Here is a 54,241-nt window from a genome sequence, read left to right as displayed (position 1 = left end):
TTTTCGTTTTTCCATCGTACAAAATTATAGTTTTTGATTTATAATTGTGTCCGATTATTTAAGGGGTCAATACAGCATGCAAATAGGTTGACCGATGAGAATACAAAACTCCTTTTGGCAAGCCTGTTGTTCCACTAGTATAACACAAACCGCAGGCATCATTTTCATTTATTGTGGGCCACTCAAAATCTTCTGATTGATCCTTTAGTAAATCTTCATAATGCAATGCGTTTGGCAAAGTAGTTGTAAAATCTGAAGCTGCATTTATCAAAACGTAATGTTCTACAGTTTCGAGTAGCGGGGCAATTTTTTCTAAAAGAGGGACTAGTGTCGCATCAACAAAAATCACTTTATCTTCAGAATTATTGATGATATACTCTATTTGATTGCTAGACAATCTAATATTTATGGTGTGACAAATTGCACCAATACCTGATATGCCGTAGTATAACTCTATGTGCGGACCATGATTCCAAGCAAAAGTGCCCACCATATCGCCAGTAGTGATTCCTAATTTCTGTGTTAAGGCATTGGCCAACTTTTTACAGCGTTTATACATGTCTCCGAAACTATACTCATGTCTATTTCCATCGGGTAAATGGCTTATTATTTCTTTTTGATTATACACACCGTTTCCGTACTCAAGGATAGTATTTGTTGTTAGCGGATAATCCATCATTAATCCTTTCATATTAGAATGTTTTAATTAATTTGTTTGTTATCTATTTTAATGCGGGCTTATTTTTAATGTATGTTAAGATCGCCCGATACTTTCTCGATTAAGGTCGCTGCAATTTTCGATTGAGTACCGACGTCTAATATACAAAAACATACCTCAAATTACACACCATTGGCAAAGCTATGATATCGCAAGTTTTTCTTCTTTTTTATGGCTAAATTTCTAATGAGTTGCGATGCGAATGCGCCTATTATAGTTTGACCTGCTAGGAAGTCCTAGATTATGAATTTAATCGGGAATAGATGATACGTGAAGAAGAATCAGCAATCATCTTGCATAGAGTTGCCAAAAGAAACAAGGCCATACTCTTTCGTCCAATTTCTTCAAATGATATATCACTAAAGAACTTAACTGTAAAATCGGAAAAAAGAAGGAAGAGGATACTATTTATAGAAAGCTCCTCAATTCCAGTTCGAAATTGAGGGAATAATGTGTTTATATAACCAAAACCACGCAAAAATAATTGATTACAAGAGTGTGGCTTGAAAAATAAATTGATTTTAACAATCAGATATGTTTACGGCTACTGCAAGGCCACCTTCTGAGGTTTCTTTGTATTTGTTGTTCATGTCTTTCGCGGTTTCCCACATGGTGTTAACTACTTTGTCCAGAGGGACTTTGGCATTTTTCGGATCGGTTTCTAAGGCTAATTCGGCCGCATTAATCGCTTTGATCGCGCCCATAGTGTTTCTTTCAATACAAGGGATTTGTACCAATCCACCAATAGGATCACAGGTCAATCCAAGATGGTGTTCCATGGCGATTTCGGCAGCCATTAGCACCTGTTCTGGAGTTCCGCCCATCAATTCACAAAGCGCTGCTGCTGCCATTGAAGAGGAAACGCCTATCTCGGCCTGACAACCACCCATTGCCGCTGAGATAGTAGAGCCTTTCTTGAAGATACTTCCTATTTCGCCGGCAACGAGCAGGAATTGTTTGATTTCTTTTTCGCCTGCCTCGTGGTTTTCAATCACTAAATAATACATTAAAACGGACGGAATTACTCCGGCGCTTCCATTGGTTGGAGCCGTAACGATGCGACCTAAAGCGGCATTAACCTCGTTGACTGCTAGGGCAAAACAACTGACCCATTTCAGGATTTGGCGAAACTTTACTTCCGTCAATCTGATTTCTTCTAGCCAAGTCTGTGGGTTACTATAATTAGATAATCCTATCAAATTTTGATGCATGTCAAAAGCCCTGCGTCGCACCTTTAAACCGCCGGGAAGTATGCCCTCAGTATGGCAACCTATATACATACATTCTAGCATGGTGTTCCAAATGCGCATTAACTCCTGGTCAATGACTTCTGGGGTACGCATGGATTTCTCGTTTTCGTATACAATTTCAGAGATCTTCTTGTTTTCAGCGGTACAATATTTTAAAAGATCGACTGCTTTATCTGTTGGGAACGGAAATGTTCGTTTTATTTCTATTTTCTTTTTGGCATTCAGCCGTTCTTCTTTGACCACAAATCCACCGCCAATGGAGTAGTAAGTAGCAGAAAAAATTTCTTCCTGGTCTGAAAAGGCTGTAAAAGCCATTCCATTAGAATGAAAGGGAAGAAATTCTTTATTGAAAACGATATCTTTTGCAATGTCAAATGATATTGCAAATTCATTCCCTAAATGGAGTTCGCTTTTTTCTCGGATGGTTTTTATAATTCCATCTATATTTTCTACGGGAATATACTCAGGATCCTGACCACTTAAACCCAGCATAACGGCTAAATCAGTAGCATGGCCTGTTCCTGTTAAAGAAAGGGAACCGTATAAATCTGTTTTTATTCTGGTTACTTTGTGAATTAACTTTTCACTTCTCAATTCTTCTAAGAAGCGTTCTCCTGCGCGCCAAGGGCCAAGAGTATGCGAACTAGAAGGACCGACACCTATTTTAAGCATGTCAAAAACCGAAATGCATTCTTCCATAGTAAGTTTGTTTTTTAGACAAATATAATTGAATTTAGCAATGAACAGTCGCTAAAAATTATAAATATTAAATTTTAATCACGTATAATTAACATTAAATGATTATTTGATAATTGAGGCTGCTCTTGTTTTTTTCTTTTTTAGATAAAAATAAACAGGTATTTATCTCAAAATGATTAAAATGGATAACCAATGGCTAAATTAAAGACCAAATTCTCGTTGCGCCACGCACTGTTGCCTAGACTAATTTTATCTGCAACCCAGCGTTGTCCTTCTGGCAAGTAAGGTTTCCTGATAGGGAAGGCGAGATCTGTTCTAAGTACTAAAAATGAAAAGTCAAAGCGCAGTCCAGCTCCAACGCCCACCGCTATTTCGCTCATAAAATTCTTGGAAAATTTTGCGCCCGGTTTATTGGGATTTTCTTTTAGTAGCCATATATTTCCAGCGTCCAGAAACAAAGCCCCTTTGACTAGGTCATAAATGGTAGCCCTATATTCAGTGCTGAATTCTATTTTCAAATCTCCAGATTGATCCGGTAAAAAGGCAGTTGCGGCCGTTGTACCGTCATAACTTCCCGGACCTATGGAACGGGCACGAAATGCTCTGATACTATTTGTTCCTCCGTTAAAAAACTGTTTGATAAATGGCATTTCATTCGAGTTTCCGTAAGCAAATCCGGCACCAGCAATTATTCTGCTCGCCAGCATGGACTCCTCACTTAATTTTAAATAATGCCTAAATTCATGCTCTACTTTTACAAATTGACTAAACGGAACGCCAAATACTTTTACTGGATCTGATTGACTACTATTTGCCCCAGTCACCAGACCGTACAAATTACCCGAAAGGTCAATACTTCCTTTATAATAGAAGGTGTTTTTTCTATTTTTTTCCATCGTATTCGTGAAGGTGTAGGAGTAGGAGGGGCCAAAAATCAATTGCTTCTGTACCACTTTTTCAAGTGACGGATTAGCAAGAATTTGCTGCTGGTACAAAGAGGTTACGTTTTGCGGACTGGCATAGGTAATTTCAGTAATATTCAGTTGGTGTTTCTTATGCAAGTTTTCCTTCCACAAATAGCCAAAAGAACCTTTGAATGTTTGCAAGGAATATAGTTTTGTCCTGTTTTGGAATTCATATCCCAAGGTCGCCTTAGTTTTAGGAACAAAAGCGCTAGAAGACTCATATTTAAAAGGTGTGATGATTCTAGGCCAGATTAAATTCGCCTCTGTACCCACACGATAGACATTAAAACCATTATTAAGCCCAGATACCTGTACCTCGGCACCTCCAAAGGCAGATATAGTAAGCAATTCGGCGCCCTTAAAAAGGTTGCGATTACTCCAATTTAGATTGAGTTCTGTACCAGTATAGTTAGCCGAATTGGTTTTGGCCAAAACTTCAACACGGATTGATTTCTTTGGTAAAGGAGTAAGATAGTAATAAGCATCTAGAAAATTTTCCGTGCTGTCAGCCACTTTAAATTCGTTTTTTACAAACTTGAAAGTCCCTAAATTAACTAATCTATTTAAAGATAAGTTGTGATTACTACGGTTATAAAAGTCTCCTTTTTTGAAATATAAAGCACGGTCAAAAATTCTGGGTTTAAACAAATTTTCAGGATCGATGATTGTAAAATCCTTGTAAGTACTGCGAGCTTCAGGATTTGCGATTAGACTGTCAGAACCAATAGAATAATTAGGATATACAATGATATCTTTTATTCGATATTGCATTTTAGCTATTTTTGGAGTTTCACTTTTTAGTTTTACGATCAGATCAACTTGGTGGTCTGCAACCGTGCTGTCAACCTGCACTTTTAGATAATCAGCATTAAAATAATAGAATCCCTCTTCTTTAAGTCTGGCATCAATGCGAATTCTTTCTTCCTTTATCGCATCGAGGTTGTATCCTTGGTCTTTTTGCAATAAACTATTAACGCTCGTTTTAGCAACCGCAATAGAGAGCACTGTAGAATCACTAGGAAATTGTACTTCCCGTATTTTGTATTGTTGAAAAGGAGAAACAGTATAGCTAGCCTTAGCTTTTTTCCCACTTCGAGTGGAGTCAGCAGTGGTTTTAGTGTTGAAATATCCATTATTTTCTGAGAAGTTTTGCAAAACACTCTTGTTGTATTCTAAATCGACCTTACTGTAATAAACGGGTGCTTCACCTAATTTGGTCTTTAACCAATGCCGAAATCCTTTTTCTTTTTTTGGCGTACCAGCCAGATTATAAATAACTAATTTTGGTCGGAAACCAAAGAAGGAGGAATTTGGTTTGGGTCTGACCATTTCTTCCAATGCTGTTTTTAAAAACTTACGTTCTTTTTTTGGTACTTCATCTCCTTCTATTTGTACTTTCGCACCAATATACAGTAGTTTTCCTTCGGGTAAGTTTCTTGTACCGCTGCAGGATGCCACAAATAAAAGCGTAAAAAATAAGTAGAGTATGTGATAATTCTTCATTAGGTTTTTATTTGGGAGAACCATTATTTCAATTTGTCTTTTTCTTTTGTTGTTTTGTTGCTTTGAAATAATTCTTTGAATTTATTATAGTCCAATGTGATTACAAATGCAATTCCGGTTTCAATAACTTGTCCCTGCAGTGCCACTTGGTATTTATTTAATCGATAGGCTCGTACTTTATATCTTCCGTCTTTCGAAAGTTGGTATTCCACAGACACATCACCAGCTATGCTACTTGCCTCTTGATTTTTTTGTTCTGGTCCTTCTAATCCAAAGCTGCTTCCGACGGTTACCTTTAAGCGATCATTCAATAATTTCTTAGAAATGCCCACATTTAAGTCTGTTTTGTTTTCCAATTGTCCCGTGGTGTAATCCTGAGAAGATTGCAAATCAAAATTGAGTTCCACACCGCTAATTAAATCAGCAGCCAAATTGTTTAGCTGTTGCGAAAGAATTTTACTGGCGCTTTCTCTGGCAATCGAAGAAACGGAACTGCCAGCTGACTCACTGGCAAACGGATTTTCTCCTATAAAACGATTCAGCAACAGTAAGGCAAAAACTTGTTTGTTCAACTCATCTGGTTGTTGGCGTAATTGTGCCAATTTTGCTTGGGTGGTATTGATGATTTCCATGGAAACACTATTATTTCCATCAGGTAAAATAATGTCAAAAGAAATGCTTGGTTTCATCAGTTCTCCCTCCATTTTCAATTCAGTTTCAAATGGAATTTTTTGCTTGTAGGTATTCCTAACAGAAGCCGTTACGCTTCCCAATTGATCACCAACCAAATCAAGTGGGGCCGCCTCATTTTTATAAACGGCAGTAATATTAATGTCGGCAGTCGTTGGCTCGCCTGTCCAAAGGATATAGCTTCCGCTTTTAATATCAAACTTTCGCTTAATCATATTGAAATTCATTTCATAACTACCTTCTTTTAACTCGTATCTTCCCGTTAGTGTGGTTTTGCCAGAAGGGTCAATACCGCCAGTTAGTTGAGCTTCTCCTTTCAATTTTAAAAAGTCTCCGTTGGCTTTGTCAATGACAATTGATAACTCCGCTTCTTTGTCCACTTCAATATTGACAGAGGCATTGATTCCGCTTATCTCTGTCATGCTCAACGATTCGTCGACAGTTACCTTTTCTACAATCGAAGGATTGTCTTGGTCAATAAATTCTACGATTCCTTCGCGATCAGCTATGGAAGGGTCAGATTGCGGCAGGACGATAGTTAATTTAGTGTCTTTATTTACCTTAATACTACCATTGACTGTAGGGTTATTGAGATCTCCGCCAATTTTTAAATGGTTGTCCAAATAGATTTCCCCATAATACAAATCATTGTCCAATTCATTAGAATTGAGTGCTTTAAAGTTAACGGCATCGAGTGCCAAGTCAAAACCGAAATTATTAAAATTGTGACTATCGATGTTTCCGTTAATGACTAAATCGTTGTCCTTTTCATCATTGATAACAAAACGATCAAAGCTAATGGCATCATTCGTAAAATAAATTTTATCGTTGATTGACTTAAAGACGGAGTTGAGACGAGTCACTTTAAACCCGACCTCATTGAACTGTAAGTCACCAGAAACTTTTGGCTGATCTGTATTTCCTGATATTTTAAATGTACCGCTAAAAAAACCGCTGCTCTCCTTTAACTCATCCATGGTGAATCCCTGAATACTTTTGAGATGCAGTTTCGCAATAGCAAGATTCATATCAAGAGCCCCATTTTCAGCTTTATAGGTTCCGTCTAAATTCAGCTGATTGTCCTGCTCCGTAATGGCTATTTTAGTAGTGTAGGTATTGGCTACTATATTATCCACTTTGATGTTAATTGTTCCAATGGTATCTTTTTTGAAAGTAAAAGTATCGATGGTTAAATTAGAAGTAAAAATAGGGGATTGGTTTGCGTTTTTAACTAAGACTGTTCCATTACTATTTCCGCTTAATTGTAAATCGCTTTTTTCAAACATACTACTGATAGTCTCAATTTTGAAGTTTTTGAAGTCGACCGCGATTGGAGCATTCGGACTTTCTGATTCTGACTGGACTGAGATCTTACTGTCTTGCTTACTTAATTCGAAATTATCGGCATAGATTCCTTTATTCCCAAAACGCAGTAAATTATTGGAAGCGATTTTCCAAGATTCATAATTAAGCAATAGCTTTTTTGGGTCAATACTGATCTCATTATTCCCTATTGATCCTTTTAGTGTTCCCGCGATCTGGTACCGTTCTTTATCCTTTATGTCTTTGACAAGTAAGCTGTAATCAGCAATGTTGTCTTGAATTTTTCCTGAAATAGTTGTAAAGGGCAATTGAATCAATTTATTCTGGATGTCGTCAACTGATACATTATACACCAAAGCATTCTTCTGTGTATCTACATCTAGTAACGCATTAGTAAAGGTATTTTCGCCATAAACTACTTTTGGAATTGCAGCATGAAAGCTGATAGAATCGTTAACGGAATTGTAGCTTCCAGCAATAGAAATGGGTTCAATACTTTTTACTTCTGGAATTAATTTTAATAAAATAGGGTTATCCGTTATTCTTATTTTGAATTCCAATTGCTGTTTTTTAGTGGCGCTTTTTTTAGAAGACGAATTCGTCTCGTAATAATTTGATAACGTATTTGATAATGCCGTTGCTATTTCTGTGAGCTTGTATTTTCCGTTTAATTCTGCATTCAAAACTTGTGATTTTAATAACAGCGTATTTTTATCAGCATCTGAAGTAGCAATTAAATTTATGGAATCCATCACAAACTGTTCTTTGGCATCAGCAATAGTCAGATTAGTGATGTTGAATTTAGCGTTTAGATAGTCCAAATCCGCAGATTGAATATCAGCATCAACCGCGGCTCTTATTTTCAATGGTCCGGCGTGCAAATTCAATTTATCTAAGTCGGCTATATCAATATTTAATTTTACTTTTCCGGCGGGATACTTATCTTTAAAGCTTCCGCTGCTAATTAAATCAAAAGTTAAATTTGGATCTGTACTTTTAGTGACCGCAGTAAAGAGACCTTTTTTGATTGTTCCCGCAAGCTCTAGATCTTGATAGGAATATTTGTTGTAATTGATTTTAAAAATGGTTCCGTTTATCGAACTGTTCGCTGTTTTTAGATCTAAGCCCGTCCCTTTGATAGTGGCTTTTAAGCTGATTTTACCAATAGCCTTATTTTTAATCAATTTTCCTAAATCAAAATTTTCCACTTCCGCTTTAGCATCGTATTTTTCGTTGTTTTTTCTGCTTTGATCAAATTTCGCATTTATTTTGGCTTGACCAAGACTACTGTTCATCACTAAATCAGTGGAAAAATTATGTATCGTCCCCTTGAAGTTTCCATTTACTTTAAACGAGTCGGGGATTTGGATTGAGTTTGGAATGGTTTCTTTAGGTGCAAATTTGGAAATAACACTTGCAGTGGATTCAAAATTTTTGATATTCAGATCAAAATAGGCCTTGTTGATATCTGGCAATCCTTTTATAGTTCCGCTAGAGACAATTTTGGTCCGATCCATTCCACTGACCTCAAATTTCGGAATTGTTAAGTCATTTAGGGTACCATATATTTTACTGTTTATCTTCAGTATTGCATTTGGATTACTGGTAAAGGGCTTTTTATTCGATAATTGTGGCATAAAAAGTAAAATGTCCTTAAACCCTATTTCACTTTGTTGCAAGGAAGCATTGATGCTCAATTGCCCATAATCTTTGCTCAGGGTTTCAATAGAAGTGTAACCAAAAAGCAGTTCGTCTTTGATTACCGTTTGAGGTGTTTTTAGATATAAATTTTTTAGAAACGCATTGTTTTTACCAAAGAAAAATTCGGTTTTTAAGGATTGAATGTCTAATCCGCTTTGCTCTTTCAATTGTAAGGAATTAATTTTTACAGAAAGACCAACAGGACTATAACGTAAATTTTCGGCATTAAATCTTGTCAATGATAGTTTTATATGATTATAATCGATACCGTTTTGTATTCTATTTTCATTTTGATCATCGTAAGCAAAATCGACTCTTTTTATGTTGGATTCCCGGATCTTTATTTCCCAGTTATTAGGCTCACTTGGAATCAATTCGTTTTTAATCTTCTGCAATTTTCCAAATTCTAGTTTTCCATTTCCACGAGACAAAGCAATATTGTCAATTAAAATAAATCTGTTGTAAAGATCTGTTTTGTCAAATTTTATGTCTAATTTTTTTAGAGATAGGGAAGTGGTCAATTTGGTTTTTTCGTCCTGATAATCAATATTAGCTTTGGAAAGATCAATTTCACCCAATTGAAAATTATAGATTGTAGCGGGAGTGTTATCTGGTTCGGCTAGATTTTTTGAGATACCTTGTTTTAAATTAAGCTCTAGTCCTTTGATTGTCACTTTAGGAACTTCAAAGTCCATTTTTTCTAAATCAAAAGTTTTTATACGGGTATCGACATGATTCAAATTCAAGCTCAAATGTGTTTTTGAAATCGCATCTGCAAACGTCACTTTGGTTTGGTCTAAATTTATTTTATCTAGAGAAATGACCATCGGCGTTTTGCTTGTGTCGATGGGAGAAGAAAAAGCTTTGACGATATAGTCAAAATTAAAAACGGCAGCCGAATTCCGACTTAAATTCAATGTAACCGCTTGAAAATCGATAGCGTTTATTTCTAATGTATTGTTCATTAGCTCTAAGAAACTAATTTCTATAGCTAATTTTTTAGCTGCTAAAAGAGTGTCTTGTTTTTGATCTTTAAAGTAAACTCCCTTAAGAATAATTGTTTTAGGAAAGTCAATTTCAAGTGTATCAACACTAACTTTCGTTTGGATTTTGTCTTCAAGGTACTTAACGGTTTTTTCTTTGGCTAAATTTTGAACATAAGGTATTTGAATAAGTAGTAACAACAGAATGAAGAATGTAATTGTTATACCTAGTGTCCACTGGAAAATTTTTAAAGCTTTTTTTAATACCTTTTGCAAATGTGTTGTTTTTTTAAGGAAGAATCAAATTCCAAATTACATTAAAAACAAAGATGAATATTTAAATTGGAACTATTTTATAAAATTAGCTGTTTATATTCTATAATTATTTGATTTTACTACTAGTAAATACCGATTTTAAGATAGGACAACAATTATGATTAGTATTATAAACAGTGGTATTTTTAGGTTTTATATATCGGAATTTCATTAAAATGTTGGGCTTTTTTTTCGTCTAATAAGAAGTCTTTAATTGCCATCAACATCGCTTTATTAGAAGTAAATAGTTCTCTGTTAAAATTGATGACAGTGGTCATATCCATGTCTTCAATGGGAGTATTTTGAGCTTCAGTATAAAAATTATTAAGTGCAGAAGTGTAGTTGTTCTGAATGGAATCAAATACAGCTTGAAGATTTTCAAAAGAGGCTGTTTTTTCCTGAATCATAAAGCCATTTAGTTTTAAGTACAAGGTTTCTGTTTCTTTTTTATGGTAAATGAAAAAATTATACTTGATTTCCTTAGAAGAATGCCTAAGGTCAGCAATATTATTTCCTATGTCCTTAACACTTTTTACAGCATGCATGGAACTTCGCACAGCTGAGATTAATTGGTTTATTTCAGCATGCTGTTCTGTTCTTAACTTGGGTCTTAATTCTAAATAAAAAGCTTGTAATTCGCCCTGCAACTGCTTAAGGAAGTCATATTTTCCTTCTTTGGTTTTAAAATGGAATCTATTTTTTTCATTTATCTTTTTAAAATCAGGGTTGTTGCGAAAGAGATGGGTGTCAATTTTGAATAATTCTAGATTAAAAATCATAGAATTATGGATGAAATAGTTAGTTTCCCGTCTCAATAAATCTAAAGCAGTTACAGGTTCAGCAAAGGAGGCGTGACCAATGAATGCAGTGGTCGAACCATCGGATTCTTTGAAGAATCGTTCTAAAAAATCAGTAAAGGAATCCAGTAACGGCAAGAAAATAGAAATGGACATTAAGTTAATCACAGTAGAAAAAGCGACTAAACAAATAAGGATATTTTTGATGTTTATAACATCGGTTATAAAAAACAAAATAGGTTTCAGTAGCAAAAAGGCAAAGACAGTTACAAATACGTTAAAGAGTACGTTACCAAGTACGATGCGTTTTTTATCCGCATTTCCTCCTACAGCAGCCAATATTATTTTGATTGTTGTACCGGTTTGTGATCCCAGTACAATAGCTGCGGCTATGGGAAGGTTGATGGCACCAACATGAAGGGCACTCAGGGTTATTGCCATGGTAACAGAACTGGATTGAACAACTAAAGTAATAAGAAACCCTATGAGTAGAAAAACTGCCAATGGCATTGAAGCATATTGAGAAAAATCAAAAATTTTGACTTGAGCTTCCATAGCCGTTTTCATAAAGGAAAGTCCAATAAATAGTAAGCCAAACCCGAAAAGAAAAAAAGACAGGTACTTAACAGCTTTTCGATTCCCCAGTAAAATAAGCAGCAGCCCAGCGATACAAACTGCTGGATAAGCCACAATTTCTATATCTACGTTAAAACCTAGTGTGGCAACTAGCCAGCTATCAAGCGTGGTACCTAGGTTTGCCCCTAAAACTATAGCCATCGCATTTCTCATGGTAAAAACTCCAGCACCTACAAAGGCCAAGACCATAAATGAAACCATGGAACTGCTCTGAAGAACTCCAGTTACTATTGCACCCCCTGTAGCGGCACCAATCTTGTTTTTAGTAATGCGTTGTAGAAAGAGCTTGAAGCTTCTACCTGAAAGGTTTTTTATAGACTCCTCCAGTAAAAACATGGCAAAAAGAAATAAGCCGATGCCTGCTAATAGTTTTAGAATATGATTGAATGTTTCCATAACAAAATATATACTTAAAGATAAGTATAAAATAGGCTGTCATAAAAAAAAACTGTTTTTTGTGTATCGCAATTTTAGTAGTTCCTGATTTAAAATTCAAAAAACAAATAGTTTACAATTGAATTTTTCTTGTCATTTTCCACTTTTATTTTAGTTGATTTTCTAATTTTTCGTACAGTAAATCATCAGCCGTTCCATTTGATTGATTTTGTAAAAATTGAATTGCAATTTAAATTAAATTTTGTTTATTAAGAGTTAATATGGTTGTTATTGGTTTCTTGTCGTATTAAAATAACTCTCAATTTAATTCTTAAAGTAACTTAATAATACTGTTTCTATTTACTCAAATTTACGGTTTTAATTCTAGGTAATAAATAATGTTTAATTACAAATCTTGATTTCATTTTTATAATGTTATCGTACGCTATTTCTTGGCATAACAAAAAAAAACACAACGTTTATAGTTGTGCTTTTTTGTTATTAATTATTATAGATTCACTAAAAATCCGAGTAGTCAGTTGGATATAAAAAAGTAATGTCCATGTGGGAAATGTTGTTTTTATATTTTTCCATCGCTATCAACTCTTTCCATTCTGGTGACGATGTAAAGGCCTTCCAATGGTCATCTCGACTTTCTTGATTTGAAAAAGTAGTCATGTACATCAAATTGGGCATCTTGGCACCCGAAATCACTTGGCCATAAAAGACTGCATTAAAACCAAGGCGGTTAAAGAGTTTAATTTCGCCACCGGCATTAAACATATCTACTTTATTTATATGAATTGCCTCTGTCGCTGATTCGTAACTTCTTAATTCATAAACTCTATCAGTTCTTGGATTATCAAATAAGGGAATAGTCAAAAAAGGATGATCTGTAAATGCCTTCAAAAGAACGGACTCGATACGCAGATACGGCGGTTGTTTATAATTGGCATTTAAGTATTCGAATCCAGCTTGTAAATAGTTTTTGTCTTTGGCTAATGTATCATCAAGCTCGAGAAACTGATTTATTGATTTAAAAGGTATTACAACTATAATCTTGGTTAATGTATCAGCAGTATTTAGTTTTGGTTTGAAAACCCCAATACTTTTAATTCCTAGTTTTTTTAGTGCTGGTAGGTAGGCTTCTTTTAAAAATTTATCAGTGGATTGAACTTGCTGCTCTGTACTTAAAACATAAGTTTTGAGTTGGTAGAATTCTCTAGATTGTTCTTTTGTTTTCTTAAGTGTTTCCTCCTTTGTTACAAAACTACTAATTGCAAACAAAAGGCCTACTAGAAAAAGTGATTTTAGAATCTTCATTTTTTTTGTCTAAAATAAAACTTTTTAATGAGTCGTTATTCTAAAATCACTTATTTTTTCGTTTGCTTAGATTCTTTTTTGTGACAAGTAGAAATGTTACAATTGGATAAAATCCTCACTTTTAGGTATACTAGCGAAAGCTTGTAGAGCAATAGCAGGAACGGGATCGGAAAGCTTGCGTAGTTGCGTATTCATCCAGGCGCCATCAACAGTTATTGTGGCGTGCAATACATCAGCTTCGTTCAAAAATGCGTGCACAATAGACCAACGCGAACCGTCAGCTTTTAGTTTGGAAACTTTGGTGTGCATGAAGATAGCGTCTGAAAGTTTAATTTCTTTTCGAAAAACACATTCTTCTCTAAACAATATAGGGCCTAAAGAATTCATTTGCAATGCTTTTATGGTCAAGCCTAGGCTCTCCAAAATCTCGATACGGTGCTGCGCACCAAAGTCGTAATAAGCGCTATGACGAACATGAAAATTAGGGTCAAGATCTGACCAACGGAAGGACAATTGTTTACTGAAAGATTTCATTATGGGGCTGTTTATTTAAATTTGCTTTTAGCGTCTGTGATAGCTGATTCAAATTTATAAAAATTAAAGAAGATTCCTATGCACTGTTAGTAAAATACTACGAAAGACTATTTAGAGATCGGAATAAATTAGCTGAATGCTAATTCAAAAGTTACTACTTTGGATTTTTTACAAGCCTGTTTAATTGGATTTCATTAAGCTTTTATAAAAGAGTGATGATATACTAAATGGGCTGAATTTTAAGTTTTACTCTTAGTTAATGCTGGGCATTTGTGCAGTAATTCGATAAATACAGTAGTTCTGATTTTGAAAGGTTTAGTAGTAAACGCAGAAAGAAAAAATGAGAAAATTCTGAATTTGGAAATGGAATAATAATTGAATAAGAAATGAAAAGTAGCTATATTTGTCTTTTAAAAACAATAAAAAAAATAGTTATGAATAGCATATCTAAATTAGCTCTAATTCTGCTTTTAATAATTTTCAACAGCAATTCATCTATAGCACAGTCAGAATCCCAAAAAGCAAACGCGATCGTGAAAGAAATGCTTGTAGCTATGGGCGGCATCGAAAATTACAATAACACCCATTTTATTCAATGGGAATTCGTGGGTAGAAAACTGTTTTGGGATAAATGGACCGGTGATGTTCGAGTAGAAAGTCAAGACGCAAACCAAACTATTTTACTAAATATCAATACCCTAAAAGGGAAAGCATATGAAAATGGGATTTTGGTTGAAGATGTGAAAAAAACCAATGAACTAATTGTTAAAGCTAAGAATTGGTGGATTAATGATTCGTATTGGTTGGTAATGCCATGGAAATTAAAAGATCCCGGGGTAAATCGTAGTTATGTAAGCACAGGAAAATTAGCTGGTGGAAAAGCGGCAGATATATTACAACTTACTTTTAATTCAGTAGGTGTAACTCCAGATAATAAATATTGGGTTTATGTTGACAAAGAAGACCACTTGATCAAACAATGGGCCTATTATAAAAATTATAATGATACAGAACCAAAGTTTCTTAAACCTTGGAACAATTATCAAAAAGCAGGAAATATATTGCTTTCTTTCAATAGAATTAATGAGGACTTGAGTCCAAAAAATGTGATCGTCAAATCTGATTTTGATCCATTGATTTTTAGCAAACTGTAAGATTCTTATAATGGCATTCTGATGGATGCCATTTTTTTTAATAAAATTGAATTCATTTTTTTAGTAGAAGTTGTAAGGTTGACTAGGGATTTTTTTATCGACCTAATGTCCGCTTAAAGGTGTTCTGAAAATGCCGACTGCAAGTTCTGCCCAAATCAAAAGTAGTAGGAGAAGAAACGCTAGACAGATTGCGATGCGGTACTTGGGTTGCTTTACTTTTTTTAGTGTGAACTCACACAGCAGTCCTGTACCAAGTAAAAGAGCGGCTGCGACAATGAAGTCTTGAAGAGTCCAATTAACCTCATCAGTGAGTTGCATTGCTATTATTGGTATTGTCAATAGAATTATTACAATGAGCACAATAATAAAAAGTCTTTTATGCTGCATAATTATATGTTTTATTTTTAAGGCTAACGCTGCTTTTAAATTCACAAGTTGTGAAATTCTGGAGAACAACTTTGTTCGCTTCCCAAGAAAGAACTAACAGAACGAGAATGTAACTTTTGAATCAATTTAGCTCTATTTTGTCGAGTAGCAGCTTAAAATTTTCGGGCTTTTTATTTCCTATTAAAAAAACTATTTCTTCAATATGATTTTTAGAGAAATTAGGTAAATCGAGTTTTCTTCCCCTATAAGACGGATACATATCTTTCAACGGTATTTCTATTTCTTGCCACTCACCAGAGGTTGTAATAGAGCGGATGTAGGAATAATAATTACTAGAGTTGTCTTTTATTCGGACCTCATAGTTTTTGCCGTCTCCTTTAAGTTTAATAATAATCTTGTTGTCTTTGTTTACTTTCATCTTTTCAAATGTATAACGCACCATGGAGAAACCACCATTATTTTCCAAGGAGACTTTACCTTCAAACACACCGTGTCCATCAGGACTTAATTTAAAAGAACCTGATGACATTCCTCCCATAACCCCATCATTAATAATTTTCCAAGCTTTTATATCAGACTTTTTATTAAAATCAAAAATCATCTGGCTGTTTGCTAAAATTGTCAAGATAATAATTCCGAAAAAATAGTTCATAATTTGTTTTTTTAATTGTTTTGAATGGTTTTGTATTTAGTAGGGCAGAGGTAAAGCGGTTTCAATAAATAGCTGTTAATGCAGTGCCAAATGGTTCATGTAATCATATTGCTAGACTTTTCAGTTTACGTGATTTTATAATCCTCTAAGATGATTCTGATTCCTTCTTGATACCTGGTTACATTAAAATCGGGAAATTTATTTTTGAACTTTGAGGATTCAAAAATGTTATCGATAGCGTAACGGGGAAGTAGTTCTTGAGTTTCTTTCAGGTTCTTGTCAAAGAAGGATGCTATTTTTAAGACACACCAACCTAAGATGTCATATTTTATAGGCCGTCCTAATTGATTGCCGATTTCGGCGATGAATTCCTTGTAGGTTAATCTATTGTCGTCACAGGGCAGGTGCCATGTTTGGCCGTATGCGCCTGTCGTGTTGCCAATTAATGCCGTAGCCTTACTGGCATCAGGAGTAAAGATAAGTGTGCGCAAGACATTGTCTTTTAAGAATACTTTGGGCTTCTTGGCTTTTCTTAAATTATCAAATACAATTGTATTTGTCAGTCCTTTTGTTTTTCCAGGTCCGTAAAACTCGGGAGCTCTGCAAATTACTGCTTCAATTTCATTATTGGCCATAGCTTTTAATAAAAGTTCGGCAGCTAGTTTTTTTTCCCTTCCTTTTTTTCCTTTCGATAGTAAAGCTGTTTCTTCTGTTTGGATCGTGCTGTCTTGCGCATAGGCATAAGTATTGTCAAAATAGACTAATTTACAAGCGTTTTGCTTACAGCCTGCAATCACGTTTTCCATTATCCTTACCCAATCCCTTAGCCATATTTCAGAATCATAAGCAAGTCCCACCGTTAAGTATGCAATTTCCGTGTTTTCAAGAGCTTTACCTACACTTTCCGAATCGAGCAAATTTGCTTTAAAAACCAAGTCATCTGGATGAGTTTTTTGTGGATTCCGTCCCACCAATTTTATTTTTTGGGTATAGTTTTTCCGTAATTCTTTCGCTAGTGCTTCGCCAATTACTCCATTTGCCCCTAATATCGTTTGCATTATAAATAGTTGTTTGAGTGAGGGTTTACTTAGCTCTGTTGCACTAAGGTAAATAGTATGTATTGCAAGTTATTGAAAATAAAGTTATTCTTGTAATCTATCAACACTGCTGTTGCAAAATTAAAAGTGTAATTTTTTTATTCGTAGGTCATGCTGTATAAGTCAAACCCCTTTGCCCAATAATCTTTTTCAATTTCCTTCAGGGTAAATCCGTTTTTCTCATAGAATTTGTAGGCTAATTGAGAAGTTCTAACCTTTATGGTTGCGCTAACATAATTTGATTGTATAAAGTCAATTCTATATTTTAACAGCGATTGTCCAATTCCTCTTCCTTTAAATTTTATGTCTACAAAATCCCAACTAATTTTTGCGGTTTTACTGTTGTCATCAAAGTTAATTCCACCGGCACCAATTATCACATCGCCAATTGTAGTAACGAAGTATTTTTCTATTTTGTGTTTAAGGTACTCCTTGAGGTCCTCAATTTCGCTTTCGGCGAAATACTTAGGAACGTTGCGTTTTAATATTGCTAATACTTCGTTTTTGTCGTTTGATTTGTATTCTCTGATAGTTAGGTTTTCAATCATTTTTCTTCGTAAGTTTTGATTAGTTTACTTAACTTTAATAAGAGTGTATAAAAGTATCTCTTCGGTCTCATTTGGAAGTATTATGTTTTTCTCAAATGTGAGCCCAATTTTCATCAACAAATCCTGCGATGCTTTGTTTTTTTTAGAAGTTATTCCGCTGATCTGTTTTAGTTTAAAATTATTGAAACCGATTTCTTTTAAGTAGCTAACACTTTCAAAGGCATATCCTTTTTTTTCGAAATTTGGAAGCAAAGCAAATCCAATATCAATTCCTTCTACTCCCTGTCTATCGTAAAGACCACAAGAGCCAATCTTTTCACCATCTGACTTTCTAATTATCGTATAGTTACCAAAACCCAAACTTTGGATTTGTGGCGTTAACTTGGTTTGGATATAATTTTCGGCGTCCTTGACAGTATTTATTTTACGATCACCAATAAATTTTATCCACTTAGGGCTGTTATATAGAGTTCTAATAAACTCAGCATCAGCTATAGTTGTGGGTTGAAGTATTAATCGTTCTCTTTCAAATTTTTTCAATCGATTCGCTTTTATTAGTTTTCTAATGTGTCGCTACAGTTTAATTTATGCGGGATCAAATTAAGTGCTTTTTTGTCATTTTAATTGGTTTAAATATCTAAATCAATGGTAATGATCAGTAAAAAATGCTATTGGATACTTCAGTTGTGCTTCAATTTTCTTTTAATTTAATTTGAAACAAACTTACAGTAGCATTTTTATAATGCGCGGGTAATCCGTCAGTATTCTGAAGTTTTAATAATCCCAAAAAATCAAAACCACACTTTGAATAGTAACTAATAAGTCCTGGATTGTCCCCAACAGTGTCCATCCGAATAAATTTTTTATTATTATCGAATGCATATTTTTTTGCCCATTCTACTATTTGTCCAACTAGGTTGAGTCCCCTAAAGTCGGGGTTTGTCGCAATTCTGTGAATGTATATTGATGGGTCATTATTTTTTTCTTCCCAAATTTGTGGGTCGTTGAATGTTGTCGCCCAAACACAAACAATTTTATTATCTATTACTATTTTCCATTGTCTACTCTCTGCAATTTCGGTTTCAACCAAATTTCGCTCAAATTCAGGCCAATGCCCAGTAAACCTAGTTTTCTGAAAGTCTGTTGCAATTTTATATAGACGAAATATTTCAGTTATATCTTCTTCGATGCTATTTTTTACTTTCATGTTTTTATATCAAATTGGTTACTTTATCACCCTGTATAGCTCTTAACATTTTGACTCTTGAAGTAGCTACAGAGATAAAAGCAGAGTATTTTGAGCTCACGAAAATACGAAAATAAATAAAAAGTCCATCGAGTTCGTAAAGAGTTAAATATGCTTGTTGCCGCAGGTTCTTCTTCTTTAACTTGTTTTACTTACTTAATTTTAAAACGGTACGACCTTTTAGTTTTCCTTGAAGCATTAAATTTATTTTGCTCTCTAGTTCATCAAGCGTGATATCGACACAGGTATCTGATAATTGTGAAGGTTTCCAGTCTTGGGCAAGTTTTTTCCAAACCAACTCTCTGTATTTCAGTGGGTAATTCTGAGAGTCAATACCTATTAGGCTAATGCCTCTTAAAATAAAGGGGAATACGGTCAGGTCTATCTTTGGTGATGCAACATTACCACAACAAGTTACCGCTCCCATTGGTGCTGTGGATTTGATTATGTTTTCTAAAATTACACCACCAACGGTATCTATACCTCCAGCAAATAGTGGTTTTAATATTGGTCGTTTGTCTAAATTTTCGAAATCGCTACGGAGAATAATTTCTTTTGCACCTAAATTAGTCAAGTAATCTCGTTCGGACTCTTTACCTGTAATCGCAACTACGAAATAACCTAATTTGGCTAGAATAGCAACACTTAATGACCCAACCCCTCCCGTAGCTCCAGAAATAATAATTTTTCCATCTTCTGGTTTTACTAATTCGGTCAGGCGTAACACTGAAATTCCAGCCGTTAACCCAGCCGTACCATATATCATCGCTTCTTTCATCGTAAGGTTTTCAGGCAATTTAACAGCCCATTCCGAAGGAACGCGAATATATTCACTAAAACCTCCATCGGTATTCATACCTAAATCATAACTGGTAACAATTACTTTGTCATTAATACTGAAAGATGAATTTTCAGCTTTCACAACTACACCTACTGCATCAATTCCTGGTGTGTGGGGATAATTTTTTGTAACTCCTTTGTTTCCAGTAGTGGAAAGAGCATCTTTATAATTTAAAGAGGAATAGGAAACTTTAATTAATAAATCAGCTTGTGGCAGATCCTCGATGTTTCTTGTCTTAACTGTTCCTGTAAACTTCCCTTCTTTTTCCTCTACAACAAAAGATTTAAATTCTTGTTTTTCCATAATTTTATTATTTGATTTTTATCAAAGTTATTTTTGTTTGAATATCCTAAGAACAACCCAATGGCTTTGTTCGTGTTTTCGGATTTAATCCATTTTCTTTAAAAAACTAAAGTCCTTGTTCTGATAATTATTCATTATTTAAATGTTCTTTCGGAATATTGTCCTAGTTGGTAGACAATTAAAACCAGAAGGAATGAAAAACCCATGTGTTTTTCTAAAAGACCGTATTCTGATAAGATTAACAATATTATAGCTAAAAATACTATAAAAATCGAATTGAACATTCTTTTCTGTGTCTTTATTTAATTTTGATTTGTACTTTACTCCTTAATGATTGACAATTTGTTTCTTCATTTTACGAATGTACATAAAGACAATTTTGCTACAGGTATCGATGTTTTAATTACCACTATTTTTCTTTTGATTAAAATCTTTTTAAGCGCTAAAATCTTTTTTAAAATGGTCTGTTGTTTGGGAATATCCAGATTGGGTGTAGGGTAGTGCATTATTATCTACCTGAACATAAAGATTATGTTGGAGTAACAAGCTTTAAAAATATGGCAGCTACATTTTTTAGCGCATTTGTGTTTAAGTAATTTTAACTTAATACCCATTTTATAGCAGCTTCTACTGTACTAAATGCTTTAGATTTATAACCTTGATCTTGAGCCTTAACTAATAGCGGAATCATAACATCACTAGGACCTTCAGTTACTACAGCTATTTTATAGTTTTTAAAGACATCAATATGTTTTTTATAAAAATCTGAGATCGCCATATACTCTCTAATATTTATTTTAAAATTTGAATTTCGGTAATCTAGAATAAATCCTTTTTTTTCTTTGGGGATTAATTCATTTTGAAAAGCATATTCCCACGAAGACTCGATATCCTCAATAGTAATCGAACCAAAATACGTTTTAGTTAATATTTTTGTCGAATTACTAAAACTATAATAAACTTCTTTTCCATTGAAAACTGTAACTAAATTATTAAGCTAAAGGTATAAAAAATAAGTTAAAGGCTTAAATAAAGCATACACGTGCACATGTCCTTTCTGATATGCTATTGTGAAATTATAATATGTATCAAAATGTTTCTAAGTTTTATAAAATTATAAAAATAGAACTAATTCCGCTTGATTTACACATTATCATTTGGCAAAAGAAAACTAATTGTCTTACTATACTAGTGAAAATATTTTTTATTTATCTTGTGCTTATTTGTTTAAAAGGTATTGCATGTTAGTAAACACCAAAGTCAATATTTTATTACTGAGGTTCAATAGGAAAGTGGTCATTGTCCTATCGTGAGATTAGCTAGGCAGTTGTCTGTTCTAGTGGCTAACCTTTTGAAACATCAAAATAGTGAAGTAATTATTATAGTAACGGGTGCTTTGAAGTGCCATAGGAGAAGTATCTGCTTTTGGCAGGAATTCTGGACAAAAGAAACTTTGTATTTGATGCTTTATCGTTTAGGAGGAATATTGAAAGATTTGAAAGGCAAACAAATAATAATTTTCCATAAAAAAATTAAACATGTAAATATTAAACCGGCAACTATTGTTTAATAAAAATACAATTAAGTTAGACAAAATGAAATTTTAATCGTATATTTGTAGGAATATCAAAACAATTAAAAACATAAATTATGAAAAAATTAGTTCTTATTTTAACCGTTACAATGACCTTATTTTTATCGAAACAAGCTACTGCGCAAGAAACAATAGTAGATGTTGCGGTTGGAAATGAAGATTTTTCAACTTTAGTAGCCGCTTTAAAAGCTGCCGACTTAGTTGGCGCTTTGCAAGCTGATGGACCATTTACCGTTTTTGCTCCAACAAATGATGCTTTCGCTAAAATTGATTCTAAAACGTTAAATTCTCTTTTAGAAGTAAAAAACCAAAAAGCATTAGCTAATATCTTAACATACCACGTAATATCTGGAAAACTTACTGCCACTGACGTCGTAGCAGCTCTAAAGAAAGGTAATGGAATGGTAGAATTAAAAGCACTAAATGGTCAAGTACTGACTGTTATGCAAAAAGATGGTAAAATTTGGTTGAAAGACACAAATGGTAATTATAGTGAAATCGCTGCTACAGATGTTATGGCCAGTAATGGTGTAATTCATGTAATAAACAGCGTTGTAATGCCTAAGTAATTTCTAATTACTTACTATATTAAATAAAGCCCTGATAGTTCGGGGCTTTTTTACTTTAATATTATTTCAATTTTTTTTTTTGGAGCTAAATTCTATAAAGAACTTTATTCTCACTATTGGGGTGATAATATTAAACTGCAAGTTCTATGTGTCTCCCGCAGTCAATCCCTTGTCATAACTTGTGTTTTAAAGGGATTCTATACATCATAGATTTTAGCGTGGGATAGCGGGCTTCAGATAATTATAATTTTCTGTTTGAGCAAGGATTTTGCGGCAGTACTTATATAGTTTACGGTTCCCTTTTTTCGAACTGAAAATTGTTTTTAGTAATTATTACGGCTGTTCGTATTTTTTTTGCAAAGAGTTTGTGGCAAAATAAAAGGGATATGGAAAAAAAAAGTACAGGAAAAGATTATATGTTGCGTTCCTTAAAAAGGAACAAAAAAGCACCAACCTTGCGGTAAGTGCTTTAGTACTACAAAAAAATAAATAATTATTCTACTAATTCGGTTTGATTTCTAAAGACTAATTCTCCATCAAAGGCATCCAAGAGAATATAACTTTCTGTGGCAATTTTACCTGCCAGAATTTTTTTGGATAATTGGTTGAGAACGTCTCGTTGTATCACTCTTTTTACCGGTCTGGCGCCAAATTGGGGATCAAATCCTTTTTCGGCTAGATAGGCAATAGCTTCTGGAGTGGCGTCCATAGTGATGCCTTGTAGGGCTAACATTTTAGTAATACTTTTTAATTGCAAGCTAACAATTTTAGTTATGTTTTCACTACTTAATGGAGTAAACATCACAATTTCATCGATACGGTTTATGAATTCTGGACGGACGGTTTGTTTCAATAAACCAAGCACTTCTACTTTGGCAGCTTCTGTGGCCGCTTCCATGCTTCCTTTTAGATTTTCAAATTTTTCCTGTATGATTTGGCTTCCCATATTTGAAGTCATTATGATAATGGTGTTTTTGAAGTCGGCCAAGCGTCCTTTATTATCTGTTAATCTTCCCTCGTCTAATACTTGCAATAAAATATTGAATGTATCTGGATGCGCTTTTTCAATCTCATCCAATAATATCACAGAATATGGTTTTCTACGCACGGCTTCGGTCAATTGTCCACCTTCTTCATAACCTACATATCCGGGAGGTGCTCCCACTAATCTGCTAACGCTATGGCGCTCTTGGTATTCGCTCATGTCAATACGGGTCATGGCATTTTCATCGTCAAAGAGATATTCGGCTAAGGCTTTCGCCAATTCCGTTTTTCCTACTCCTGTAGTTCCAAGGAAAAGAAAGGTTCCTACTGGTTTTCTCATGTCCTGCAAGCCAGCACGACTTCTACGAACTGCATCACTTACGGCTTCGATAGCTTCTTCCTGACCTACCACCCGATGGTGTAGTTCTTCTTCTAGATGCAGTAGTTTTTCGCGTTCTCCTTGTAGCATTTTCATTACAGGAATTCCGGTCCATTTAGCTACTACTTCTGCAATATCTTCCCGAGTCACTTCTTCTTTAATTAGGGAGCTTCCACCAGATTGATTTTCGACTAATTCTTTGTGTAAAACGTCTAATCGTTCTTGGGCTTCCTTGATTTTTCCGTAACGAATTTCGGCTACTTTACCATAATCCCCTTCACGTTCTGCACGCTCTGCTTCATATTTAAAGTCTTCAATTTCTGTTTTGATAGCTTGAATGCTATCAACAACATCTTTCTCGGATTTCCATTTGGCATAAATTTTATTTCGGTCTTCTTTGAGGTTGGCTAAATCCATTCCTAAAATTTTCAGCTTGCTCTCGTCTTTTTCTCTTTTGATGGCTTCGATTTCAATCTCTAATTGCATCACTTTTCGATCCAAAACATCTAGTTCTTCTGGTTTTGAATTGATTTCCATGCGGATTTTTGAAGCTGCCTCGTCCATCAAATCAATCGCTTTATCTGGAAGAAAACGATTGGTAATATAGCGTTGGGAGAGTTCGACAGCAGCTATAATAGCTTCATCTTTTATTTGTACTTTATGGTGTGTTTCGTATTTGTCCTTGATACCACGCAAGATGGAAATGGCACTTTCGGTATCAGGTTCTTCGATTATTATTTTTTGGAAACGGCGTTCGAGGGCTTTGTCTTTTTCGAAATATTTTTGATATTCATCTAAGGTTGTTGCACCAATGGCTCTTAATTCTCCACGAGCCAAAGCTGGTTTCAGTATATTAGCAGCGTCCATAGCTCCTTCGCCACCACCAGCGCCAACGAGAGTGTGGATTTCGTCAATAAACAGCACAATGTCCCCCTCTGCGGAAGTCACTTCTTTTACGACGGCTTTTAGACGTTCTTCAAATTCCCCTTTGTATTTTGCACCAGCTATTAGCGCTCCCATATCAAGGGAAAATACAATTTTGTTTTTTAAATTGTCTGGTACGTCACCATCTACAATTCGATGTGCTAGACCTTCTGCAATAGCAGTTTTCCCCACTCCGGGTTCACCCACTAGCATCGGATTGTTTTTTGTTCTACGAGTTAATATTTGCAAAACTCTTCTAATTTCTTCATCACGACCAATTACGGGGTCTAATTTTCCGTTTTTGGCTAATTCATTTAGATTTTTTGCATATTTATTGAGTGAATTGTAGGTCTCCTCAGCAGAGGCAGAAGTAACTCTTTCTCCCTTTCTCAACTCATCAATAGCGGCTTTCAACCCTTTCTCAGTAACTCCTTGGTCTTTTAGTATTTGTGCTACTTTACTTTTAGAAGCAAAAATGGCTAATATTAAATGCTCGATAGAAACAAACTCATCATTCATTTTACCCGCAATAATTTCCGCTTCATTCAAGGCGGAGTTTGCTGTTCTAGAAAGCATGATTTCGCCACCAGTAACCTTCGGGAAACTTTGAATAGTACTATCCAGAATCTGTAGAAATAAAGGCACATTAACATTCAGTTTCTTTAAAATAAAAGGAGCTACATTTTCGTCCACATCAAAAATAGCTTTGAAAACGTGTTCGTTTTCTATTTGCTGTTGCCCAAAACCCTGAGCTAATTGTTGGGATAGCTGAATGGCCTCCTGTGATTTTATAGTAAATTTATTTATGTTCATGATTTTATAGTTTTAAGAGTTATTTAGGTAACTTTGCTATTCGATAATCAAGTTGTATTCCAATACAATAGTACAGACAAAAAGGCATATAAAACATGATTATTATCATATAAACTATTAAAAATGACTTAATTACAGACAAAACATGAGTTTTTTTAAAAATATCTTTAGTGGTTCAGAGAACCAAGATAATGCAGCAAGTAAAATGAACTGGAATGAATTAACTGCTGTCGAGCAGCTAAATGAAATCATAACTCTTTCAAATGAAAAGCCAGTAGCCATTTTTAAACACAGTACACGTTGCAGTGTGAGTAGAATGGCTTTGAAACAATTTGAAAATGAATTTGACTTCTCAGATAAAGTTACACCTTATTTTTTAGATTTAATAGCCTATCGAGATGTTTCTAACGAAATAATGAATCGTTTTGGGGTACAACATCAATCGCCTCAATTAATCCTGATTAAGGAGGGGAAAGCAATCTATAGCGCCACTCATAGTGATATAGATGCTGGAGTTTTGAAAACTAAAGTATAGGTTTCCATTTCAGAAATAAAATAGTTTACCGCAAATTCGCAAATTATCAGTTGGCGGATTTGCGGTGTTTTTTTAAAATTCTCCCCCAGAGCCTCCGCCACTAAAATCACCGCCTCCAAATTCCAAATTGGATTCCTGAACTGTTTCTGGCTGTAAACCGAGCTGCGAAACGATTAGTGCTTCGGCATTAATAAAAGCATTGGCATTTGTAAAACGATCTGGTTTGAATGTAATTCCCGTTGTATTGTTTTTTAATTTTTTTATTGCAAAATAAGTAAAAGCAAACAGTACTAATCCTGCGATGGTCAAGAAACCTTCAATAGATAATACTGCATAGTAAAAACGAATGCTATAAATGGAAAATATTAGTGCCATTGAGCCTATCCAAAGCATTAGACGGTCCATTCTTAATAAGGAATACACTAAATAAACTGACGGTACAATAAAGGTGAAGGCATAGAAGAAAAACGCAAATGGAATATCGCTATTTGGAGCAACCCCTGTACCAAGTAATGCAACCGAAAGTTCTCGCACCACAAGATAATTTCCCGATAGGTAAAACAGAATAAGCCCAAAGCAATTGGCCAACAAAACGCCCCTATGATAAAAAGGGTCTTTTAAATTTTTTAGTGTTGTTTTACTGTAAAAATAAATGCCTGCCGAAAATAACATCATAACAAACGGTAAAATGGTTTTTCCTATGGCGCCAAACTCAAACAAGGTATAAATCAAGGTAGTAGTGGCGGCCAAACAAAATAGCAATGCCATTAATAAATGGACGTACCGAAGGTAGCTCAGCAAGGAAGTAATCATAATTGTTGAGGCAATTATTAGTCCATTTCCATCTGTTGAAATTCCTACGGCTATAGCTAATGTTAATTGCGTACCAAGTAAAAAAGCATCGTCAAGGCCATACCCATAATATTTTTGTTTGGCCAAAAGTTCTGTTCCCGCAAAACCTAAAATGGCATATAAATAAATTATAATGACATAATTATCATCAATCGCTTGGTAACTAATTAAAGCCAAAAATCCGCAAATAGAAGAATATAAAAAGGAGCCAAGTAAGAAAAAACCAGCTCGAATAAATATGTTTTTTTGGCTTTTAGGAACTGTTAATTCATTAGAAATCAGATTGTATTGGTCTTTATTTATAAAGCCAGCTGCCTTTAAAGAAAGTGCTTCTTCCTCCAGAGTGACGTTTTCTAATTCTGTTTTATCGTATACTATCATTAGTGTTATTTTTATTGAATTTTTTAATAAGTCGAATAAATAAAATTATAGAACCAATGAAATAAAAAGGAGCTATGTATAATACTGGAAGAAGAAAATCAGAGATAAGTGCTAAATCAATAAGTTCAAAAAGAAAAATATTGATTCCTACGTAAGCATATATAATAGTAAAGACGAATAAAGAAACAGATTTAACTTTATAACTTGATTTATAAAAATAATAAGATGAGGCTAGTAACAGTAATCCAAATATTCCCCAATAAGCATTGAACAAGTTATTGATACATGAAATACTGATTAGGTGTAGGGCGAAAGTAAGATATATTAAATTGAAATGGGTTTTTAAAGCTATTTTAGTACTATAGATGGACCAAAGAATTAATATAACTCCTAAACCAATTGCTGAATAACTTAATGTAGTTGTTTCGTAAAAATCATTATGAAGCAATGATTGTGGACTTACAGATAAACCAATATATGCGGCTAGGCCCGTTATCGCAATTGATAAGATACTTTTATTATCAAAATAATACGCACAAAATAATCCAATTGCTGTGGGGATTAATGTGGCTAAGTCGTAGTGGGTGCCAAATGCGGTGTATTGAAATTGAAGATAACCTATGAAAATACAAATCAATAGTACAGCAGTAAGAATTAAGTAGTCAAATAGTGGGTTTTCAAAATTAGTTTCTTGTTTCTTAAATCCAACAGTATTTTTAAAACTGAAATAAAAACAAATTGCTGCTACAATAAACAATAAGGAGAGAATAGCGATATGGCCAATGCTATCAATGTTTTCATAAATTAAAATACCTATACCTGAAGTAAATAATAAAACGGACATATACAAGAAAAGTTTGAGCTCCGTATACAATGAGAAAATATTTAAATCGCGATAGCTTGTAATTTGGTCTATTTGCTCTTTGTCAATTAAATTTTTCTCAAAGAGTCTATTTGTCGCATTTTCTTCAAATCTTCTCATACGATCTATTTTACTATTAGTAGCCTTATCAAATATATATTGTTGTTTTATAAAGTAGGTTTATTTTGTTAAATTAGTTAAAAACATCCATTTTTATTAGGTATGAGTCATATTTTAAAAAAAAATATTGATAGTTTAATAAGTTAGATTCATTTTTGTCTTAATTTCTTCTAAACACAAATTATTGATACTTCCCTCATGGGTGTGTTTGGTTTCTTTTGGTGATTCGAAGGTGCCGTTTTCTAATTGTTCAGCAACCGCTTTATATGCATCTCTAAAAGGGATTCCTGCAACTACCATTTCGTTTAAAGTATCAACAGTAAACAAATAATTGTATTTTGGATCCGCTAGGATATTGTCTTTTACTTTGATGTCTTTGATAGAGAAAATAGCAATATCCAAACAGGCCTGGAGATTTTGAATGGCTGGAAATAACCCTTCTTTTAGCAATTGCAAATCTCTGTGGTAGCCGCTAGGAAGGTTATTTGTGATTAAAGTAATTTCGTAAGGCAAGGCTTGGATTTTGTTGCATTTACCACGAATCAGTTCAAAAACATCTGGGTTTTTCTTGTGTGGCATAATGCTGGAACCCGTTGTAAGATGCGCTGGTAAACCGATAAAGTCAAAATTCTGACTCATGTATAAACACACATCCATAGAAAATTTAGCCAAGGTAGCTGCAACGCTACTCATAGCAAAAGCCACTGTTTTTTCCGATTTTCCACGGCTCATTTGTGCCGCTACCGAATTGTATTTTAAGGTTTCGAAACCCAATTCTTTTGTGGTAAACGTTCTGTCGATTGGGAACGAACTTCCGTAGCCTGCAGCTGAACCTAATGGGTTTTGATCCACGACTTTCAAGGCGGCATTTAACATGGTAATATCATCAATCAAGGTTTCGGCGTAAGCTGAAAACCACATTCCGAAAGACGAAGGCATCGCAATTTGTAAATGTGTGTAACCTGGCAACAATACGTTTTGGTGTTTCTCTGCCGATTCCATCATCAGGTCAAAAAGGGCTTTTACTTGCTCTTTTAGCTCTTTGACAACGTCCTTTAAATACAAATTAACGTCTACTAGAACTTGGTCGTTACGAGATCGGGCAGTATGTATTTTTTTTCCTGCATCACCTAGTTTTATGGTTAGCAGATATTCTATTTTAGAATGCACGTCTTCAAAACTATCTTCGATAACGAAGTTTCCTTTTTCGACATCAGTGATGATTTCCTCTAAGGCTAAAACCAATGAAGTGGTTTCTGAATCTGTAAGAAGTCCTATTTGTCGAAGCATTTTTGCGTGAGCGATAGAGCCTAAAGCATCATATTTTGCCAAAACCAAATCTAGGTCTCTGTCGTTTCCAACAGTGAATTGTTCTATTTGTTTATCGGTTGGTATTCCTTTTTCCCAAAGTTTCATAATTTTTTATTTTTAGCCCTGATAGTAGCGGCATCCTCTTGTGGCGGGTTTCGCCACAAGAGATATAGCGTATAGCAGGATTAGCTCCTAATTATTTTATTGCTTTAAAAAGTCTCCAAGTATTTTGATGTACAAGTGGATTCCTTCTTCGATTTCGTCCAAATATATAAATTCGTCAGCAGAGTGTGACCGTAAAGTGTCTCCAGGTCCCATTTTAAGCGATTTGCAGCTCAAAACGGATTGATCTGATAGAGTAGGGGAACCATAAGTTGTTCTTCCTAAGGCAATGCCCGCTTGAACTAATCCGTGCGATACTGGAATAGAGGAGGCGCTTAAGTTCATGGAACGCGGCGTTACTTCAGCATCCACATTTTCTTTGACCGTCTGTAAAATTTCCTGATTCGTGTAACAGTCGTTTACGCGAATGTCAACTACCAAATCACATTCTGATGGCACGACATTGTGTTGTTTTCCAGCATTAATCTGAGTTACGGTCATTTTTACAGGACCTAATTGCTCAGATATTTTCTCGTAACTATAGTTTTTGAACCATTCCATCACTGGAATTGTTTTGTAAATTGCGTTGTCTGCGTTTTGATGTGCTGCGTGACTTGGTGTCCCTTTTACTTTGACATCAAGTACTAATAATCCTTTTTCGGCTATGGCCAATTGCATTAAGGTAGGTTCACCCACAATTGCACATTCTAGTTCTGGTAGACTTTTCAGTACACTATTCAATCCTTTTTTACCGCTGCTTTCTTCCTCGGCAGAAGCCACAATGACGATATTATAAGGTAGGTTTTGATGAGCATAAAAATAAACAAAAGTAGCTAAAAGAGAAACGAGACAGCCTCCTGCATCATTGCTTCCCAGGCCGTAAAGCTTGCCATCTTCTACAATAGCTTTCAAGGGATCTTTTGTATAGGCTTGGTTTGGTCTTACAGTATCGTGATGGGAATTCAGTAAAAGGGTAGGTTTGCTTTTGTCAAAATTAGCGTTGTAAGCCCACACATTATTGTTTTCTCTCTCGAAAGGAATTTCGTTGTTATTGAACCATTTTTCGATTAAAGCTGCGGTTTGTTCTTCTTCGCTAGAAAAAGATTGGGTTTCTATCAGGTTTTTTAATAATACAATTGCTTCTTGAGTAAGTGTTTCTCTATTTTTCATGTTTTACTATGTTTTGCCTTAATCCTTTATTTATGGAAGTGGCTAACTTTTTATAATTCAATACTAGTATGAATAGTGTCTGTATTTTGCAGCATGTTGTGATGCCCAATTTGTATTTTTTGAACTCCCTTAGACAAGCTGTTGAAACAGTTATCTAATTTAGGAATCATGCCAGAATGGATGGCTTTCTCGGCTTTTAGTTTAGCGTATAATTCTTGATTCATTATTTTGATTACTGATGAATCATCCTCAGCATCATATAACACCCCTGGTTTTTCAAAGCAATAGTTTAAGGTTACTTCAAAAATTGCTGATAAGGCAATGGCTAATTCGCTTGCAATCGTATCTGCATTGGTATTTAGTAATTGTCCTTTTTTATCATGCGTTATAGCACAAAATACGGGAACAATACCGCTTGAAATTAAAGTTTCCAGCAAGGCTGTATTTACTTTTTGCACATCCCCTACAAAGCCATAATTAATGGTTGGATGATTTCTTTTTTCAGATTGGATTAAATTTCCATCGGCTCCAGAAAAACCCATCGCATTGCAATCATTGGCTTGCAATTGTGCTACGATATCTTTATTGATTTGGCCCGCATATATCATTACAACTACTTCGAGCATAGCGGCGTCAGTTATGCGCCTACCATCAATCATTTCAGGGACGAGATCAATGCTTTTTGCCATTTTAGTAGCAGATTTGCCACCGCCATGAACCAATACTTTATGGCCTTCAATCTTTGAAAAATCAGATAAAAATTGTTTTAGTTCTATTGAGTCATCAATAATATTTCCGCCAATTTTAACTACCGTTATGGGTTTCTTATTGTTCATTTTCTAATATTTTTTGCAAGACCAATTGCGCTGCATAAGTCCTATTATTGGCTTGCTTGATGACAAGGGAGTTTTTACTATCCAACACTTCATCAGAGACGATTACATTTCGCCTAACAGGCAAGCAATGCATAAATTTGGCATTATTTGTCAATTTCATTTTCTCGGCAGTAACGGTCCAGTTCGGATCTGAATTAGTGATTTTTCCATAATCACTATAACTACTCCAGTTTTTTGTATAAATAAAATCGGCATTTTCAAAAGCCTTATTTTGGTTGTATTCGATTGTTGAATTCTTTGTAATTTCAGGATTCAATTCGTAGCCTTCGGGATGTGTAATTACAAAATCTGCATCTTGTAACTGCATCATTTCCACAAAGGAATTGGCTACAGCTTGAGGTAAAGCTTTAGGATGTGGTGCCCAAGATAAAACTACTTTGGGTTTGTACTTTGTTTTGTTTTCTTCCATTGTAATGGCATCGGCCAGCGCTTGTAATGGATGTCCCGTGCAACCTTCCATATTGACAACTGGCACTGTCGCAAACCTCAGGAAACCCGCCAAAACGGTCTCGGCATTGTCTTTTTCCTTGTCGACTAAACCAGCAAAAGCTCTTACGGCAATAATGTCACAATATTGTGAGACTACTTCGGCAGCTTCTTTGATATGTTCCGAAGCACCTTGATTCATAATAGCTCCATCTTCAAATTCCAGAGTCCATCCTTCATTGGTAAAATTCATTACCATGACATTCATCCCTAAGTTTAAAGCTGCTTTTTGAGTACTCAAACGAGTCCTTAAACTGGGGTTGAAAAACAACATACCTAAGGTCTTGTTTTTACCTAGTTTTTTATTTTTTAGCGGCTTTTTTTTAATTTTTATTGCTGCTTGTACCCATTCTGATAATGAGTCGATGTTTTTTACAGATATGTAGTTCATTTTTTTATAGGTTAATCGTTTATTTGTTTAATCGAATAACCGATTAAACAAATAAACATTTTAAACAATCTTTGTGTAGGGAATAGTATTCTCTATTGCATTCAAAATAAAATTATCTTCTAAACCGTTTACAACCCATGTTTCAATATTAGCAGCCTTTGCGATTGCAGCCGCTTCAATTTTAGATTGCATTCCGCCAGTTCCCTGAGATGATTTAGAATCGCCCACTTCTTGTTGCATTAATTGCAAGTCAGTTACCAATGAAATGGTTTCTGGAATTTCGTCATGAATAGATGTTTTTGTATAAATCCCATTCGTGTTTGTCGCAATTATTAAAATGTCAACTTTTAATAAAACAGCCGTTAATGCCGCTAATTTATCATTGTCTCCAAACTGAATTTCATCTGTTGCAACGGTATCATTTTCATTAATAATCGGAATGTAATTATTTTCGATTAGTACATTTATGGTATTGACAATGTTGACTTTAGACTGTTCTTTTTCAAAATCAGAGTAGGACAATAAACATTGTGAAGTTAATAATCCTAAATCGCTAAAATTCTCATGAAAGATCCGCATTAAATGAGGTTGTCCAATAGATGCCAATGCTTGTTTTACAAAAATCTCTTTTCCTTTACTTTCTAGTTTTACAAACTGTTTTGCTGCGGCAATCGCTCCAGAACTTACAATTACAAATTCATATTGGTCGTTTAAAGCAGCAATTTGCATACCAATATCCTCGATCTTTCCTCTAGAAATATGATTGGTTTCTTTGGTTAGGGTATTGGTTCCTATTTTTAATAATATTCTTTTTTTTGCCATTTTTTATTATTTAACCGCAAAGGGCACAAAGTTTTTTTGTCTATAAAAACGCAAAGGTCACAATGCTGTTTTTTAATTATTCAATCCTTCAATTTTTACCGGATCTGCCCATCTCCGTAAATATACCATTTATTTGTAACGAGATGCTGTAAACCAATAGGGCCTCTTTGATGCAGTTTATCAGTGCTTATGGCTAATTCTCCGCCTAGACCTAGCTGACCACCGTCAGTGAAGCGTGTAGAAGCATTATGATATACTGCCGCAGTATCTACATTTTCCATGAATTCTTGAGCAGTAACTTCATTTTTTGTAATTATGGAAGCGGAGTGCCCCCCGCAATATTTGTTTATTTTATCGATTGCTTCTTGATCTGAATTGGTTGTACCAATAACAATCTTGTGATCTAAAAACTCTTCATACCAAATTAAATCATTTTCGATGCAAGCAACTTGTGTTGCATTTGAAATCGAAGCATCGCCCAAAACGTTAACATGAAATAGCTGTAATTCAGTAACTAATTGCTTTGCAAATATTTCCCAATTAGGAAGATTCGTATCAATTAATACTTTATCTAAAGCATTACAAACTGATATGTTTGAGGTTTTTCCGTTTTTAATAATTGCAATTGCTTTCTCTAAATCAGCTTCCCCATTTACATACACAAAATTGTTTCCGCGACCGCTTACAATTACTGGGCAAGTAGCGTGTTTTTTTACAAAATTGATTAAGTTTTCACCGCCACGAGGCACGATTAAATCTACTTTTTGTGTTGGTTTTTCAAGAAAAGCTTGAGTTTCTGTTCTGTCATAATTTAAATATTCGACCCAAGAAGTTGGAACGTACGTATTTGTTAAGGCTTGATGCCAAAGGCTAACAATCTTTTGATTCGAAAGCAACGATTCTTTACCACCTTTCAAGAGAATTTTATTTCCTGATTTGAACGCAATTCCACCAGCCTCAACAGTTACATCAGGACGGGATTCATATATGATAAGAATAGTTCCAAAAGCAGCGGTTTTATTACTGATTTTCAAACCGTTTTCATGTGTAAAATTAAAACGAACTTGACCAATAGGATCTTCTTGAGAAGCCAATTGTTGTAGGGAAAGAATCATTCCGTCGATCTTGGCGTCATCTACGAGCAATCTTTTTTCCATAGCTAAATCTTCCCCAGAATAATTAGCTAGATCTTGTTGATTAATTACTTTAAGATTAGTTCTTTCTTCTTCGATAAGCACTGCCATTTGACTTAATACGGCATTCCTTTGTTCTATGGATAAAACTGTTTTCATTATTTTAATTTTATGTTTGACAGTTATTTCAATTCAGCCAGTGATTCTCTTAGTGCAATGATAAAAGTATCGATAGCTTCAGTTGTAATTGTCAAAGGAGGTAGAATTCTCAATAAATTTTTGTTACTGGATCCGCCAGTAAATATGTGCTTTTCAATGATCATTTTCTTTCTTAATGCACTTACGTCAAAATCAAATTCGACACCAAGCATCAATCCCCTTCCTTTCACTTTTATGATTTCAGGAATAACTTTAATAGCTTCCATGAAATAGCTTTCTACTTTTTTAGCATTTTCCATTAAATTTTGACTTTCAATAACGTCTAAAACGGCAATACTAGCGGCACAGGCCAGATGGCTTCCGCCAAAAGTAGTTCCTAACAAACCATAACTCGCTTCAAAATGAGGGGCAATTAAAATACCACCAATTGGGAAACCGTTACCCATACCTTTTGCCATACAAATAATATCTGGTTTGATGTCATGATATTGATGCGCAAAAAACTTCCCGCTTCTTCCAAAACCAGATTGAACTTCATCCAAAATTAAAACTACCTCATTCGCTTTACATACCTTTTCTAAGGCCTGAAAAAACGCGGTAGTTCCTTGATCTAAACCCCCTACGCCTTGTATTGGCTCAATTATTACACAGGCAACATCTCCTTTTTTTAATTCGGCTTCAACCAAATCAATTTCGTTCAATGGCAAAAACGTAACTATTTGCTGCGCATTAATAGGCGCAATAATTTTTTTATTATCTGTCGTTGCCACTGCTGCAGAAGTACGTCCATGAAAAGCATTATTAAATGAAACTACTCTGGATTTATTGGTATGAAAAGAAGCCATTTTTAGAGCGTTTTCATTGGCCTCAGCCCCAGAACTGCACAAAAACAAACTGTAGTCAGTATAACCCGAAAGTTTCCCTAGCTTATCAGCTAGTTCTACTTGAAGTGGATTCTGAATTGCATTTGAGTAAAAACTCAAATTATCCAATTGTGCTTTTACTTTGGCCACATAATACGGTTGAGTATGACCAATAGAAATCACTCCGTGACCAGAGTATAAATCTAAATATTCAATTCCTTTGTCGTCTGTAATGATACAATCTAATGCTTTTACAGGCGTAATAGGGTATAATGGGTAAACGTCAAATAAGTTCATTTTTTTTGTTTTTTAAAGAGAGAAGAAAACAGAACAGAGAGCAAAGATGTAATTGTATAATAGTTCTTACAATGGGGTTTTATTGGGTCTTTATTCTATTCTCTATATTCTATATTCTAATTTTTTTCTAAAATCCGCTTGGTTTCAAATGTAATCCTGTGGTTTCATCTAATCCAAACATTAAATTCATATTTTGAACCGCTTGACCTGAAGCCCCTTTAACTAGATTATCAATAACCGAAGTGATCAAAAACCGATTTCCTTTTTTCATTAGACTAATTATACATTTGTTAGTTTGTACTACTTGTTTCATATTAATGTTAGTAGTGGTAACTGTTACAAAAGGTTGGTCTTTGTAAAATGCCTGGTATTTAGCTACTAAATCATCTAAACTCTCTTCGACAGTTGTGTATAATGTTGCAAAAATTCCTCTGGCAAAATCACCTCTATTGGGCACGAAAATTAATTCATTTGTAAAATTAGATTGCAATTGATTAACACTTTGGTTAATTTCTCCTAAATGTTGGTGTTCAAAAGCTTTATAATGTGACATATTATTTGATCTCCAACTGAAATGTGTCGTTTCAGAAGGGGAGACCCCTGCACCAGTGCTTCCAGTAGTCGCATTAATATGTACGTCGTTATTCAACAACTCATTTGCTGCAAGCGGTAACAAAGCTAATTGAATAGCGGTTGCAAAACAACCGGGATTTGCAATGTGTTTTGCGTTTTTTATGCTGGTTTTATTTATTTCAGGTAAACCATATACAAAAGACTTACCTTCAAATAAATTATCTTTGGTCAATCGAAAATCATTTCCTAAATCGATGATTTTAGTATGACTCGCAAATTTATTATTTTCTAAAAACGAGATTGATTTTCCATGTCCCAAACATAAGAAAACTACATTTACATCTGGATTTATTGTGTCAGTAAAGTTCATTTCGATATCACCCAATAAATCATGGTGCGCTACAGAAAGCGGCTTTCCTGCATTAGTCGTACTGTAAACGAAATCAAGCTCTGTATTTGGGTGAAACATTAAAATTCTGATTAGCTCTCCCGCCGTGTATCCTGAACCTCCTATTATTCCAACATTAATCATAGCTTATGTCGTTTACAGATGAAAATATATTTTGTGCATTTCCTAGAATCTTGATGAAACCTTTAGCATCATCAGATGTCCAAGCGTTATTCATTTCGCCATATTGACCAAAGCCCGTATTCATCAAATCATTTTCAGATTCTATTCCGTCTAATGTAAAATGATAAGGTTTAAGAGATACTGTTACAGTTCCATTAACTGTTTTTTGGGTATCTTCAAGAAAAGCTTCGATGTTTCTCATTACCGGATCCAAAAACTGTCCTTCATGGAATAACATTCCGTACCAGTTTCCTAGTTGTTCTTTCCAGTATTGTTGCCATTTTCCAAGTGTGTGTTTCTCCAGTAAATGATGGGCTTTGATGATAATTAAGGGAGCAGCGGCTTCAAAACCAACTCTTCCTTTAATACCTATAATTGTATCACCTACGTGAGTATCTCTACCAATTGCGTATGCATTTGCCAGTTTTTCAAGGATAACAATATTTTTAGTTGGTGCATCCATTTTACCATTGATACCCACTATTTGTCCTTTATCGAAATGTAAAGTTACTTTCTCTTCGCCTTCTTTTTGTAATTGCGAAGGATAAGCTTCATTAGGTAGTGGTTGGCTCGAAGTTAAGGTTTCTTTACCTCCTACACTTGTTCCCCAAAGTCCTTTGTTGATAGAATATTGTGCTTTCTCCCAAGAATAATGTACTCCATTTTTTGACAAATACTCCACTTCTTCTTGTCTTGATAATTTTAAATCCCTAATAGGAGTTATAATCTCAATTTCCGGTGCTATGGTGTGAAAAATTAAATCAAAACGTATTTGGTCATTTCCAGCACCTGTACTTCCGTGAGCGATAGCTTCTGCACCAACAGATTTTGCATATTTTATGGCTTCAATAGCTTGAAAAACTCTTTCTGCACTAACTGATAAAGGGTAAGTGTTGTTCTTTAGCACATTTCCGTAAATCAAATATTTAATAGCTTTATCGTAATATTTATCAACGATAGTAAGGTTAGCGTGTTTTGCACTTCCTAACTCATAGGCTCTTTCTTCGATTGCAGCTAATTCTTCCTCATCAAATCCTCCTGTATTAATCAATACGGTGTGAACTTCATACCCCTTTTCATTTTTTAAATACTTAAGACAATATGAGGTGTCTAAACCTCCACTATAAGCTAATACAACTTTTTTCATTTTGTTTGTTTTTTCCTTCCCCAGCCCCTTCGAAGCAGGGAGAGCCATTAGTGGCAAAGGGAATTGTTAATTTTTATTTATTTATTTTCTAAGAAAAGTGCTTGTTTTATTTTTTTTAATCGATTCCAAATCCGGACATTAAAAGGATGTTTAGGCGGATCTTTTCGTTTTTCCTTAGGATCATAAAGCATCCCGGTGCACAAACACAACTTATTGTCTTTGCTTTTTAGAATTTCGTAATTGGTGCAGGTTTGGCATCCTTTCCAAAAACTGGGATCGTTTGTTAGTTCAGAGAAGGGTACAGGCTTGTATCCTAAATCTGAATTTATTTTCATTACTGCTAGCCCCGTTGTAATTCCAAATACTTTAGCGTTTGGATATTTTTCTAGAGAATAGTCAAAAACTTTTGATTTTATTTTTTTGGCTAAACCTAAATTTCTGTAATCGGGATGCACGATTAATCCTGAATGTGCAACATAATTGCTGTCTTGCCAACTTTCGATGTAACAAAAACCAGCAAAGACACCGTTGTCTAACGCAATAACGGCATCCTTCTTTTCCATCTTTTTTTGGATGTATTCCGGTGTGCGTTTTGCTATTCCGGTTCCTCTCATTAAGGCAGACGATTCTATGGTATCACAAATAATTTGTGCATACTTAAAATGTTCTTCTTGAGCTATAATAATTGAGATATTCATTTCAGAAGATGAATTTTTTGGTTATAAAATGAGTTAGAAATTATATTCGAAAACCAAAAGTTATTGGATTTATCTGCAAAAAATAACAAATAAACAATTAAATAACAATTAGATATAAAAGTTATCGAATAGGGATTTTTGTTTTTTTTAGGATAAGTTAATCCAATGCTTAACAGTTGAATTTTCAAAATGGTAAAAATGAGAAATGAATATAATAAAGTAAACTCTTTTTGGGTACTATACTAGTAGCATCCGTACTTCGGGAGAAGTAGTAGTTTTGTTTGTCCGTGAGATGGAAGTTATATGTAAACTTGTATTATTCATTCGCACAAAAGTACATATATTTTTAATACAGAATACTAGTTTTTTGTTTTCTAACAAAATCTTAATTAATTGTGATTTTGAATGAGCAAACGCTACTTAAAAAAAACGGGGTTTCTAGGAGCGTGTATGATATTTGTTATGTTGAATTTTAGTCTCTAAATTTATTTCTATTAATAATATCTTTTAATTTGTCTTTCAAATCTTCAGCCGTATTATAAACCATTTGTTCATTAGTCGGAAATGGGAGGCCTCTTTTATCAAAATAGGAGTAGTAAGAATCATCAGAAGCTCGTTTGTCGCCCTTATATGTTGCATAAGTATTCTCAAAAACAGATTCGCTTGACAATGCAAATGATTCTAGCAATTGATTATTTTTAGCATTAACATAATCGACTTGTGCCGTTATTTGGCAGCTTTTAAATTGGTTAAATTCGTAAATTCTTACGCGAATTGTTTTGAAATCATCGATTTTTTTAGGGTTTCCTAAACTGTCCTTGACTACTTTTCCATTTTTATCGATAAGGGTTTTTAACCCGTCTTTAATTTTTCGTTCTATAATGATTTCTTTCTCTTTAAGCTGTTCCGGTGAAACATCAATCCTTCTGAAATTTACAATTAATTGGAAATCATAATCAATTCCTTTTTGCAGTTGATTGTGATATGCGGTCCATTTATCGTTCATTTTAAATGCGTCAAAGTCCAACAGATCGTTTTGCAAACGGATGGGAAGCATCATGTTAGTTTCGTTGTTTAAGGATACGCTCACGAAATCTGTTCCCTTGAATTGCACTTCTTCCATTAGTTTTATAACATCTTTATAATTTGGATTGATTTGATTCAGGTAATTTAAATCATCATATACTCTTCGGAAGGTTTGCTTGTCATCGGTAAGCATCAATGCTTTTGAGTTATCGTATAAGTATTTTGATAAGCTGTTTTTGCTAGTGACAATTTGGGAGTTATAATTATCAAAAGAGAAATAGGCGTTTCTTCCTTTATTCAATAAGGGTAATGGAAGTATGGGGCGTATTTTATCTTGACGGTTATTGAGGTGAATATAGGTATTGTAAATGGCTTCAAAATTTCTAGGGTTTTTATCCTTGGCAAGTAGGTCTAAATTACGTAAGTCTCGTTCTTTTGCTTTTGCGAAAGCCTCTTCAAGCAAATAAACATATTCTTGTTTTCCTTTTGAGCTTTTATTAGAGCGCAATCCTTCAACAGCACGATTTATCGCAGCATCATAATCTCCTTCGCTTAATAAGTTTTGCGTTTTTTTAACACCACATGATATAATGAGTAGTAGAAAAAAGAATAAGAGTAGTGATTTTTTCATAGTTCGAAGTTTAAACAAAAGTCGTTCAGCTTATACAAATTCAATATTTATGCCAAAAAGAAACCATCAAAATTATTTTGATGGTTTTCCTATTTTGAATTAAAAATTGAAACTCTTTTATATAAAATTTATTTTTTCTAAAAGATGAAATTAATGTGCGCCACCAACTTCAATCTCATGTCCAATACCTTGTTTTTTTAGTATTTCGATTACTTTCCAACCGTAGAATGCAATAAATGCAAAACATAAAACTGGGATAAAATAAGAAGTATGAATACCAATAATATCCGCAAGTTTTCCTTGTAATGGGGGAATGATTCCACCACCCAAAATCATCATTACTAAAAATGCAGAACCTTGCGAAGTATACTTACCTAAACCTGCGATAGCTAGTGAGAAAATCGATGGCCACATTATACTAAGAAACAAACCACCGCTCATAAATGCAAAAATTGCAATTGTTCCAGTAGTTGATAATCCGATTATCATTGCTATCATACCCATTAAACCAAAAATCATCAATGTTCTTGATGGTTGATCTTTACCTAAAAAGAAACCTGCAATTTGAAATACAATTACAAAAGCATAAGCATATAATGGTGTAACATCTTGTCCCGAAATTGCATTTGCGGATAAAACTACCCCAAAAGCAACATAAGGAACAACAATTAGCAATATTTTTTTAAGTTGATTTGAAGGATTAAAAACAGAAATTGCTCCTGCCCAACGACCAATCATTAAACTTCCCCAATACATTGACATGTATGGAGCTAAAGCGGGACCTGTAATAGAACCGAAGTCTGCTGTTTTTAATAATTCACCAAGATTGCTACCAATTGTTACCTCGACACCCACATAAGTGAATAAGGCTAACATCCCTAATACTAATTGTGGGTATTTCATTGCACCCCATCCATCGGCATTTTTTTGTGCCCTAGTATTGGCAAATAATAGTCCAAGGACAACGATTAATAAAGTAGAAACAGTTAAGCCAAGGCCTAAGTAATCCTTTTCGTTGTTCTCTATAAAACGAGTGATAAATTCTGGATCCTCATAACGAGAAAAGATATATGCAAATACAGCAATTAAAATTACCGTAATGGCAATTAAAGTTTTCATCGCTTTACTCGCGGACTCAAAAGAAGAATCGCTTTTTCCGTCAGGTAATTTTTTTGAAAAAAAGAATAATGCTGCAGCCAATAAAAATAGACCTCCAACAAAAACATATAGAATTCTCATAGAATCCAAAGAGTTTTCTTTTTGTGCAAATTCCTCAATATTAACTCCAGCAATCACACCAAATAAGGCAATCGAAACAACTATCGGACCTATTGTCGTTCCTAATGAATTGATTCCACCAGCAAGATTTAGTCTGCTTGATGCTGTATGGGCTTCTCCAAGAGATGCGGCAAAAGGTTGTGCAGAGGTCTGTTGTAAAGAAAAACCCAATGCTACGATGAATAAGGCACCAAGAATAAATAAGTAACTTCCTTCTGTTACAGCTAATATCATTAGTATTGCTCCAAAAGTACTCACTAATAAACCATAAATAATCCCTTTTTTGAATCCCCAAGCATTTAAAATATCCTTTTTCGCTATGCTGCTAAAAATAAAAAGTAAAATTGCACCAATATAATAGGCACCATAAAAAGCAAAATCAATAAGTTGACTCTGAAATTGGTCTAAGCCAAACTTAGCTTTACAAAAGGGGATAAAAATACCATTTGACGCTCCAATGAATCCCCAGAAGAAAAACACGGTAATCAGCGTGTAAAGGGCGGAATTATTGGACTTTGTTTGTTCTATACTCATAGTTCTTCAAGAATTAGGATTTAGGGTTAATTAATTTTTAGTTATCAAGAGCGTAAATATATTTGTTAACCAAACTAAAAAAAAACAATTTAGGATAAATTACATTAAATTTATAGAATATTCACTTTTTATGAAATAATGCTGAATTTTATTTAACAATTTGGCCGTTTTAGACTAAGTGCAGAATTTAATTGTATTTAGAGTTATTTTTTTACTCCAGTAGTGTTCTGGGTTAAATTAATTTTCGTAGATGAGAAATATTATTATTGACTAAAAACTGCAAAAGCGATTTGTAATGTCGTACCATTTTTTGAAAAAAAGCATATCTTTAGAGATTAGTCTAAAAAGATAGAAAAATGAAAAGCACTTCAATTAGCACTATGGACTTAAGTTATAGTATGCCAGGTCAGTTTGAGGAGACTAGGTTTGAAAAAATTCACAATGTAATTTTTCACAAATCGAGACAAGCCTCCGTAATCATCGCCCAAGAAATTGGGCTATTGATTAAGTCCAAACAACTGAAAAACAAGTCTTGTGTGCTTGGATTGGCAACAGGTTCATCTCCTATAGAAGTCTATGAAGAGTTAGTTCGAATGCACAAAGAAGAAGGGCTTAGTTTTAGCAATGTTATTACTTTTAATTTGGATGAATATTATCCCATGACCAAAGAGAATAACAATAGTTATCATTATTTTATGCATCAGCATCTTTTTGATCATATTGATATTAAGAGCGAAAACATAAATATTCCTGATGGGATGGCGCCCATTTCAGAGCTTACTCAATATTGTCTTGATTATGAAAAGCGTATTAAAGATGCAGGAGGACTTGACTTTCAATTATTAGGAATAGGTCGAACTGGTCATGTAGGTTTTAATGAGCCGGGATCTCATATTAATTCTGGTACCAGAATTATAACCTTGGATCATATTACAAAAATTGACGCTTCTTCTGATTTCAAAGGTGTGAATAATGTCCCTAAGAGGGCAATTACCATGGGAGTATCTACAATTTTAAAATCTAAGCGAATTGTTTTGATGGCTTGGGGTCAAAATAAGGCGGATATTGTTAAAAGAACGATTCAAGGAGATGTAAGTTCAGAAATTCCTGCTACTTTTTTGCAGAATCATGCAAACGTCACTTTCGTTTTGGACCAGTCTGCCGCCTCAGAATTGACACGATTTAAAACACCTTGGTTAGTTCGTGATTGTATTTGGACGACCGAATTAAAAAGCAAGGCGATCGTTTGGCTCTGCCAGGAAACAAAACAATCCATTTTAAAATTAACAGACAGGGATTACAACAATAATGGAATGTCTGACCTTTTGGCCGCGGAAGGGTCTGCTTATGATTTGAATATAAACATGTTCAATGTTTTACAACACACCATTACTGGGTGGCCAGGAGGAAAACCAAATACGGATGATACCTACAGGCCTGAGCGTGCGAGCCCGGCTAAAAAGCGAGTCATCCTTTTTAGTCCCCATCCCGATGATGATGTAATTTCCATGGGGGGTACATTTTCTAAATTAATAAAACAAGGTCATGATGTTCATGTAGTCTATCAGACCTCGGGGAATATTGCCGTTGCAGATGACGAGGCCTTAAAATTTGCCGAAGTGTGTCAAGATTTTTTAGGTGCTAAGAATATAAATTTTAAGGAGGTTATAGATTTTTTAAACAACAAACAGGAAAATGAAGTTGATTCGATTGAAGTCAGAAAACTGAAAGCATTTATAAGAAGACGTGAATCATACGCTGCGACCAGATACATTGGATTAAAAGATGAAAACATTCATTTTCTAGATATGCCGTTTTATGAAACAGGAAACATAAAGAAAAAACCTTTGGGTACCGAAGATACAGCCTTGGTAAAAAATATTATTGCAAAAATTAAACCGCATCAGGTTTTTGCAGCCGGCGATCTTGCTGATCCGCATGGAACGCATGAAGTTTGTTTAAATGCTGTTTTTGCAGCTATGGCCTCATTAAAACTTGAGGTTTATATGAATGAATGTTGGTTATGGCTATACAGAGGTGCTTGGCACGAATGGGAAATACACGAAATTGATATGGCTGTTCCACTAAGCCCTGACGAAGTTTTGTTAAAGAGAAATGCTATACTGTACCATCAATCACAAAAGGACAAGGTAATGTTCCAAGGGAACGATTCGAGAGAATTTTGGGTAAGAGCGGAAGATCGTAATAATGATACTGCCAAACTGTACGACGCCTTAGGCCTTCCAGAATATGAAGCTATTGAAGCTTTTAAGCGTTTTGACTATTAATTAATTTGCTGCTAATTTTTTGATCCTATGAAATATATTTTTTTTTTATTACTATCTGTTTTTATTTCGAATGCTCAAACCAAAAAAGAACAACTTGACTTGATGCCTTGGCCCAAAAACATCGAATTAACCGCTGGAAACTTTGCTATTAGCAAAAATTTTAAAGTGAATATAACGGGAAATCCTAATGCTAGACTTTTTTTAGCAGCAACAAGGTTCTTAAGACGATTAGACGGAAGAACAGGTATGTTTTTTGAGCAAGCCTTTTTGACTAAAGTAAATGAAGTTCCTGAAGCGCAACTGCAAATCAATTGTATTCGATCTGGGATAATTGGAATTAACGAAAATGAAAGTTACGAGCTTTCTATTGACTCTACTAAAATAGTAATTAATGCAGAAACCGATCTAGGCGCTATGCATGGTCTAGAAACGATATTGCAATTGCTGCAAAACGATAGTAATTCATTTTACTTTCCATCAGTAAACATAGAGGACTCTCCAAGGTTTACTTGGAGAGGCTTAATGATTGACGCAGCAAGACATTTTCAACCAGTTGACGTAATTATGAGAAACTTAGATGCAATGGCAGCCATGAAAATGAATGTTTTTCATTGGCATTTAGCAGATGATCAAGGTTGGAGGATTGAAATGAAAAATCTTCCAAAATTGATTGAATTGGCCTCTGATGGTAATTATTATACGCAAGAGGAAATTAAAGGTGTCGTAAAGTATGCAGCGAACAGAGGTATACTTGTCATTCCAGAGATAGATATACCAGGTCATGCGTCGGCTTTACTTTCGGTATATCCAGAAATTGGAAGTAAAATAGATAATGGAGTTGGGTCTTATTCGGTTCAACGAGGATCAGGAATTTTTAATGCCACATTAGACCCATCAAATCCAGAAACATATAAACTGATAAGTGCTATTTTTGATGAGGTATGTCCTTTATTTCCTAGTGACTATTTTCATATTGGAGGTGATGAAAACAATGGCAAAGAATGGAATGTAAACCCCAAAATACAAGAGTTTAAAAAAACACACAATTTAGCAAATAATCATGATTTGCAAACTTATTTTAATATGCAGTTAGTCCCAATGTTGAAAAGGCACGGTAAAAATGTGATGGGATGGGAAGAAATAATGACTAAAGACATGTCAAAAGACGCCATAATACAAGCATGGCGAGGAACAAATGAAGGTGAGGCTTCTGGAGGTTCTTTGATTACCGCAGCAAAAAACGGGTACAAAACAGTTTTGTCAAATGGCTTTTATATTGATTTAATGCTGGGCGTAGAGCAACATTATACGAATGATCCAATTCCCAAAAACAGCAAGCTCACTACTGAAGAAAAAGCTAGAATTCTAGGAGGAGAAGCAGAGATGTGGAGCGAACTTGTTACTCCATTAAATATTGATTCAAGAATATGGCCCAGAACAGCGGCAATAGCAGAACGATTATGGTCTAGCGGCGAGATCACCGATTTGAATAGTTTGCATAAACGGTTAAAGACTGTTTCCTTCAGACTGGAAGAACTTGGGATTACCCATATCAGAAACAAAGAAGTGATTTTAAGAAATATCAGTAACAATCAGTCGACAGTTCCGATAAATGATTTATCCAATGTTTGTGAACCCTTAAAGAATTATTCTCGCAATGGTGGTGGAAAAAAATATCGGATGCATTCGCCGCTAAGCTTATTTGCAGATGCTTGTACAGCAGACGCGTCTGATGCTTACGATTTTGACAAGGCCGTTATTGCTTATTTCGATCATCATAGTAAGGTAAATCAAGTTGCGGTGACTGACTTTTTTAGAAAATGGATTGACATGTATAAGAGTTTAATTAACTTAAGTTCCAATGCACCTTTGGTTCAGCCCATCTTGCCTTTGTCTAAAAGTCTAAGTGAAATATCGGAGCAACTTTTGCTTATGATTGAGTCAAAAAAATTGATTGAACCTGCATTGTTGAATGATTTATTGGAAAAATGTAACTCTAAAAAGAATGCCGATGTGGAACTGGCAGTATATAACAGCTTGAAGAAATTTTCGAAAATGCATTAGGCTAATTTTCTTCTTTGTTATGATTATGATAAGCTTTTATTAGGACTATTTCTAAGATGTTAAAAATAGCTTTAAGTAGAATCCAATTCGTTAAAATGTGCATTTGTAGACAGAAAAACGAGTTATTTTTTGTACTTTTGCAAAAAATTTTACACTAAATATTTATGTTAACAGTTAATAATTTATCAGTTCAATTTGGCAAACGAATTTTGTTTGATGAAGTAAATACAACCTTCACACATGGTAATATTTATGGAGTTATCGGGGCCAACGGAGCTGGAAAATCAACATTTCTTAAAATAATTTCAGGTGAAATGGATCCTACATCAGGACACATTCATTTAGAGCCGGGGAAACGTATGTCGGTTTTAAATCAAAACCACAATGTGTTTGACGAGCATACCGTATTGGAAACCGTAATAATGGGGAACAAAACTTTATATTCTATCAAAAAAGAAATGGATGAACTCTATTTAGACTATAATGACAAAAATGCTGATAGAATAGGGGAGTTGCAAGTTCAGTTTGAGGAAATGAGCGGTTGGAATGCTGATTCTGATGCCGCTTCCATGTTATCAAATCTTGGAATTACAGAAGAACACCATTATACGTTAATGGGAGATCTTGAGGGGAAAATAAAAGTTCGTGTCCTTCTGGCACAGGCACTTTTTGGGAACCCTGATTTACTTATTATGGATGAACCGACCAACGACTTAGACTTTGAAACTATTGCTTGGCTGGAAACTTTCTTGGCGAATTATGAGAATACAGTTATCGTTGTATCGCATGACCGTCACTTTTTAGACTCCGTTTGTACGCATATTTCTGATATTGATTTTAGTAAAATAAACCATTATTCAGGAAATTACACTTTCTGGTATGAATCTAGCCAATTAGCTGCAAAGCAACGGGCACAGCAAAATAAAAAAGCAGAAGAAAAGAAACAAGAATTAGAAGAATTTATACGTCGTTTTAGCGCGAATGTGGCCAAGTCAAAACAAGCCACTTCTCGTAAAAAAATGATTAGTAAATTAAATATATCTGAAATCAAACCTTCGAGTCGTCGTTATCCCGCGATTATATTTGATCAAGAGCGTGAAGCCGGAGATCAAATATTAAACGTTCAGGGTTTGAGCGCTTCAATTGATGGAGAAGTACTGTTTAAAAACGTTGATTTGAACATGGCAAAAGGAGATAAAATAGTTTTATTCTCTAAAGATTCCCGCGCTACAACTGCTTTTTATGAAATATTAAATGGAAACAGAAAAGCTGATACCGGAACTTTTAGTTGGGGAGTGACAACAAACCAGGCCTATTTGCCAGTAGAAAACCATTCTTTTTTCGAGAGTGATTTGTCATTAGTTGACTGGTTGCGCCAATGGGTAAAAACAGAAGAGGAACGTGATGAGGTAAATATTCGTAGTTTTCTAGGTAAAATGATTTTCTCTGGAGAAGAGGCTTTGAAAACTTGTCGAGTATTGTCAGGGGGAGAGAAAGTACGTTGTATGTTATCCAGAATGATGATGGAAAGAGCCAATGTTTTAATGATTGATGAACCAACAAACCACTTGGATTTAGAGTCTATTACCGCATTTAACAATTCATTGAACAACTTCAAAGGATCAGTAATTTTTACAACTCATGATCATGAATTTGCACAAACTGTGGGAAATCGAGTAGTAGAGCTAACGCCTAATGGAGCAATAGACAGTTATATGACCTTTGACGAATACTTAGATGACGAAAAAGTTAAGGAATTAAGAGTGAAAATGTATTCGAAATAGAAGAAATACGAATGATTTATTATCGAGCTCCTGCAATTCAATTGTAGGAGCTTTTTTTATTTCTTATCTATCCCGTCCTGAAAAATAAATTTAAAAACTAATAATAGAATATTAAGCGACCAAAAGAATCAGTTATTTAATTCATGTAAATTTTCATAAAATAGGGTAGTAATTTAATTGCTTATCATAAAATCATATAATATTTAATAAAAAATTATGTTTTTGGTAGTAAAAAAATATATTTTTGATTTTTATAATTTAAAAATTTATTTGATGACTAGTATTACCTCCAATTTTAAATCTTCACGTATAGAAATAGTTGATGCATTACGGGGATTTGCTATTATGTCTATTATGCTATTGCACAATGTGGAACATTTTGAATATTATAATTTTCCAGAATTTTTCCCTGAATGGTTAAAAGCAACGGATAAAATAGTTTGGGATACTATGTTTTTCCTCTTTGGTGGAAAGTCGTATGCTATTTTTGCTTTGTTATTTGGTTTTAGCTACTATATACAGAATGATAATCAAGCAAAGAAAGGGAAAGATTTTAGAGGACGATTTTTCTGGCGTATGCTACTTTTATTAATTTTTGGAATTGTAAACACGGCCTTTTATCAAGGTGATATTCTAACTTTATATGCCTTTTTAGGACTATTGTTAATTCCGGCTACCAATTGGAGTACCAAATCTGTTTTTATTACGGCAGTTATTTTGATATTGCAACCTTTGGAGTGGGCTCGTTGTATCTATTATGTTGTAAATCCAGATTATGTTTCTGCTCCTAATTTATCTGAGAGCTATTACCAAAGTATTGGTTTTTATATGAAAAACGGTTCGTTTTCGGATTATGTTGTTGGTAATTTGACCTTAGGAAAAGTAGCTTCTTTGTTATGGTCATGGGAAAATGGACGATTTTTTCAGGCTCCAGCATTATTTATGTTTGGAATGCTACTTGGAAGAGAAAAACTTTTTATAACAACAGAAAGATCAATTCAATTTTGGAAGAAAGTTTTACGTTATTCGGTTACTTTATTTATTCCACTTTATTTTTTAAAGACCTATATGGCGGATATAATTATAAGACCAACTTTATCAAATAGACTAGTGATCATATTTGCTTCGTGGTCGAATGTTGCTTTTATGCTAGTACTTGTTGCGACATTTATGTTAGTATATCAAAAAGAGTCTATGAATAAATTCTTAATCAAATTAATTCCTTTTGGAAAAATGAGTTTGACAAATTATATAATGCAATCAATGATAGGTGCTTTTATCTATTATCGGTATGGTTTAGGATTGTTTGAATATACTGGAGCCACTTTCTGTTTAATGATAGGTTTTTGCCTGTTTATAATTCAATTATCATTTTGTAAGTGGTGGTTAAAAACACATAGATATGGACCATTAGAATATCTTTGGCATAAAGCTACTTGGTTATCTATGACAAATGCCAAATGAAATCCATATTCTAGGGTTTTAAATAATAAATCATAAATTTGAATTTGTATATTTGCTGGACAAAATACAATACTTTACTATGACTCAAAAAGTTTTGCTCAATTCCAAAGAAGTCAATATCATTTTACACCGTTTGGCTTGTCAGCTAATTGAGAAACACCTCGATTTTAAAGATACCATTTTAGTGGGGATTCAGCCAAGAGGAACTTTTCTTGCTGAAAGGCTAAAAGGTTTATTAGAGAGAGAATATAGTACTCCTGAAATTAAACTAGGTTATTTAGACATTACTTTCTTTAGAGATGATTTTCGAAGAACTGATAAACCTTTGGAGGCAAATAAGACCAAAATTAATTTTATCGTCGAAAACAAGAAAGTTATTTTTATAGATGATGTCTTGTTTACGGGCAGAAGTATAAGATCAGCATTGACCGCAATCCAATCTTTTGGACGACCATCAGAAATAGAGTTACTTGTGCTAATAGACAGACGTTTTAGCCGTAACCTGCCTATACAACCGGATTATCGTGGGCGTCAAGTGGATGCCATAAACAATGAGAAAGTAAAGGTGAACTGGAAAGAAAATGACGTTGAAGATGTAGTTTATTTAATTACCAACTAACCAGTTAACGTTCAAAAAAGCAAGCGGATAAAACAATAATAATTGTAAAAGAATGAAAGAATTAAGCGTAAATCATCTATTAGGGATAAAATATATTAACAATAGTGATATCGACCTTATTTTTGAAACAGCCGATCATTTTAAAGAAGTCATCAATCGTCCTATTAAGAAAGTGCCTTCCTTACGAGATATTACTATTGCCAATATATTCTTTGAAAATAGTACTCGGACCAAACTTTCTTTTGAATTAGCCCAAAAAAGATTGTCAGCTGATGTCATCAGTTTCTCAGCGGCTCAATCTTCTGTAAAAAAAGGAGAAACTCTTATTGATACCGTAAACAACATACTTTCTATGAAAGTTGATATGGTTGTAATGCGCCACGCCAATCCTGGTGCTGCTTATTTTTTGTCGAAAAACGTAAAGGCGAGCATAATAAATGCAGGAGACGGTGCACACGAACATCCTACTCAGGCCTTGCTGGACAGTTATTCGATTAGGGAAAAGCTTGGTGAAGTTGCAGGTAAAAAAGTCGTTATTGTGGGAGATATTTTACACTCGAGAGTAGCATTGTCTAATATATACGCCTTGCAGATGCAAGGGGCTCAAGTAAAAGTTTGTGGACCCAAAACACTAATTCCAAAACACATTGAATCACTTGGAGTAACAGTTGAACCAAACTTGAGAAAAGCATTAGAATGGTGCGATGTTGCTAATATGCTTCGAGTTCAAAATGAACGAATGGACGTGAATTTTTTTCCTTCAACGAGGGAATATGCGCAACAATATGGTCTAGATAGAACTTTATTGGATTCCTTAAGCAAAGAAATTGTCATAATGCATCCGGGTCCAATAAATAGAGGAGTAGAGATAAGCTCTGAAGTTGCTGACTCGCATCAATCCGTGATTCTAAATCAAGTTGAAAATGGGGTTGCAATTAGAATGGCAGTAACCTATCTTTTGGCCTCAAAAATTCAGTAATTTCAAAAATCTTCACTAACTTAGTTACATAGTAATCTTGAAAATATAACTCGATGAAAGTAGATCAAAAAGAACACACGATTACAATAAAAGACACTCAACGCGATTTTACTTCTTTTTTGATGAAAGTAACGCATCAATATAAAACATTCGAAAAGCATAATATAATTATTGACCTCTCGTATCATAGGGGTTTGACTATAAATGATATCAAACTGTTTTTACCATTATCTGAAGAACATAAAAAATCAAAAAAATCTTTTGTAATAGTGGGCTCAGACATTGATTACAATGCAATTCCTGATAAACTTACTGTCGTACCCTCTGCACTCGAGGCAAACGACATTATAGAAATGGAAGAAATTGAGCGTGATCTGGGTTTTTAAAAGGTTTATATTTATCAAAAAAAAGTAATAATGGATTTTTTTAGTAATAAGAATCGACCAAATTTTGTTAGAATTATAGTTTTAATTGCTTCCATATCGTTATTGATATTCAATTTTTATCTTTCTTATATAAACTGGGAAATTAATTATTTAGCAATATCCTCGAATATTTTAATAATTGCAGCAATGGCGCTGGGAATTTATACTCATAATAAGACTTCTCAATAAATGAATAATTGTAGTAAAATTTGAAACTAACAATCTTAGGTTGCTACGCAGCAACTCCGCGAACATTTACCAATCCAACTTCTCAAATTTTAGAAATTAAAAATAGACTTTTTCTTATCGATTGTGGAGAGGGAACCCAAGTGCAGCTTCGCAAAAATAAAATTAGGTTTTCTAAAATAAATCATATTTTTATTTCTCACTTGCATGGGGATCATTTTTTTGGATTGGTGGGTTTAGTATCCACTTTTACCTTGCTCAACCGAGCAACTGATCTTCATATTTATGGCCCTAAAGGGCTTAAGGAAATTATTAAGCTACAATTACGTTTGTCTAATTCTTGGACAAATTATGGTTTGCATTTCCACGAATTGGAATCAAATGAAAGCCAATTAATCTTTGAAGATGATAAAGTTACAGTAAAAACGATTCCTTTAAAGCACAGGATATATACTAATGGTTTTTTGTTTGAGGAAAAAAAAGATAAAAGGAAACTAAATCTAGATGCTGTCCAAAATTTTAAAATTGATAGTTGTTATTATCAAAATATTAAAAATGGAAAAGATATCGTCTTGGAAGATGGCAGGTTTATTGAAAACAGCCAACTAACATTTGATCCTATACCGCCAAAGAGTTATGCATTTTGTTCGGATACTGCTTATGATGAAAGTATACTTCCCTTAGTGAATGAGGTTGATATCTTGTATCACGAATCTACTTTTTTGCAATCCGAAGAAAATTTGGCTAGAAAAACATTGCACTCCACGGCAAAAGAAGCTGCAACCATTGCTTTGAAGGCAAACGTCAAACAGTTAATTCTGGGACATTATTCTACTCGATATGAAAATATAAATGTATTTAAAGATGAAGCTCAAACTATTTTCTCCGAAGTGCTATTGGCAGATGATGGAAAAAATTTTGATTTTTGAGAATTAAAAAATAAAATAATTTAAAAAGAAAAAACATGAATGATCTGAGTAATTATAGAAAATCCTATGAAAAGAGTGAATTGTTAGAGGATAACATACCCGAAGATCCAATAAACTTATTTAATAGATGGTTTCATGAAACGGAAGAATTTGGTGGAGCAGAAGAGGTTAATGCAATGACTGTCGCCACAGTGGGTTTAGATGGATTTCCTAAATCTAGAGTTGTTTTATTGAAAAGATTTACTGAGGAAGGATTTATTTTCTATACCAATTATAATTCAGAGAAGGGCAGGGCTATTGCCGAAAACCCTAAAGTATGTCTTTCTTTTTTCTGGCAGTCAATGGAACGACAGGTCATAATAAAAGGTACTGCACAAAGAACATCTGAAGTCACTTCAGATGTCTATTTTGACTCTAGACCTGAGGGGAGTAAATTGGGCGCTATAGTTTCAAATCAAAGCGAAGTGGTGCCTTCTAGAGCTTATTTAGAAGAAAGCTTACAACAATTAGAAAAAGACTTTGACAGTATGGTTATTCCAAGACCAAAGCACTGGGGTGGCTATTTAATTGTTCCTGAAGAAGTTGAGTTTTGGCAAGGAAGACCGAATCGCTTACATGATAGAATTCGTTATACGAGTCAAGATAATTTTTCTTGGAAAATAGAAAGATTATCGCCATAATATAAGAATAATATTATTTTATAACTAAAATGACGTAGTTAGTCGATAAAATAGTGTGTTTTAACGGAAAAGTATATATGTTTAGAAAGAATTAGAACACATATTATTTTAACCTAAAGGAGTTTGCCCCACAATCTACTTTAAACTTAAACTACTATATTATGAAAAAACAGTATTACGTGCGATATTGTTGTTAATAGTTATATTCACAATGAACTCGTGTTCTTCTGATGCTTCAGAAGCATCTGTGGTAGAAGCAAAATCCCAAGAGGTGTTTAACTACAATTATAGAGCATACGAATTAGAGACGATGAAGTTGATAAATGATTATAGAGTTAGTGCCGGTTTAAATACTTTACAATAGATAAACCATATTTCATATAAATCAGAACAGCATGATCAATATATGATTGCCAATAACGTTGTTAATCATAATGATTTTGTTGCCCGTTCAGAGAGCATAATCAATGTTCTGGGAGCCAAAAAAGTTGGAGAGAACATAGCTATAATTACAGCTCACCTCAGGCAGCTTTTAATGCATGGTTAAATAGTCCTTGCCATAAAGTAAATATAGAAGGTAATTTCACTCATTTTGGAATTGCCATAATGTATTGACCCCTTAAATAATCGGACACAATTATAAATCAAAAACTATAATTTTGTACGATGGAAAAACGAAAAT

The 54,241-nt window shown here is 34.3% G+C and carries 42 protein-coding genes and 1 pseudogene; 13 read left to right on the top strand and 30 right to left on the bottom strand.

What is annotated here, in order from left to right:
• Positions 1–58: 58 nt before the first annotated feature.
• From ACEN2H_RS12175 to ACEN2H_RS12145, 7 genes are all read right to left on the bottom strand, one after another.
• Positions 59–691, bottom strand: a complete 633-nt coding sequence (locus ACEN2H_RS12175; protein ID WP_441732746.1) for an AMP-binding protein — start codon at positions 689–691, stop codon at positions 59–61.
• A gap of 548 nt (positions 692–1,239) precedes the next feature.
• Complete coding sequence (locus tag ACEN2H_RS12170; protein ID WP_441732744.1) at positions 1,240–2,667, bottom strand: L-serine ammonia-lyase; 1,428 nt, start codon at positions 2,665–2,667, stop codon at positions 1,240–1,242.
• Positions 2,668–2,843: 176 nt separating this feature from the next.
• The gene (gene tamL / locus ACEN2H_RS12165) at positions 2,844–5,135 is read right to left on the bottom strand and encodes a translocation and assembly module lipoprotein TamL (protein WP_441732742.1); all 2,292 of its coding nucleotides are present in this window, start codon (positions 5,133–5,135) and stop codon (positions 2,844–2,846) included.
• Positions 5,136–5,158: 23 nt separating this feature from the next.
• Positions 5,159–10,108, bottom strand: coding sequence for a translocation/assembly module TamB domain-containing protein (locus ACEN2H_RS12160; RefSeq protein ID WP_441732741.1), 4,950 nt, complete (start codon positions 10,106–10,108; stop codon positions 5,159–5,161).
• A 185-nt stretch (positions 10,109–10,293) separates the two neighbouring features.
• Positions 10,294–11,976 carry a Na/Pi cotransporter family protein gene (locus ACEN2H_RS12155; RefSeq protein ID WP_441732739.1) on the bottom strand — a complete coding sequence of 561 codons (1,683 nt, stop codon included), beginning with the start codon at positions 11,974–11,976 and terminating at the stop codon, positions 10,294–10,296.
• A gap of 498 nt (positions 11,977–12,474) precedes the next feature.
• A complete protein-coding gene (locus ACEN2H_RS12150) occupies positions 12,475–13,278 on the bottom strand; it encodes an NIPSNAP family protein (protein ID WP_441732737.1) in 804 nt (267 codons plus the stop codon).
• 96 nt (positions 13,279–13,374) lie between these two features.
• Positions 13,375–13,812, bottom strand: coding sequence for an acyl-CoA thioesterase (locus ACEN2H_RS12145; RefSeq protein WP_441732735.1), 438 nt, complete (start codon positions 13,810–13,812; stop codon positions 13,375–13,377).
• A gap of 434 nt (positions 13,813–14,246) precedes the next feature.
• Here ACEN2H_RS12145 and ACEN2H_RS12140 point away from each other — a divergent pair, with 434 nt between their 5' ends.
• Positions 14,247–14,966, top strand: a complete 720-nt coding sequence (locus ACEN2H_RS12140) for a hypothetical protein (RefSeq protein WP_441732733.1) — start codon at positions 14,247–14,249, stop codon at positions 14,964–14,966.
• 102 nt (positions 14,967–15,068) lie between these two features.
• On the opposite strand, the gene ACEN2H_RS12135 is transcribed toward ACEN2H_RS12140, so the two are convergent.
• The 8 genes from ACEN2H_RS12135 to ACEN2H_RS12100 all read right to left on the bottom strand — a co-directional run bounded on the left by ACEN2H_RS12135 (position 15,069) and on the right by ACEN2H_RS12100 (position 20,818).
• On the bottom strand, positions 15,069–15,326 hold the full coding sequence (locus ACEN2H_RS12135) for a hypothetical protein (RefSeq protein ID WP_441732731.1): 258 nt from the start codon (positions 15,324–15,326) through the stop codon (positions 15,069–15,071).
• A 148-nt stretch (positions 15,327–15,474) separates the two neighbouring features.
• Positions 15,475–16,005, bottom strand: coding sequence for a CIA30 family protein (locus tag ACEN2H_RS12130; RefSeq protein WP_441732729.1), 531 nt, complete (start codon positions 16,003–16,005; stop codon positions 15,475–15,477).
• A 125-nt stretch (positions 16,006–16,130) separates the two neighbouring features.
• On the bottom strand, positions 16,131–17,063 hold the full coding sequence (locus ACEN2H_RS12125) for an NAD-dependent epimerase/dehydratase family protein (RefSeq protein WP_441732727.1): 933 nt from the start codon (positions 17,061–17,063) through the stop codon (positions 16,131–16,133).
• Between the two features lie 137 nt (positions 17,064–17,200).
• Positions 17,201–17,650: a GNAT family N-acetyltransferase gene (locus tag ACEN2H_RS12120; protein ID WP_441732725.1), complete on the bottom strand. Its 450-nt coding sequence runs from the start codon at positions 17,648–17,650 to the stop codon at positions 17,201–17,203.
• Positions 17,651–17,674: 24 nt separating this feature from the next.
• Positions 17,675–18,190: a GNAT family N-acetyltransferase gene (locus ACEN2H_RS12115; protein ID WP_441732723.1), complete on the bottom strand. Its 516-nt coding sequence runs from the start codon at positions 18,188–18,190 to the stop codon at positions 17,675–17,677.
• A 151-nt stretch (positions 18,191–18,341) separates the two neighbouring features.
• On the bottom strand, positions 18,342–18,857 hold the full coding sequence (locus tag ACEN2H_RS12110; RefSeq protein WP_441732721.1) for a GNAT family N-acetyltransferase: 516 nt from the start codon (positions 18,855–18,857) through the stop codon (positions 18,342–18,344).
• 187 nt (positions 18,858–19,044) lie between these two features.
• On the bottom strand, positions 19,045–20,040 hold the full coding sequence (locus tag ACEN2H_RS12105) for a YhdH/YhfP family quinone oxidoreductase (RefSeq protein ID WP_441732719.1): 996 nt from the start codon (positions 20,038–20,040) through the stop codon (positions 19,045–19,047).
• Positions 20,041–20,638: 598 nt separating this feature from the next.
• Entirely contained in the window at positions 20,639–20,818 is a 180-nt protein-coding gene (locus ACEN2H_RS12100; RefSeq protein ID WP_441732717.1) for a hypothetical protein, read from the bottom strand.
• 872 nt (positions 20,819–21,690) lie between these two features.
• Here ACEN2H_RS12100 and ACEN2H_RS12095 point away from each other — a divergent pair.
• A complete protein-coding gene (locus ACEN2H_RS12095; protein ID WP_441732715.1) occupies positions 21,691–22,203 on the top strand; it encodes a fasciclin domain-containing protein in 513 nt (170 codons plus the stop codon).
• 493 nt (positions 22,204–22,696) lie between these two features.
• Here the strand turns inward: ACEN2H_RS12095 and clpB are convergent, their stop codons facing one another.
• Positions 22,697–25,303 carry an ATP-dependent chaperone ClpB gene (gene clpB, locus ACEN2H_RS12090; RefSeq protein WP_441732713.1) on the bottom strand — a complete coding sequence of 869 codons (2,607 nt, stop codon included), beginning with the start codon at positions 25,301–25,303 and terminating at the stop codon, positions 22,697–22,699.
• A gap of 145 nt (positions 25,304–25,448) precedes the next feature.
• Between clpB and ytxJ the strand changes: the two genes are divergently transcribed.
• Positions 25,449–25,838, top strand: coding sequence for a bacillithiol system redox-active protein YtxJ (gene ytxJ / locus ACEN2H_RS12085; RefSeq protein ID WP_441732711.1), 390 nt, complete (start codon positions 25,449–25,451; stop codon positions 25,836–25,838).
• 72 nt (positions 25,839–25,910) lie between these two features.
• On the opposite strand, the gene ACEN2H_RS12080 is transcribed toward ytxJ, so the two are convergent.
• From ACEN2H_RS12080 to ACEN2H_RS12015, 14 genes are all read right to left on the bottom strand, one after another.
• Positions 25,911–27,071 carry a hypothetical protein gene (locus ACEN2H_RS12080; protein WP_441732709.1) on the bottom strand — a complete coding sequence of 387 codons (1,161 nt, stop codon included), beginning with the start codon at positions 27,069–27,071 and terminating at the stop codon, positions 25,911–25,913.
• Positions 27,055–28,053, bottom strand: a complete 999-nt coding sequence (locus tag ACEN2H_RS12075) for a DUF2157 domain-containing protein (protein ID WP_441732707.1) — start codon at positions 28,051–28,053, stop codon at positions 27,055–27,057. Before ACEN2H_RS12075 ends, ACEN2H_RS12080 begins: the two co-directional genes overlap by 17 nt.
• A gap of 135 nt (positions 28,054–28,188) precedes the next feature.
• Complete coding sequence (gene argH, locus ACEN2H_RS12070) at positions 28,189–29,469, bottom strand: argininosuccinate lyase (protein WP_441732705.1); 1,281 nt, start codon at positions 29,467–29,469, stop codon at positions 28,189–28,191.
• Between the two features lie 96 nt (positions 29,470–29,565).
• Positions 29,566–30,636, bottom strand: coding sequence for a M20 family metallo-hydrolase (locus ACEN2H_RS12065; RefSeq protein ID WP_441732703.1), 1,071 nt, complete (start codon positions 30,634–30,636; stop codon positions 29,566–29,568).
• Positions 30,637–30,686: 50 nt separating this feature from the next.
• Positions 30,687–31,472 (bottom strand): acetylglutamate kinase, encoded by a 786-nt coding sequence (gene argB / locus ACEN2H_RS12060; RefSeq protein ID WP_441732701.1) that lies wholly within the window; start codon positions 31,470–31,472, stop codon positions 30,687–30,689.
• Positions 31,462–32,409, bottom strand: a complete 948-nt coding sequence (locus ACEN2H_RS12055) for an N-acetylornithine carbamoyltransferase (protein ID WP_441732699.1) — start codon at positions 32,407–32,409, stop codon at positions 31,462–31,464. Before ACEN2H_RS12055 ends, argB begins: the two co-directional genes overlap by 11 nt.
• 60 nt (positions 32,410–32,469) lie before the next feature.
• A complete protein-coding gene (proB, locus tag ACEN2H_RS12050; RefSeq protein ID WP_441732697.1) occupies positions 32,470–33,231 on the bottom strand; it encodes a glutamate 5-kinase in 762 nt (253 codons plus the stop codon).
• Positions 33,232–33,326: 95 nt separating this feature from the next.
• Positions 33,327–34,523, bottom strand: coding sequence for a glutamate-5-semialdehyde dehydrogenase (locus tag ACEN2H_RS12045; RefSeq protein WP_441732695.1), 1,197 nt, complete (start codon positions 34,521–34,523; stop codon positions 33,327–33,329).
• A 23-nt stretch (positions 34,524–34,546) separates the two neighbouring features.
• Complete coding sequence (locus ACEN2H_RS12040) at positions 34,547–35,683, bottom strand: aspartate aminotransferase family protein (RefSeq protein ID WP_441732693.1); 1,137 nt, start codon at positions 35,681–35,683, stop codon at positions 34,547–34,549.
• Positions 35,684–35,810: 127 nt separating this feature from the next.
• Positions 35,811–36,788 (bottom strand): N-acetyl-gamma-glutamyl-phosphate reductase, encoded by a 978-nt coding sequence (gene argC, locus ACEN2H_RS12035; RefSeq protein ID WP_441732691.1) that lies wholly within the window; start codon positions 36,786–36,788, stop codon positions 35,811–35,813.
• Positions 36,781–37,974: an argininosuccinate synthase gene (locus ACEN2H_RS12030; RefSeq protein WP_441732689.1), complete on the bottom strand. Its 1,194-nt coding sequence runs from the start codon at positions 37,972–37,974 to the stop codon at positions 36,781–36,783. The genes argC and ACEN2H_RS12030 overlap by 8 nt, the downstream gene beginning before the upstream one ends.
• A gap of 77 nt (positions 37,975–38,051) precedes the next feature.
• On the bottom strand, positions 38,052–38,672 hold the full coding sequence (locus tag ACEN2H_RS12025) for a GNAT family N-acetyltransferase (protein WP_441732688.1): 621 nt from the start codon (positions 38,670–38,672) through the stop codon (positions 38,052–38,054).
• A 472-nt stretch (positions 38,673–39,144) separates the two neighbouring features.
• Positions 39,145–40,329, bottom strand: coding sequence for a hypothetical protein (locus ACEN2H_RS12020; protein WP_441732686.1), 1,185 nt, complete (start codon positions 40,327–40,329; stop codon positions 39,145–39,147).
• 150 nt (positions 40,330–40,479) lie between these two features.
• Positions 40,480–42,141, bottom strand: a complete 1,662-nt coding sequence (locus tag ACEN2H_RS12015) for an MFS transporter (protein ID WP_441732684.1) — start codon at positions 42,139–42,141, stop codon at positions 40,480–40,482.
• A gap of 356 nt (positions 42,142–42,497) precedes the next feature.
• Here ACEN2H_RS12015 and nagB point away from each other — a divergent pair, with 356 nt between their 5' ends.
• The 10 genes and pseudogenes from nagB (at position 42,498) to ACEN2H_RS11965 (ending at position 54,174) form a co-directional block, all read left to right on the top strand.
• Positions 42,498–44,429 carry a glucosamine-6-phosphate deaminase gene (nagB, locus tag ACEN2H_RS12010; protein ID WP_441732682.1) on the top strand — a complete coding sequence of 644 codons (1,932 nt, stop codon included), beginning with the start codon at positions 42,498–42,500 and terminating at the stop codon, positions 44,427–44,429.
• A gap of 27 nt (positions 44,430–44,456) precedes the next feature.
• Entirely contained in the window at positions 44,457–46,493 is a 2,037-nt protein-coding gene (locus ACEN2H_RS12005) for a beta-N-acetylhexosaminidase (RefSeq protein WP_441732680.1), read from the top strand.
• Positions 46,494–46,657: 164 nt separating this feature from the next.
• Positions 46,658–48,277 carry an ABC-F family ATP-binding cassette domain-containing protein gene (locus ACEN2H_RS12000; protein ID WP_441732678.1) on the top strand — a complete coding sequence of 540 codons (1,620 nt, stop codon included), beginning with the start codon at positions 46,658–46,660 and terminating at the stop codon, positions 48,275–48,277.
• Positions 48,278–48,550: 273 nt separating this feature from the next.
• A complete protein-coding gene (locus tag ACEN2H_RS11995) occupies positions 48,551–49,741 on the top strand; it encodes a DUF418 domain-containing protein (RefSeq protein WP_441732676.1) in 1,191 nt (396 codons plus the stop codon).
• 79 nt (positions 49,742–49,820) lie between these two features.
• A complete protein-coding gene (pyrR, locus tag ACEN2H_RS11990; protein WP_441732674.1) occupies positions 49,821–50,360 on the top strand; it encodes a bifunctional pyr operon transcriptional regulator/uracil phosphoribosyltransferase PyrR in 540 nt (179 codons plus the stop codon).
• Positions 50,361–50,412: 52 nt separating this feature from the next.
• Positions 50,413–51,339 (top strand): aspartate carbamoyltransferase catalytic subunit, encoded by a 927-nt coding sequence (locus ACEN2H_RS11985; protein ID WP_441732672.1) that lies wholly within the window; start codon positions 50,413–50,415, stop codon positions 51,337–51,339.
• 53 nt (positions 51,340–51,392) lie between these two features.
• Positions 51,393–51,725, top strand: a complete 333-nt coding sequence (locus ACEN2H_RS11980; protein ID WP_441732670.1) for a ribonuclease Z — start codon at positions 51,393–51,395, stop codon at positions 51,723–51,725.
• 248 nt (positions 51,726–51,973) lie between these two features.
• Positions 51,974–52,879, top strand: a complete 906-nt coding sequence (locus ACEN2H_RS11975) for a ribonuclease Z (RefSeq protein ID WP_441732668.1) — start codon at positions 51,974–51,976, stop codon at positions 52,877–52,879.
• A gap of 35 nt (positions 52,880–52,914) precedes the next feature.
• A complete protein-coding gene (gene pdxH / locus ACEN2H_RS11970; protein ID WP_441732666.1) occupies positions 52,915–53,559 on the top strand; it encodes a pyridoxamine 5'-phosphate oxidase in 645 nt (214 codons plus the stop codon).
• Positions 53,560–53,770: 211 nt separating this feature from the next.
• Positions 53,771–54,174: pseudogene (locus tag ACEN2H_RS11965) on the top strand (CAP domain-containing protein).
• Positions 54,175–54,241: the final 67 nt, after the last annotated feature.

Source organism: Flavobacterium sp. W22_SRS_FP1 (genome assembly GCF_052113685.1).
In the GTDB taxonomy this organism is placed as follows: Bacteria; Bacteroidota; Bacteroidia; order Flavobacteriales; family Flavobacteriaceae; genus Flavobacterium.
The sequence above is the reverse complement of the archived record's forward strand: the minus strand, read 5'-3'. Positions and strand labels throughout refer to the sequence as shown.

What these genes read in the sequence shown, in the direction of transcription:
- ACEN2H_RS12175 (WP_441732746.1), bottom strand. Translation starts at nt 691, where the DNA reads ATGAAAGGATTAATGATGGATTATCCGCTAACAACAAATACTATCCTT.
- ACEN2H_RS12170 (WP_441732744.1), bottom strand. Translation starts at nt 2,667, where the DNA reads ATGGAAGAATGCATTTCGGTTTTTGACATGCTTAAAATAGGTGTCGGT.
- tamL (WP_441732742.1), bottom strand. Translation starts at nt 5,135, where the DNA reads ATGAAGAATTATCACATACTCTACTTATTTTTTACGCTTTTATTTGTG.
- ACEN2H_RS12155 (WP_441732739.1), bottom strand. Translation starts at nt 11,976, where the DNA reads ATGGAAACATTCAATCATATTCTAAAACTATTAGCAGGCATCGGCTTA.
- ACEN2H_RS12150 (WP_441732737.1), bottom strand. Translation starts at nt 13,278, where the DNA reads ATGAAGATTCTAAAATCACTTTTTCTAGTAGGCCTTTTGTTTGCAATT.
- ACEN2H_RS12145 (WP_441732735.1), bottom strand. Translation starts at nt 13,812, where the DNA reads ATGAAATCTTTCAGTAAACAATTGTCCTTCCGTTGGTCAGATCTTGAC.
- ACEN2H_RS12140 (WP_441732733.1), top strand. Translation starts at nt 14,247, where the DNA reads ATGAATAGCATATCTAAATTAGCTCTAATTCTGCTTTTAATAATTTTC.
- ACEN2H_RS12130 (WP_441732729.1), bottom strand. Translation starts at nt 16,005, where the DNA reads ATGAACTATTTTTTCGGAATTATTATCTTGACAATTTTAGCAAACAGC.
- ACEN2H_RS12125 (WP_441732727.1), bottom strand. Translation starts at nt 17,063, where the DNA reads ATGCAAACGATATTAGGGGCAAATGGAGTAATTGGCGAAGCACTAGCG.
- ACEN2H_RS12120 (WP_441732725.1), bottom strand. Translation starts at nt 17,650, where the DNA reads ATGATTGAAAACCTAACTATCAGAGAATACAAATCAAACGACAAAAAC.
- ACEN2H_RS12110 (WP_441732721.1), bottom strand. Translation starts at nt 18,857, where the DNA reads ATGAAAGTAAAAAATAGCATCGAAGAAGATATAACTGAAATATTTCGT.
- ACEN2H_RS12105 (WP_441732719.1), bottom strand. Translation starts at nt 20,040, where the DNA reads ATGGAAAAACAAGAATTTAAATCTTTTGTTGTAGAGGAAAAAGAAGGG.
- ACEN2H_RS12100 (WP_441732717.1), bottom strand. Translation starts at nt 20,818, where the DNA reads ATGGCGATCTCAGATTTTTATAAAAAACATATTGATGTCTTTAAAAAC.
- ACEN2H_RS12095 (WP_441732715.1), top strand. Translation starts at nt 21,691, where the DNA reads ATGAAAAAATTAGTTCTTATTTTAACCGTTACAATGACCTTATTTTTA.
- clpB (WP_441732713.1), bottom strand. Translation starts at nt 25,303, where the DNA reads ATGAACATAAATAAATTTACTATAAAATCACAGGAGGCCATTCAGCTA.
- ytxJ (WP_441732711.1), top strand. Translation starts at nt 25,449, where the DNA reads ATGAGTTTTTTTAAAAATATCTTTAGTGGTTCAGAGAACCAAGATAAT.
- ACEN2H_RS12080 (WP_441732709.1), bottom strand. Translation starts at nt 27,071, where the DNA reads ATGATAGTATACGATAAAACAGAATTAGAAAACGTCACTCTGGAGGAA.
- ACEN2H_RS12075 (WP_441732707.1), bottom strand. Translation starts at nt 28,053, where the DNA reads ATGAGAAGATTTGAAGAAAATGCGACAAATAGACTCTTTGAGAAAAAT.
- argH (WP_441732705.1), bottom strand. Translation starts at nt 29,469, where the DNA reads ATGAAACTTTGGGAAAAAGGAATACCAACCGATAAACAAATAGAACAA.
- ACEN2H_RS12065 (WP_441732703.1), bottom strand. Translation starts at nt 30,636, where the DNA reads ATGAAAAATAGAGAAACACTTACTCAAGAAGCAATTGTATTATTAAAA.
- argB (WP_441732701.1), bottom strand. Translation starts at nt 31,472, where the DNA reads ATGAACAATAAGAAACCCATAACGGTAGTTAAAATTGGCGGAAATATT.
- ACEN2H_RS12055 (WP_441732699.1), bottom strand. Translation starts at nt 32,409, where the DNA reads ATGAACTACATATCTGTAAAAAACATCGACTCATTATCAGAATGGGTA.
- proB (WP_441732697.1), bottom strand. Translation starts at nt 33,231, where the DNA reads ATGGCAAAAAAAAGAATATTATTAAAAATAGGAACCAATACCCTAACC.
- ACEN2H_RS12045 (WP_441732695.1), bottom strand. Translation starts at nt 34,523, where the DNA reads ATGAAAACAGTTTTATCCATAGAACAAAGGAATGCCGTATTAAGTCAA.
- ACEN2H_RS12040 (WP_441732693.1), bottom strand. Translation starts at nt 35,683, where the DNA reads ATGAACTTATTTGACGTTTACCCATTATACCCTATTACGCCTGTAAAA.
- argC (WP_441732691.1), bottom strand. Translation starts at nt 36,788, where the DNA reads ATGATTAATGTTGGAATAATAGGAGGTTCAGGATACACGGCGGGAGAG.
- ACEN2H_RS12030 (WP_441732689.1), bottom strand. Translation starts at nt 37,974, where the DNA reads ATGAAAAAAGTTGTATTAGCTTATAGTGGAGGTTTAGACACCTCATAT.
- ACEN2H_RS12025 (WP_441732688.1), bottom strand. Translation starts at nt 38,672, where the DNA reads ATGAATATCTCAATTATTATAGCTCAAGAAGAACATTTTAAGTATGCA.
- ACEN2H_RS12020 (WP_441732686.1), bottom strand. Translation starts at nt 40,329, where the DNA reads ATGAAAAAATCACTACTCTTATTCTTTTTTCTACTACTCATTATATCA.
- ACEN2H_RS12015 (WP_441732684.1), bottom strand. Translation starts at nt 42,141, where the DNA reads ATGAGTATAGAACAAACAAAGTCCAATAATTCCGCCCTTTACACGCTG.
- nagB (WP_441732682.1), top strand. Translation starts at nt 42,498, where the DNA reads ATGAAAAGCACTTCAATTAGCACTATGGACTTAAGTTATAGTATGCCA.
- ACEN2H_RS12005 (WP_441732680.1), top strand. Translation starts at nt 44,457, where the DNA reads ATGAAATATATTTTTTTTTTATTACTATCTGTTTTTATTTCGAATGCT.
- ACEN2H_RS12000 (WP_441732678.1), top strand. Translation starts at nt 46,658, where the DNA reads ATGTTAACAGTTAATAATTTATCAGTTCAATTTGGCAAACGAATTTTG.
- ACEN2H_RS11995 (WP_441732676.1), top strand. Translation starts at nt 48,551, where the DNA reads ATGACTAGTATTACCTCCAATTTTAAATCTTCACGTATAGAAATAGTT.
- pyrR (WP_441732674.1), top strand. Translation starts at nt 49,821, where the DNA reads ATGACTCAAAAAGTTTTGCTCAATTCCAAAGAAGTCAATATCATTTTA.
- ACEN2H_RS11985 (WP_441732672.1), top strand. Translation starts at nt 50,413, where the DNA reads ATGAAAGAATTAAGCGTAAATCATCTATTAGGGATAAAATATATTAAC.
- ACEN2H_RS11980 (WP_441732670.1), top strand. Translation starts at nt 51,393, where the DNA reads ATGAAAGTAGATCAAAAAGAACACACGATTACAATAAAAGACACTCAA.
- pdxH (WP_441732666.1), top strand. Translation starts at nt 52,915, where the DNA reads ATGAATGATCTGAGTAATTATAGAAAATCCTATGAAAAGAGTGAATTG.